Origin of the sequence: Levilactobacillus acidifarinae DSM 19394 = JCM 15949, from assembly GCF_001434835.1 — a bacterium.
Classification (GTDB): domain Bacteria; phylum Bacillota; class Bacilli; order Lactobacillales; family Lactobacillaceae; genus Levilactobacillus; species Levilactobacillus acidifarinae.
Window position 1 is genome coordinate 1 of sequence record NZ_AZDV01000005.1, and the last position, 57671, is coordinate 57671.

General features: G+C 53.9%; 54 protein-coding genes and 2 riboswitches (1 of these 56 running past the window's edge). Of the genes, 19 read left to right on the top strand and 35 right to left on the bottom strand.

Annotated features, from left to right (window positions below; all coding sequences use genetic code 11):
* Window positions 1-57: 57 nt before the first annotated feature.
* The 4 genes from yaaA to FD25_RS02330 all read right to left on the bottom strand — a co-directional run bounded on the left by yaaA (window position 58) and on the right by FD25_RS02330 (window position 3191).
* On the bottom strand, window positions 58-804 hold the full coding sequence (gene yaaA / locus FD25_RS02315) for a peroxide stress protein YaaA (protein ID WP_057800976.1): 747 nt from the start codon (window positions 802-804) through the stop codon (window positions 58-60).
* A 132-nt stretch (window positions 805-936) separates the two neighbouring features.
* A complete protein-coding gene (locus tag FD25_RS02320; protein WP_057800977.1) occupies window positions 937-1611 on the bottom strand; it encodes an ABC transporter ATP-binding protein in 675 nt (224 codons plus the stop codon).
* A gap of 4 nt (window positions 1612-1615) precedes the next feature.
* Window positions 1616-2674: an FtsX-like permease family protein gene (locus FD25_RS02325; protein WP_057800978.1), complete on the bottom strand. Its 1059-nt coding sequence runs from the start codon at window positions 2672-2674 to the stop codon at window positions 1616-1618.
* Window positions 2675-2684: 10 nt separating this feature from the next.
* Window positions 2685-3191 carry a TetR family transcriptional regulator gene (locus tag FD25_RS02330; protein WP_057800979.1) on the bottom strand — a complete coding sequence of 169 codons (507 nt, stop codon included), beginning with the start codon at window positions 3189-3191 and terminating at the stop codon, window positions 2685-2687.
* Window positions 3192-3353: 162 nt separating this feature from the next.
* Between FD25_RS02330 and FD25_RS02335 the strand changes: the two genes are divergently transcribed.
* Complete coding sequence (locus FD25_RS02335; protein ID WP_057800980.1) at window positions 3354-3926, top strand: cadmium resistance transporter; 573 nt, start codon at window positions 3354-3356, stop codon at window positions 3924-3926.
* A gap of 92 nt (window positions 3927-4018) precedes the next feature.
* Here the strand turns inward: FD25_RS02335 and FD25_RS02340 are convergent, their stop codons facing one another.
* The 3 genes from FD25_RS02340 to FD25_RS02350 form a co-directional block, all read right to left on the bottom strand.
* Window positions 4019-4651, bottom strand: coding sequence for a pyridoxamine 5'-phosphate oxidase family protein (locus FD25_RS02340; RefSeq protein ID WP_057800981.1), 633 nt, complete (start codon window positions 4649-4651; stop codon window positions 4019-4021).
* A 43-nt stretch (window positions 4652-4694) separates the two neighbouring features.
* Complete coding sequence (gene cytX / locus FD25_RS02345) at window positions 4695-5867, bottom strand: putative hydroxymethylpyrimidine transporter CytX (RefSeq protein WP_083484056.1); 1173 nt, start codon at window positions 5865-5867, stop codon at window positions 4695-4697.
* A 64-nt stretch (window positions 5868-5931) separates the two neighbouring features.
* Window positions 5932-6032, bottom strand: a riboswitch (TPP riboswitch).
* 56 nt (window positions 6033-6088) lie between these two features.
* Window positions 6089-9004, bottom strand: coding sequence for a YhgE/Pip domain-containing protein (locus FD25_RS02350; protein WP_057800983.1), 2916 nt, complete (start codon window positions 9002-9004; stop codon window positions 6089-6091).
* 263 nt (window positions 9005-9267) lie between these two features.
* On the opposite strand from FD25_RS02350, the gene FD25_RS02355 reads away from it, so the two are divergent.
* Window positions 9268-9843: a TetR/AcrR family transcriptional regulator gene (locus FD25_RS02355; RefSeq protein ID WP_057800984.1), complete on the top strand. Its 576-nt coding sequence runs from the start codon at window positions 9268-9270 to the stop codon at window positions 9841-9843.
* Between the two features lie 157 nt (window positions 9844-10000).
* Here the strand turns inward: FD25_RS02355 and FD25_RS02360 are convergent, their stop codons facing one another.
* The 6 genes from FD25_RS02360 to FD25_RS02385 form a co-directional block, all read right to left on the bottom strand.
* Window positions 10001-10393: a VOC family protein gene (locus tag FD25_RS02360; protein ID WP_057800985.1), complete on the bottom strand. Its 393-nt coding sequence runs from the start codon at window positions 10391-10393 to the stop codon at window positions 10001-10003.
* A 3-nt stretch (window positions 10394-10396) separates the two neighbouring features.
* Window positions 10397-11122 carry a DUF6198 family protein gene (locus FD25_RS02365; protein WP_146999966.1) on the bottom strand — a complete coding sequence of 242 codons (726 nt, stop codon included), beginning with the start codon at window positions 11120-11122 and terminating at the stop codon, window positions 10397-10399.
* An 86-nt stretch (window positions 11123-11208) separates the two neighbouring features.
* Entirely contained in the window at window positions 11209-12213 is a 1005-nt protein-coding gene (locus tag FD25_RS02370) for a zinc-dependent alcohol dehydrogenase family protein (protein WP_057800987.1), read from the bottom strand.
* Window positions 12214-12244: 31 nt separating this feature from the next.
* Complete coding sequence (scrK, locus tag FD25_RS02375; RefSeq protein ID WP_057800988.1) at window positions 12245-13120, bottom strand: fructokinase ScrK; 876 nt, start codon at window positions 13118-13120, stop codon at window positions 12245-12247.
* Window positions 13121-13488: 368 nt separating this feature from the next.
* Window positions 13489-14268 carry a DUF6198 family protein gene (locus FD25_RS02380; protein ID WP_057800989.1) on the bottom strand — a complete coding sequence of 260 codons (780 nt, stop codon included), beginning with the start codon at window positions 14266-14268 and terminating at the stop codon, window positions 13489-13491.
* Between the two features lie 15 nt (window positions 14269-14283).
* Window positions 14284-15282: a zinc-dependent alcohol dehydrogenase family protein gene (locus FD25_RS02385; protein WP_057800990.1), complete on the bottom strand. Its 999-nt coding sequence runs from the start codon at window positions 15280-15282 to the stop codon at window positions 14284-14286.
* A 388-nt stretch (window positions 15283-15670) separates the two neighbouring features.
* Window positions 15671-15771: riboswitch (guanidine-I (ykkC/yxkD leader) on the top strand.
* A gap of 55 nt (window positions 15772-15826) precedes the next feature.
* On the opposite strand from FD25_RS02385, the gene FD25_RS02390 reads away from it, so the two are divergent.
* The 3 genes from FD25_RS02390 to FD25_RS02400 all read left to right on the top strand — a co-directional run bounded on the left by FD25_RS02390 (window position 15827) and on the right by FD25_RS02400 (window position 18192).
* Window positions 15827-16150, top strand: coding sequence for a DMT family transporter (locus FD25_RS02390; RefSeq protein ID WP_057800991.1), 324 nt, complete (start codon window positions 15827-15829; stop codon window positions 16148-16150).
* Entirely contained in the window at window positions 16150-16464 is a 315-nt protein-coding gene (locus FD25_RS02395; RefSeq protein WP_057800992.1) for a DMT family transporter, read from the top strand. The genes FD25_RS02390 and FD25_RS02395 overlap by 1 nt, the downstream gene beginning before the upstream one ends.
* A 105-nt stretch (window positions 16465-16569) precedes the next feature.
* Complete coding sequence (locus FD25_RS02400) at window positions 16570-18192, top strand: polysaccharide biosynthesis protein (RefSeq protein ID WP_057800993.1); 1623 nt, start codon at window positions 16570-16572, stop codon at window positions 18190-18192.
* 60 nt (window positions 18193-18252) lie between these two features.
* Here the strand turns inward: FD25_RS02400 and FD25_RS02405 are convergent, their stop codons facing one another.
* The 7 genes from FD25_RS02405 to FD25_RS02435 form a co-directional block, all read right to left on the bottom strand.
* The gene (locus FD25_RS02405; protein ID WP_057800994.1) at window positions 18253-19089 is read right to left on the bottom strand and encodes a histidine phosphatase family protein; all 837 of its coding nucleotides are present in this window, start codon (window positions 19087-19089) and stop codon (window positions 18253-18255) included.
* A 516-nt stretch (window positions 19090-19605) separates the two neighbouring features.
* Window positions 19606-20427, bottom strand: a complete 822-nt coding sequence (locus tag FD25_RS02410) for a Cof-type HAD-IIB family hydrolase (protein WP_057800995.1) — start codon at window positions 20425-20427, stop codon at window positions 19606-19608.
* A gap of 186 nt (window positions 20428-20613) precedes the next feature.
* Window positions 20614-22836, bottom strand: coding sequence for a glycoside hydrolase family 65 protein (locus FD25_RS02415; RefSeq protein ID WP_057800996.1), 2223 nt, complete (start codon window positions 22834-22836; stop codon window positions 20614-20616).
* Between the two features lie 81 nt (window positions 22837-22917).
* On the bottom strand, window positions 22918-23976 hold the full coding sequence (locus FD25_RS02420; protein ID WP_057800997.1) for an alpha/beta hydrolase fold domain-containing protein: 1059 nt from the start codon (window positions 23974-23976) through the stop codon (window positions 22918-22920).
* A 20-nt stretch (window positions 23977-23996) separates the two neighbouring features.
* Window positions 23997-24860, bottom strand: a complete 864-nt coding sequence (locus FD25_RS02425) for an alpha/beta hydrolase (RefSeq protein ID WP_057800998.1) — start codon at window positions 24858-24860, stop codon at window positions 23997-23999.
* A 6-nt stretch (window positions 24861-24866) separates the two neighbouring features.
* On the bottom strand, window positions 24867-26384 hold the full coding sequence (locus tag FD25_RS02430; protein WP_083484057.1) for an MFS transporter: 1518 nt from the start codon (window positions 26382-26384) through the stop codon (window positions 24867-24869).
* 458 nt (window positions 26385-26842) lie between these two features.
* Window positions 26843-27298 (bottom strand): nucleoside 2-deoxyribosyltransferase, encoded by a 456-nt coding sequence (locus FD25_RS02435; RefSeq protein WP_225428531.1) that lies wholly within the window; start codon window positions 27296-27298, stop codon window positions 26843-26845.
* 183 nt (window positions 27299-27481) lie between these two features.
* On the opposite strand from FD25_RS02435, the gene FD25_RS02440 reads away from it, so the two are divergent.
* The 4 genes from FD25_RS02440 (at window position 27482) to FD25_RS02455 (ending at window position 31240) form a co-directional block, all read left to right on the top strand.
* Window positions 27482-27934 (top strand): NUDIX hydrolase, encoded by a 453-nt coding sequence (locus tag FD25_RS02440; RefSeq protein ID WP_057800999.1) that lies wholly within the window; start codon window positions 27482-27484, stop codon window positions 27932-27934.
* A 290-nt stretch (window positions 27935-28224) separates the two neighbouring features.
* A complete protein-coding gene (locus FD25_RS02445; RefSeq protein ID WP_057801000.1) occupies window positions 28225-29274 on the top strand; it encodes a TcaA second domain-containing protein in 1050 nt (349 codons plus the stop codon).
* 19 nt (window positions 29275-29293) lie between these two features.
* Window positions 29294-29734: a zinc ribbon domain-containing protein gene (locus tag FD25_RS02450; protein WP_057801001.1), complete on the top strand. Its 441-nt coding sequence runs from the start codon at window positions 29294-29296 to the stop codon at window positions 29732-29734.
* An 18-nt stretch (window positions 29735-29752) separates the two neighbouring features.
* A complete protein-coding gene (locus FD25_RS02455) occupies window positions 29753-31240 on the top strand; it encodes a zinc ribbon domain-containing protein (RefSeq protein WP_057801002.1) in 1488 nt (495 codons plus the stop codon).
* A gap of 124 nt (window positions 31241-31364) precedes the next feature.
* Here the strand turns inward: FD25_RS02455 and FD25_RS02460 are convergent, their stop codons facing one another.
* Window positions 31365-31868: a GNAT family N-acetyltransferase gene (locus tag FD25_RS02460; protein ID WP_057801003.1), complete on the bottom strand. Its 504-nt coding sequence runs from the start codon at window positions 31866-31868 to the stop codon at window positions 31365-31367.
* Between the two features lie 141 nt (window positions 31869-32009).
* On the opposite strand from FD25_RS02460, the gene FD25_RS02465 reads away from it, so the two are divergent.
* The 5 genes from FD25_RS02465 (at window position 32010) to FD25_RS02485 (ending at window position 38853) form a co-directional block, all read left to right on the top strand.
* The gene (locus tag FD25_RS02465) at window positions 32010-32543 is read left to right on the top strand and encodes a GNAT family N-acetyltransferase (protein WP_057801004.1); all 534 of its coding nucleotides are present in this window, start codon (window positions 32010-32012) and stop codon (window positions 32541-32543) included.
* A 332-nt stretch (window positions 32544-32875) separates the two neighbouring features.
* Window positions 32876-33541, top strand: a complete 666-nt coding sequence (locus FD25_RS02470) for an EAL domain-containing protein (protein WP_057801005.1) — start codon at window positions 32876-32878, stop codon at window positions 33539-33541.
* Window positions 33542-33888: 347 nt separating this feature from the next.
* The gene (nrdD, locus tag FD25_RS02475) at window positions 33889-36108 is read left to right on the top strand and encodes an anaerobic ribonucleoside-triphosphate reductase (protein ID WP_057801006.1); all 2220 of its coding nucleotides are present in this window, start codon (window positions 33889-33891) and stop codon (window positions 36106-36108) included.
* A complete protein-coding gene (nrdG, locus tag FD25_RS02480; protein ID WP_057801007.1) occupies window positions 36041-36622 on the top strand; it encodes an anaerobic ribonucleoside-triphosphate reductase activating protein in 582 nt (193 codons plus the stop codon). The genes nrdD and nrdG overlap by 68 nt, the downstream gene beginning before the upstream one ends.
* A 587-nt stretch (window positions 36623-37209) precedes the next feature.
* Window positions 37210-38853 (top strand): peptide ABC transporter substrate-binding protein, encoded by a 1644-nt coding sequence (locus FD25_RS02485; RefSeq protein WP_057801008.1) that lies wholly within the window; start codon window positions 37210-37212, stop codon window positions 38851-38853.
* 247 nt (window positions 38854-39100) lie between these two features.
* Here the strand turns inward: FD25_RS02485 and FD25_RS02490 are convergent, their stop codons facing one another.
* The 7 genes from FD25_RS02490 to FD25_RS02520 all read right to left on the bottom strand — a co-directional run bounded on the left by FD25_RS02490 (window position 39101) and on the right by FD25_RS02520 (window position 46925).
* On the bottom strand, window positions 39101-39337 hold the full coding sequence (locus tag FD25_RS02490; protein WP_057801009.1) for a cytochrome b5 domain-containing protein: 237 nt from the start codon (window positions 39335-39337) through the stop codon (window positions 39101-39103).
* A gap of 90 nt (window positions 39338-39427) precedes the next feature.
* Window positions 39428-40624 (bottom strand): MFS transporter, encoded by a 1197-nt coding sequence (locus FD25_RS02495; protein ID WP_057801010.1) that lies wholly within the window; start codon window positions 40622-40624, stop codon window positions 39428-39430.
* A gap of 85 nt (window positions 40625-40709) precedes the next feature.
* Window positions 40710-43010, bottom strand: a complete 2301-nt coding sequence (locus tag FD25_RS02500) for an FAD-dependent oxidoreductase (protein ID WP_057801011.1) — start codon at window positions 43008-43010, stop codon at window positions 40710-40712.
* Window positions 43000-43962 (bottom strand): FAD:protein FMN transferase, encoded by a 963-nt coding sequence (locus tag FD25_RS02505; RefSeq protein WP_057801012.1) that lies wholly within the window; start codon window positions 43960-43962, stop codon window positions 43000-43002. The genes FD25_RS02500 and FD25_RS02505 overlap by 11 nt, the downstream gene beginning before the upstream one ends.
* Window positions 43963-43975: 13 nt before the next feature.
* Complete coding sequence (aroD, locus tag FD25_RS02510) at window positions 43976-44737, bottom strand: type I 3-dehydroquinate dehydratase (protein WP_057801013.1); 762 nt, start codon at window positions 44735-44737, stop codon at window positions 43976-43978.
* A gap of 26 nt (window positions 44738-44763) precedes the next feature.
* Window positions 44764-46002 carry an MFS transporter gene (locus FD25_RS02515; RefSeq protein WP_057801014.1) on the bottom strand — a complete coding sequence of 413 codons (1239 nt, stop codon included), beginning with the start codon at window positions 46000-46002 and terminating at the stop codon, window positions 44764-44766.
* A 38-nt stretch (window positions 46003-46040) separates the two neighbouring features.
* Window positions 46041-46925 (bottom strand): shikimate dehydrogenase, encoded by an 885-nt coding sequence (locus FD25_RS02520; RefSeq protein WP_057801015.1) that lies wholly within the window; start codon window positions 46923-46925, stop codon window positions 46041-46043.
* A gap of 152 nt (window positions 46926-47077) precedes the next feature.
* On the opposite strand from FD25_RS02520, the gene FD25_RS02525 reads away from it, so the two are divergent.
* Entirely contained in the window at window positions 47078-48007 is a 930-nt protein-coding gene (locus tag FD25_RS02525) for a LysR family transcriptional regulator (RefSeq protein ID WP_057801016.1), read from the top strand.
* Window positions 48008-48074: 67 nt separating this feature from the next.
* Here the strand turns inward: FD25_RS02525 and FD25_RS02530 are convergent, their stop codons facing one another.
* Window positions 48075-49301 carry an MFS transporter gene (locus tag FD25_RS02530; RefSeq protein ID WP_057801017.1) on the bottom strand — a complete coding sequence of 409 codons (1227 nt, stop codon included), beginning with the start codon at window positions 49299-49301 and terminating at the stop codon, window positions 48075-48077.
* A 169-nt stretch (window positions 49302-49470) separates the two neighbouring features.
* A complete protein-coding gene (locus FD25_RS02535) occupies window positions 49471-50811 on the bottom strand; it encodes a dihydrolipoyl dehydrogenase family protein (protein WP_057801018.1) in 1341 nt (446 codons plus the stop codon).
* A 223-nt stretch (window positions 50812-51034) separates the two neighbouring features.
* Here FD25_RS02535 and FD25_RS02540 point away from each other — a divergent pair, with 223 nt between their 5' ends.
* The gene (locus FD25_RS02540) at window positions 51035-51460 is read left to right on the top strand and encodes a MerR family transcriptional regulator (RefSeq protein ID WP_057801019.1); all 426 of its coding nucleotides are present in this window, start codon (window positions 51035-51037) and stop codon (window positions 51458-51460) included.
* A gap of 97 nt (window positions 51461-51557) precedes the next feature.
* Here FD25_RS02540 and FD25_RS02545 read toward each other — a convergent pair whose 3' ends face one another.
* From FD25_RS02545 to FD25_RS02555, 3 genes are all read right to left on the bottom strand, one after another.
* Window positions 51558-52574: an aldo/keto reductase gene (locus tag FD25_RS02545; protein ID WP_057801020.1), complete on the bottom strand. Its 1017-nt coding sequence runs from the start codon at window positions 52572-52574 to the stop codon at window positions 51558-51560.
* Window positions 52575-52659: 85 nt separating this feature from the next.
* Window positions 52660-53838: an NADH-dependent flavin oxidoreductase gene (locus tag FD25_RS02550; protein ID WP_057801021.1), complete on the bottom strand. Its 1179-nt coding sequence runs from the start codon at window positions 53836-53838 to the stop codon at window positions 52660-52662.
* Window positions 53835-54125 (bottom strand): hypothetical protein, encoded by a 291-nt coding sequence (locus FD25_RS02555; RefSeq protein ID WP_057801022.1) that lies wholly within the window; start codon window positions 54123-54125, stop codon window positions 53835-53837. The genes FD25_RS02550 and FD25_RS02555 overlap by 4 nt, the downstream gene beginning before the upstream one ends.
* A gap of 179 nt (window positions 54126-54304) precedes the next feature.
* On the opposite strand from FD25_RS02555, the gene FD25_RS02560 reads away from it, so the two are divergent.
* Together FD25_RS02560 and FD25_RS02565 are read left to right on the top strand one after the other, a co-directional pair.
* Window positions 54305-54628 carry an ArsR/SmtB family transcription factor gene (locus FD25_RS02560; protein WP_057801023.1) on the top strand — a complete coding sequence of 108 codons (324 nt, stop codon included), beginning with the start codon at window positions 54305-54307 and terminating at the stop codon, window positions 54626-54628.
* A complete protein-coding gene (locus tag FD25_RS02565) occupies window positions 54628-55626 on the top strand; it encodes an NADP-dependent oxidoreductase (RefSeq protein WP_057801024.1) in 999 nt (332 codons plus the stop codon). The genes FD25_RS02560 and FD25_RS02565 overlap by 1 nt, the downstream gene beginning before the upstream one ends.
* Window positions 55627-55678: 52 nt before the next feature.
* On the opposite strand, the gene FD25_RS02570 is transcribed toward FD25_RS02565, so the two are convergent.
* A complete protein-coding gene (locus FD25_RS02570) occupies window positions 55679-56071 on the bottom strand; it encodes a winged helix-turn-helix transcriptional regulator (protein WP_057801025.1) in 393 nt (130 codons plus the stop codon).
* A 139-nt stretch (window positions 56072-56210) separates the two neighbouring features.
* On the opposite strand from FD25_RS02570, the gene FD25_RS02575 reads away from it, so the two are divergent.
* On the top strand, window positions 56211-57299 hold the full coding sequence (locus tag FD25_RS02575; protein ID WP_057801026.1) for a S66 family peptidase: 1089 nt from the start codon (window positions 56211-56213) through the stop codon (window positions 57297-57299).
* A 93-nt stretch (window positions 57300-57392) separates the two neighbouring features.
* Here the strand turns inward: FD25_RS02575 and FD25_RS02580 are convergent, their stop codons facing one another.
* A protein-coding gene (locus FD25_RS02580; protein ID WP_057801027.1) for a cation diffusion facilitator family transporter crosses the window boundary here: on the bottom strand, window positions 57393-57671 show its 3' portion. 720 nt of this gene lie beyond the right edge of the window; 279 of the gene's 999 nt are visible here — the last part of the coding sequence; its start codon lies off the right edge, out of view; it ends in the stop codon at window positions 57393-57395.

A 57671-nucleotide genomic window follows, 5' to 3' on the forward strand; every position in this document is an offset into this window, starting at 1 on the left:
GAGAATTTCCTTCCTGTTTTTCTATAGAACTCGAGTTATGTCCCGAACTCGTTTTGGTTATTTCTGATATAAAAAGACTAAGTGTTGCGCCGTCGACCGTTCCGCGCTGAACCGGTAATCTGGATGGTCGAATTGGCGAATGCCCGCCACATCGGTCACCTGGTGTTCCGCGAGGTACCGGACCATCGCCCCGCGCGCCATCTTGGCAAGTGTGGCCTTGACCCTGACCCGGTCCCCCACCAAACTCCCAAAGGTCACGTCGATCAGTTGGTCACTAGCCGTCAGATACGGCGTGATGGCCTTAGCGTATTCCTGCGAAGCCAGGTTCACAATGGGCCCCTGGTCGCACCGCAAGGCCCGGTACAATCGCTCACCCCAAAAGGCGTACAGGTTCTTGGCGCCGGCCACCGGTAGCTTCGCCTGCATTTCCAACCGGTAGGGCACCACCCCGTCAAACGGCCGTAAGATGCCGTAGAAACCTGACAGGATGCGCAGGTTCGCTTGCACATAAGCTAGAGCCGGGGCCGTAAATAAGTCGGGCGCCATGTACTGGTACTGAATCCCGCTGTAGGCGATCAACGCGGGGGTCAGGTCGCGAGTCAAGTCGAGCTGCTGGAGCCAGTCGTAGTTGGGACGGGCCAACTTATCGCTGCAGTGCCAAAGGGCCTTGGCCTGCGGATACGAGAGCTGCCGCAATTTGGTTAAAATCTGCCGGGTCTGCGCCAGATATTCGGGTTGGTCCCGCACGGCAAAATCGTCGGGCGCCACCACCATCTTCTTCGCCGGTGCAATGATGATCTTCACGGGTGTCGCCTCCTTAGAGGTTCAGAATACCACAAAACTAGGCCCACAACCGAAAAGCGCCCAGGGAGTTCCCTAGGCGCCAATCTTTAAGTTTCAAGTTGTCTGAATCAGAGTCAGCCGTTCAAATCAGAATTACTGTTCCAACGTTAAATGCCCATCCATCAATTGATAGACGTGATCGGCAAAGTCGCGGAGCCGTAAATCGTGGGTCACCACCACGATGGCCTTGTGCTGCTCACGAGCCAAACGCTGCAGTAACGCGCCGACGACCTTGACCCGTTCACTGTCTAGTGCCGCCGTGGGTTCGTCGGCCAGGATGATGGCCGGGTTCTGGTACAACGCCCGGGCGATGGCGACCCGTTGACTCTGGCCCCCGGACAGCTCGCCGGGATACTGGTTGACCACCTTATCGATGCCCAGGTCCTGCAATAGCCTGGCCAGGGCCGCCGCCGACAAATTCCCCTTAGGCTTAACCTTGTCGACTAACCGGAACTGGTCCTTAACGGTCAGGTACGGCACTAAATTATGTGCCTGCAGGATGAACCCGATGCGGTTCAACCGCAGTTGATCTCTGGCCCGAGCGGACAATTGGTTTAACGCCTGACCGTCGATCTGCACGTTGCCCTGGCTGGGCGTCTGTAACCCGCCGGCGATGGTGAGGAAGGTACTCTTCCCCGCCCCGGACGGTCCGAGCACCAGGCTCAGTTCGCCGGCCGTCGTTTCAAAGTTAACGTCGGTCAGGACCTGGACCCGACTGGTCTTTTGCCCGAAAATCTTATCGACGTGTTCCAATGTTAAAGTTGCCATGAGCTTAACCTCCAATTACGGTCACGGGATCGACCTTGAGAATCATGCGGACGGGAATCAACGCGCCGAGCACCCCCGTCAACAGGATGCCGAGCGTCACGCCCCCTAACAACGGTAAGTTAAAGCTGATGGGCACGCCTAACGGTAAGGCTCGCATGGTCGCAAAGGTCAATAGGGCGCCTAAGACCAGGCCACTTACCACGAGAACCAGAGCTTGGCTGATGGTGTTACCCACCAAGAAGCGCGCCGGAATCCCCTGGGCCCGTAAAACCGCGTAGTTCGGCAGTTTTTGCATGGTCAGGATATACAGGAAGACCGCAATGACCACCACGGCGATGATCATTAAGAACCCGATCATGAAGCCGAAGGTCGTGTTCTGCGCCGAATACCCCGGCAATTCGTTCACGAAGGTCTGGACGCTATAGGTCTTCAACGGGCTCGTGGTGATCTTCCCCGACTTTTGCGACACAATGGCACTCGCCTGCATGGTTGGGGTCACACCCCGTAACGTCCGCCAAGCACCCAGCGTCCCGTAAACCACGGGCGCCACGTTGAGTTTCGCGTTCTTGGTAAAGCCGACGATTGTAAACTTGGTGTTGACCGAATTTAGCGTGATGTGGTCGCCCACCCGGTAGCCTTGGTTCTGTAACGAACTATCGGCGACCACTTGCCGGTTGGTCGTAGGCTTGTGCCCCGTGGTCAGCTTTAGGTTCTTGGCGATAAATTGCGTTTGATCTAAGCCTAAGAACTGTGCTGACACGTTGGTCTTGCCCTTAGCTTTAGCCACGACGCCCGCTTGCCCTACGTAGGCTTGGTGCTTGGTCAACGTCAATTTGTTGGCCGTGGCGGTGGTGATCAGCGACTGTGACAGACTCACGTTGGCGTCGCGGTCGAGGGTCACCGTCTGGGCGTCCCAGCTGTCGATGGCCTGGGTGTTCTGCTGTGCCAACCCGTAGGCCAGCCCACTCAACACGTAGACCAGGTAACTAATCAGTAAAATCATGCCAATGATCAAGCCGTACCGCAGCTTCTCGTGGCGAATTTCCTTTAATGCTAAAAACATGATGAGCCTCCTAACCGGCTAACGCGGCTAACGCCGTTCGTAACCGCTGCAGCGCGTCGGCCTGCTGGTCGGGCGCTAATAAAATTTCCTTAATGGTTGCGTGGCTCAACACCATCGCCGCCCAGGCCGTTGCCGGCATTGCGGTGGGCGCCAATGGCGGTGTCGGAACCAAACTTTCATTTTGGGTAAAGTGGCGTTGAATTAGGTCGTAATACCGACTGTTGCTAACCTGGTCGACGAACTGAACGACCGCCTGATAATCCGTCATCAGATCCCCGTTACGCGATTCAGGAATGGCGTGGTGAATCTCACCGAGCGCCACGCCGTACAAGTACTGGTAGGCGTCGGTCAAATCGGCAAAATATTTATAAAAGGCGCCCCGGGCGATGTCCGCGGTGGTCACGATCCGGGCCACCTGCGCGTCGGCGAGTCCGTGTTGGGAAAATTCTGTTAAGAGGGCCGCCGTGATGCGGGCCCTTTTTTCTGGGACTAAATGGTCAAACGTTGGGGTTGGCATGTCCCCACCTCCTCAAATAGTGACACAGTGTCACTTGATTACTAACGAGTATAATCAAAAGGTGACACCGTGTCAACTTTTGATTAAAAGATTTTTATGAGCCAACGGTCCCGCCTATGGTACCCTAGGACTCAAAGACCCTTTCGAAAGAGGACGTTCACCTTGCTAACCACCATTTTAACGGGCATCGTTGCCTATGCCTCCACCAGTATCGACTGTTTGATTCTCTTAACGCTGCTTTTCGGCCTGCACGGCGCCCGGGCCAACCGATCCATCTACTGGGGCGACTTACTGGGGACTACGATCCTGCTACTGATCAGTGGCGCCTGCGCCTACCCGCTGCGGCACTTACCCCAAACACTGATCCTGGGGGTCCTGGGTATTTTTCCTATCCTAATCGGCTTAAAAACGTTGTTCGGCAAACCGGCTGCGGACCCCACAGCCGCTAACCTCAGTGCCGCCCAACGGCGCTTGCCTTGGACGATTGCTTTGCTGATTGTGTCCACCGGCGCCGACAACATCAGCGTCTACATCCCCCTCTTTACGCAAGCCACCACGCCGCAGGTCGGGCTTTTATTACTCACGTTATACGCCATGCTCACGGTCTTTTACTGGGTGGCCCGGGGCTTGGCCCACTTTCCCAACCACCGGTGGTTACAACGCCACCAACAGGTCATCACCGGTGGGCTATACCTCCTGATTGGCTGCTCACTGTTGCTTAAGGCCTATGGCTAATCGTCACGACTGGTCCAAATTAAAAATGCTCTCACTGGTTCCCGGAAAATCACAGGAATCGGTGAGAGTATTTTTTAATCAGCTGAATTTAGCTATTCTTGATCGTCGACCGACGCGCCACTGGTGGCATCCGCTTCAACGTCCGTATCTGCCGGCACTGTATCATCATTCACGGGTTCGCCGTGCCCGCCGTAATGAATCCCGCGAGAAACCGGTTCATGGATGCCGAGTGCCGTTTGCCAGTCCGCCGTGGGGTGGTGGACCCGCGCCGAAATCGTGGTCACGTCAATCTGCCACACGGCAACCTTGGCCAATTTTTCCGGATGAATCGCCACGGGAATATCCCGGACGTACCGGTGGAGCAACACCCGTAATGCGTGGGCCTTGGCGTTCACGTCGGTGAGGGTGGTCACCTGACCGTGCCCCATGACGCTCCGGAAGGCCGGCCCGAACGCCCCTTCCTTGGGCGGCGTGTAGGTCAAATGCTCGTGACCTCCATCCGTTTCAAACCCAATGACCGGGTCGGTCGCTAGGTACTGCCCCTTTTGCCCGTCACTGGTCCCGTGAACGTACAGCAGGTAGTGGCCGTCGGCGGTCTCCTCGTAACCGTAATGTACCGGCACCACGTAGGTCCCGACGTCGTCCTTTAACCCCAATCGCAGAATCTTACAGTGATCGAGTACCCAGTTGATGGTTGGGTGGTCCAGATAGAGTTCCTTACGCATGTTAGCCTCCTGTACTGCCGTTTAGCCCCAGTATACCGCAGCGTCAGTCCAACGCATACAGTCGCGTGAACCGACTAGTCAGGTAGACCGCCGCACTCAGCAGAATCAGCAGGAGCAGCGTGGTTCCCCCGATAAAGTCGAGCCGTTGGAGCCACGAGTAGCCCAGCGTCCCGACCAGCCACCACGCGAAGTTCCAGCCCCAGGCCAGGCGCCGGTGCAGGACAAAGACGCTGACGGCTAGGATGGCAAAGAGCGGCGTAAAGACCGCCCCGATGGCGTACAGAAAGTTCTGGTAATAGGCCATCGACACGCCCAAGGCAATTGCCCAACCCACGACCGTCACGCCGACGCCCCAGAGATTCACGTGGCCGCGGTGGAAGAGGTTATTCAGGTTGGTCGCCGCCGAGTACGCGTCCATAAACGTCGTGGTCACCGTCGAAAAGACGATCACCAGTAAGGCGACCAGCCCCCAGCGTGATTGGGCTAACACCGCCGTGAAGTCAGCTTTCCCCGTCAGCACCACGGTCAACAAGCCGATGGCAAACATCGTCACACTGCCCACAAAGTAGCCGCAGACGCTGACCCAACTAGCGCGCCAGGGTTGCGTCGTTTTCTGGGTGTAATCGCCAATCAACGGTAACCAAGAGAGTGCCATGGTCACGTTCAATTCGACGGCACTGCCGAAGGTCAACTGGCCGCCAGTGAGCGCGTGAACGTGCCCTTGGGTCATGATGCCGCCCATCATCACCAGCATCCCCACGGCCAGCAAAACCACGACCACGTTGTTAATCCGAAACAACCACTGGTGGTCGAGCAACAACCAGACGATGATCAATAGTGCCACGATGCTGGCCATGACCACCGCCGATTGATAGTGCAAAAGGTGCCGGGCAATTCCGTTCATCGCCAACTGCGCGTTCACAATCATCACGGCCGTCCACCCCAGCAGCTGTAGCGCGTTGAGTAGTGAAAACAGGCGCACGCCCCAGGGACCAAAGACGCTTTGCGTGACCCCGATAGCGGATTGTTGGCGTTGCGCCGACAGGTAGGCCGCCGGTAGTAGGAACAACCCGCAACCGATCAGGTGCCCCAGTAGAATCGCGAGCAGTCCAAGCTGCCACCCCAGCGGGGCTATCAGGGTCCCGGTCACGATTTCGGCAATCGAAATCGCCGCCCCCAGCCACAGTAAAAACAAACTCCGTAAGTGAATCGTCATCTCAGCCAAACTCCTTCATCACGAAAAAACGCCACCCGTTGCCTAGCGCAAACGAAGTGACGTTTTTAATGTCTGGACACTTTCCTTCGCGAGTGTTAACTCAACAGGTTCAAAGGGATCGGACCCACGTCCATCTCAGCCATTTCGGCACCCCTAGTGTTTTCTCTATTTAATTAATTACCCTCTATGATAAGCCGAATCGGATGGAAACACAACGGCAGTTATTGTTTTTGCTGGGCCATGCGCTTCGCTAACCCGTTTTGAGTTGCCTGAACCGCTAAGGGGTCCGTAAAGTCAATCTTCTTTAGCCGAGCGTACCGGCGCAGGTAGAACAACCACGTACAGCCGGTAAAGAAGAGGAGGAAAACAAAGAGCATGCCAATCTCCGGCCAAGCCGTGTTTCCCGTCATCAGCGTCTGCCGCAGGCCCTCAACGCCGTACGACATCGGCAACCACGGGTGAATCGTTTCAAAGAAGTGGTTGGACAGCTGAATTGGATAGGTCCCGGCCGAAGCGCCTAATTGGAGAACCAGGAGCACCATGCTAAAGAACGACCCGGCCTTGCCGAAGACCAGGTTGAGCCAGGCCACGATGGTCATAAACGTTGCCGCCGCCAGCAACAAGACGATCAGCGTGGCAAACGGGTGAATTGGCCGTAAGCCATCGATCACCATCATCAGCGTAAACATAATGCCGGTCTCCAGCAACACGAAGGTCCCCCAGATGCTGGCCTTGCTGGCCCACCACTGGATCCCCGACTTCGGGAACCGCCGCGGCGTGTAGAGGTCAAACATCATGTTCAACGCCAAGGCGCCGACGAACAGGGAAACGCACATCATGTACGGCGCCATCCCGGTCCCGTTATTCGGCACATCGTCTTTATCGGTATGGGTCGTGGTGACCGGTTTCGCCACCTGCGCGTAGGTCAGCTTCGACGGATTAAGTTGGCCCTTATCGGCCGCCGACCCTAACTTGGTGGCCAACTGTTGGTTGCCCGCTTGGACCTTGCCGCCAGCCTGCGCGGCTTGGCCCGCACCGGTCGCCAACTTCTGCGCGCCGGCCGCTGCCTGCCCCGTTCCCGTGGCCAGCTGATTAGCCCCACTGGATAATTGACCGCCATTGGTAGCGAGTTGACCTAAGCCCGTGGCCACCTGTTGACTCCCGTTTGCCAGTTGCGACACGCCACTGGTGAGGCCCGGCATCTGTGTCTGAGCCTGCTGCAGGCCACTGGCCACCTGACTAGCCCCGCTGATCAACTGGTCGCCCTTTTGACTCAGTTGGCTAGTGCCACCGGTCAGTTGTTGCGTCCCGGTCGCGACCTGGTTGGCCCCGCTAGCGAGTTGTTGGCTCTTCTGATTCAGCGCACTGGTCCCACTGGCCACGGTTTGATACCCATCGGTCAGTTGGCGACCGTTAGTGGTCAACTTAGTCGTTCCCGCCGCTAACTGCTTGGACCCGCTAGCTAATTGGTCGATCCCGCTGGTCAGACTCGGCATCGCGGCGTTAAACTCGGCCAGTCCCGTGGCCAATTGGTCCGAACTCGTGGCTGCCGTTTGCAGACCGCCGGTAATGGCTTGCGAGCCGCTGGCTAACTTGCCCACCGTGGCCGCTAACGCCTCTTGTTGGGCATTAGCCGCCACTAACGACTGACTAGCTGCGGTCGAATTGGCCGTGGCATCACTCAGCGCCGAACTCAGACTGCCCAGGGCTGCCGTGATGGCCGCGGTATTGCTCGAGTGATCGACGGTGGCCAGGATCGCCGCTTTCTGGGTACCCGTTAATTTCTGGGCGTCGGCCGTCGCGGCCACATCCTGGTGTAACGTCCCACTAGCTTTGACCGCCGTTTCCAAATGCGCTAATGCCGACTTCACGCCGGTCAGCCCACTAGCCCCAGCCTGTTGCTTGGCCGCCGCGATTTCCTTGGTGGCCGCCGCGGTACTAGTCGTGCTCTGGCTGAGCTGTTTTTGCAGCGCTTGGAGGTTACTGGTCAACGTGGCACTATTGGTGTTGAGGGTCTTAAGCCCACCGTTTAAGGCCGTCGCCCCCGTGTGAAGCTTCGTGGTGTTGGCGCTTAACGTTCCGGTCTGATCTTTAAGCTGAGTCACGCCCCGGTTCAGGGTCGTCGCGCCGTTGTTTACGGTTCCGACCCCGTTCACGTAAGTCGTCAGTCCCTGCCCAAATTGCGTGGTCCCACTGGCCAATTTAGCCGTGCCCTGACCGAATTGTTGGGTGCCACTGGCAACCCGTTGTGCACCTTGGTCGACCTTAGTCGCGCCGGTATTGACCTGGCGCGCACCGGCCACGTAGCTGGACACGCCACCGTTTAAGGTCTGCGCCCCCCGACTCAACTGGGTAACGCCGGCCGCCAACTGGTTGCTCTTCGCTAACAATTGATCCAGGCCACTCACGACCTTCTGGTTCCCCGTCTGCAACTCGTCGACCCCGGCGATATACTGATTTAAACCCGTGGTCAGCGTCTGACTCCCGTTTTGCAGTTTCAACGAACTACTAGCTAAGGTGTTCAGATTCGTCGCAATCTTTTGATTGGCCGCTTTTAACTTTTGACTTCCGGTCGCCAACTTCTGATTTCCCTTGGCGGCCGTGCCCATTCCCGTATCGAGTTGTTTGATGGCGCCAAACATGGTCTTGGCGTACATCTTGGTGACCTGATTGGCCACGTTAGCCCGAATCGTGCTCATCGCTGACTCGGACATCTTGCTGGCGATGAAGCTCTGACCAGCGCTAGTATCGTAGTGCAGGTTCATCGCTTGGGGCTTTTGGTCTAGCAGCGTGGTCGCGTTCTTGGAAAAGTTCCGCGGAATCGTCAGCACCATGTAGACTTTCCCCTGCTTCAAGCGCGCGTGCGCCTGACTAGCCGGCAACGCCTCAAAGTCGAGGGCCTTCGAGTCCTTTAAATTCTGCGCTAAACTTTTGCCAACGCTGAGGTGCTTCCCCTGATAGGTCACGGGTTGGTCTTGATTGACCACCGCGACCGGTAAATCGCCCGTCTTCCCGTACGGATTCCACATAGATTTCAAGAAGGTCACCGCGTAAATGGACGGAATGAACATGATCACGCATAAGACGATGACCATGAACTTATGTTGTCGTAGGTAACCCCACTCCGCTTTAAACATCACATTACTCCCTTTTATGTCGCTTTTTAGGTGATTTAAATTCAGTTACGCGCGGAAGTCCGCCGTCCGCACGGGTGCTCTCGGTGGCCTGTGCTATAGTAGAAATGAGACGGTGTTTCCGCCCAATTCATAAGCTAATCCCAGCCGTGCATGAGTCACTATAATCAGTTGCGGCCCGTTTGCCCACATCAAAAAATTCAAAGTTGGGGTATAAACCCCAGGTTGATTAAAATTGGGGTGTAACTTAAAGGAGTTTAACCACCATGACCACCACGGATAAACGTGTATTACGCACACAACAGGCTTTAACCCAGGCCCTAGAAGACCTGGCCGTGCACCACGATTATCAGGATATTACCGTTACTAACCTCACTAAGGCCGCCGGCATCAACCGCAAAACCTTCTACCTGCACTACAATTCCATCGACGAGCTAGTCAACCAACTCGCCGATCAGGTGACCCAACAACTGGCCGCCATCATTCATCAACACGCCATTAAGACGGTCTATCACCATCCCGGTCTCCTACTAGACGACTTTGTGGACTTCGCTGAGGCCCACTCCGCGGCGGTCAAACGCTTGCTGTTTTCCGACGACTACAGCCGGTTTGCCAACCGCATCGAACGCCAGCTCACGCAGGTGCTGGCCGACGCCATCCAGGATTCCTACTCACTGTCCCGGCAGGACGCTCTAATCGCCGCTCACTTTTTGATTCACAACACGTTGTCCCTCTTTAGTTACTTCTCGACCCAAGCCGCTGGCGGCAAAATCGACCGGGACGTGTTTAAACGGTACGTGGAACGTCTCAACCTCACGGGCGTCAGCACCTTCTTTAACTAACGACACTTTGAAACCACCCCTATTTAACCCGCTTTTGGGGGAGTTCTCAACCGTTTATCCCCTGAAACACTCAGCTGATTAACCGCACTAAAAAAGACTGGTCGCCACCTCCGAATACGGAAGTAACGACCAGCCTTTTAGCTAGTGAGAATCGATTTTATTTAAGAATTTCGCAGAATTCAATGGTTTCGTGGTTAGGACCCAGGATGTTGAAGAAGCGAATCCCCTTGTCCCAGAACGTTGGGATCGATTGAATCTCATCGTTGACCAGGTTCAAGCCCTGTTCCTTAGCGGCAGCAAACGCCTGATCGACGTCGGTCGTGTTGAGGGAAATGTGGTTAATGGCGCCGGCTTGCGGATTGGTCGGGTCGCCTTCCCAGGTTTCGATGATCAGGTTGCCAAATTTCATGAAAGCACAACGGTTATCACCGTTGGGGAAAAGGCCCGCCTGTTCGAAACCAATACTCTTGTAAAACGCAATGGTTTTATCTAAGTCCGCGGAGGGAATCCCCACGTGTTGAATGCCGGTAAAATAATCTTGAATCGCCATAACTTAATCCTCCTTGACGGGAACGTCGCGTCCCACGTCCAATGCCTGATGTTTCAACTTGGGAAAGACCCACTTGTCGGCGATGCCCGTAATGCCGCCTTGGGCGACAAAGGCAAACAAGGTGCCTAACCCGAAGTTGGTAAATTGTCTCGTGATAACCAAAGCGATAATCGCCATTAGGGTCGGTGGAATGTACGACGCCCACATGGCTTTAGCCGCCTGACCTTTAAAGTACCGAAAGCGCAGGATTTGCATGAGATCGTCGGCCGGGTGCAAGACCAGGTTGACCCGCTGATAAATGGAAATTGCCGTCGCAATCAACGCCACGCCTAAGAAGTTCAACGCCACGTAGAGAAGATCCATCCCCCACCCGTGGGCCACCGGAAACCCGGTGAACACGGCGGGATACTGCCCTAAGAAGAAGTTCTCAAAGAATTGAATCAGCGCGGAGAACGGCACCATGAAAATCATGTTACCGGTAATTCGCTTCCAATCCCAATGATGAATCAGGATGGCGTTTAAGACCGCGGTCAAAAATCCGATAATTAGAAACGTCCAGAAGAGGTTCCAATGGACCGCCGTAGCCATGTTGGCCTCGGCCGCCGTCCAGTAGGCCGCCCCCAGAAACGAGGGGCGAATCTGTGTACTGGTGACCAGCGTCAAGACGTTCCCGGCGGAGTTGATCACCAATGAGAGAATGAAGAAGGCAATCGCCTTGGACATTGGCATCGTTCGTTTGGTCTCCAACGGTGTGGCCTCCTCGTGGTAGTTGGTTGCGATATCAGCTTTCACATTAATCCCTTACCTTCTATTGATTAGTCCTCAGTCACTTTCACAACGGCCTTGCTGACGCCCTTCACGTCACCGTTTAAGACACCTTCGACTTCATCCAAACCTACCACGTGACTGATCAACGGATCGACGTTGACCTGACCACTGGCTAACAGGGCAATGGCGTCCTTGAAGGCATATGGGTTGATGAAGGACCCTTGGATGGTCAGTTGCTTTTGGTAAACTTCGTAGGTGTTCATGGAGAAGTGTTGGTCTGGTTTGCCGACCCCAAACATCAGGACTTGGGCACCCTTCTTGGTAGCTTCGACGGCTTGTTCTTGCGTTTGTGGTAACCCAACGGCTTCGATGACCACGTCGTAATCAGCCGGAATCTTATCCCGCGTGGTGTTGTAAGTGTTGACCACGTTGAACTTTTCCTTGTTCAAGGCTAATTTCTCGTCAATGATGCCGGCTAAGTCCACTTGGTGCACGCCGTAAGCTTGCAGCAATTGCACGAAGAGTTGGCCCATGAAGCCGTCACCCACGACCAAAGCCTTTTGGTACGGCGTCAACTTCAGGAGTTGAACCCCGTGAACCGCACAGGATAAGGGTTCGGTCGTTGCGGCGTCCTTCAAAGAGACGCTGTCAGGAATGGGGTAAACTACGGAAGCCGGGGCAGTGAAGGCCTTTTCCAACCCACCGTCACGGGTCACCCCGACCGCGGACAAGTTGTCACAAAGTTCAGGACGGTCGGTCAAGCAGTATTCACACTTGCCACAGTAGATGTTGGGATCAACGACGACCCGGTCACCGACCTTCACGTTGGTCACGTTGGCGCCAACTGCGGCGACGGTCCCAGAGTTTTCGTGACCCAAAACGATTGGTGGCACCGCATTAGCGGAACCTGGTAGGCCGGCATACAGGGCCCGGTCGGTCCCACAAATTCCGGCGTAAGCCGTGTTGACTAAGACCTCATCCGGTTTAACTTCTGGGGTGGGTAAATCTTGAATTTCAAACTGCTTGGTACCCGTTAAAACTAAGGCTTTCATCATAAAGCGCTCCTTTATAAGTAGTTGTTAATTATTTGTTGTACTCGTTTAGGGCCAGGGCAAAATCACCCAGGGTGGCCGACCCGTTTTCCTTAACCGCCGGCATCACAATGTAATCTTCCAGCTTGCCAACGTCGACGTAGTGGTTGAGCAACTTGTCGAACTCGGCACGAACCTTGACTAAGAATGGCTCACTGACCACCCCACCGCCAAAGACGATTTTATCCGGCCGAACCAGCAGCGTTTCTTGTAACGCCGCTTGGGCCACGTAGTACGCCAGGATGTCCCAGACATGATCGGTCAACGGCACGTCCTTACCGGGCTTCCCCAGCCGGGCATCAAACGTTGGTCCACTGACTAGGCCTTCCAGACAATCGCCGTGGAACGGGCAAATGCCGGGGAAGTCCAGGTCGTCGGGATGGCGCTTCAACCGCACGTGACCGACTTCCGGGTGACCCATACTGCCGATGAACTTCCCATCGACAATCGTGCCAGCCCCGACGCCGGTCCCAATCGTGAAGTAGACCAGCGAGTTGACTTGTTCGTTAAACAGCGTCGACATCACGTATTCACCGTAAGCCGAGCCGTTCACGTCGGTGGTCCAATACATCGGGATGTCGAGATCTTGTTTCAGGCGACCCAGAAAGTTCGTGTTGGCCCACCCTTCCTTCGGGGTATCCGTGATGTAGCCGTATTTAGGCGAATTATGTCGGAGCTCAATCGGACCGAAGGATGAAATCGCCAAGGCCTTCAATTCCGGAAACTGTTTGAAGTAAGCAATCGTCTTGCTCAAGGTTTCTTCGGGCGTGGTCGTGGGAATCCGAACCTTATCTTGAACCCGGTAGTTCTCATCCCCGACGGCACAAACAAACTTTGTGCCGCCCGCTTCAATGCTTCCAAGTTGCATAGTTGCCACCTCCAGTGGTCTGGAAAACTTTTCGTATTTTCCGAATTAATTTAAGATGCGTTCGTGATTGATTTCATCACCTTTAAAACGCTTTCATCATAGCATTTGAGTTTTCACCTGCCTACCCCTTTTCAGGCCTGTCTATTTTGTGAAAAGGTCAAGAAAACGGCTAAGATTCAAAATGTAATCGATTACATTTTTCGTGCATTTTAGGCCGATTTTTCTGATTTTCACCCGGTTCGGCACTCGTTTCCTCGATTAATCAGGTTTAGTTGGACGGTGCAACGTCAATTCACAAACTCGCCGTTCGGTCGTGACCTCAAAAATCACGTCTTCCAACTGGAAGGCGTGATTTTTAGTTTAACCATTTAATTCGTTTCCTGAGTCCCGACGTCTAAGGCTTGGTGTTTCAACTTCGGGAAGACCCACTTATCGGCAATCCCGGTGATGCCCCCCTGTGCCACGAAGGCAAAGACGGTGCCCAACCCGAAATTGGTGAACTGCCGCGTCACCAGAATCGCGATAATGGCCATCAGGGTCGGCGGAATGTAGGACGCCCACATGGCCTTAGCGGCTTGCCCGTGAAAGTAGCGGAAACGCAGGATCTGCATCAAGTCGTCCGCCGGGTGCAAGACCAGGTTGACCCGCTGATAGATGGAAATCGCCGTCGCAATCAGCGCCACCCCCAGAAAGTTCAACGCCACGTAGAAGATCACCATCCCGGTACTCCGCGCGGCCGGCAACCCATTAAACAGGTTGGGATAGTCGCCCATGAAGAAATTTTCGAAGAGTTGAATCAACGCGGAGAACGGCACCATGAAGACCATATTGCCGGCGATCCGTTTCCAGCTCCACTTATGCATCAGGACGGCGTTTAAGACCGCCGTTAAGAACCCCATAATCAGAAACGCCCAAAATAGGTTCCAGTGAAAGGCGGTCCCCAGATTGGCTTCGGCCGCGGTCCAGTAAGCCGCCCCTAAAAACGAGGGGTGGATCTTCGCACTGGTGATCAGCGTTAAGACGTTACCCGCCGAATTGATTACCAGCGAAAAAGCGAAATACGCGATGGCCTTTCCCAGCGAAATCGTACGTTGCGAGACGGCTGCTGTGGGCGCCGTTAACGACTCAGAAGTTGCTTCAACTTTCATTTTAAACCCTTCTTCTTATTGCACTTTGACGACGGCCTTGCTGACACCACTGACTTGGCCGTTCAGCACGTCTTCGACTTGTTCGAGACCGACTTCGTGACTGATCAACGACTCGACGTCCAATTGGCCACTAGCCAGTAACGCCAGGGAGTCTTTAAAGGCGTACGGGTTGATGAAGGCGCCCTGAATGGTCAGTTGTTTTTGGTAAACTTCATAGGTGTTCATCGAGAAGGTCTGGTCCGGCTTACCGACCCCAAACATCAGGACTTGGGCGCCCTTCTTGGTCGCTTCAACGGCTTGTTCTTGGGTCTGCGGTAACCCCACGGCCTCGATGACCACGTCGTAATCGGCGGGTAACGTGTCGCGCGTAGTGTTAAACGTCCGCGTCACACTGAATTTATCGTGATTAAAAGCCAATTTCTGGTCGTTCCGGCCGGCCAGGTCGACTTGGTGCACACCGTAAGCCTGCAAGAGTTGGGCGAAGATTTGGCCCATGAACCCGTCCCCGATGACCAACGCCTTCTGGTACGGCGTCAGCTTCAAAAGTTTCAACCCGTGGACCGCACAGGAGATGGGTTCGGTGGTCGCTGCCGCCTTCAACGACACGTTATCCGGCACCCGGTAGACCACGGACGCCGGGGCCGTAAAGCTTTGTTCCAAGCCCCCGTTACGGGTGACGCCGACCGCGGACAGGTGGTCACAGAGTTCCGGCCGATCGGTCAGACAATACTCGCACTGCCCGCAGTAAATATTGGGATCGACCGTGACCCGGTCGCCCACTTTCACGTTGGTAACGGCCGCACCAATTGCGGCAACCGTCCCCGAATTTTCGTGGCCCAAGACAATCGGCGGCACGGCGTCGGCAGATCCCGGTAGCCCGGCGTAGAGCGCCCGGTCCGTCCCACAAATTCCGGCGTAGGCGGTGTTGACTAAGACCTCGTTGGCCGCCACGGTTGGGGTGGGCAGCTCTTGTAACGCTAATTGTTTTTTTCCGGTTAAGACTAAAGCCTTCATTTTAAACAAACTCCTTTTAAACTGCTTGATTTTTAGGAAGTGCTGCGCAACCGGTTGCAACTTAGCCTAAACGAGTTCCCGGGTACATTTAAGGTTGTAAGGCCCTTATCGTTACCCACCACACAAACTCGACTAATGCACCCAATCCACGGCTGGAAACATTTCGTTGAATCGAGATTAGTATAGCATCGCTATCTTTGATTTATAGGGCGTTTATTGGGTTTATATTTTCTGAAAACGATTCATAGCCCCGAGTTTTTCGCAATGTAATCGATTGTAAAAATTAGTGATTTTAATCACATTAAATCGTTAATTTCCGAAAAATGAAAACCTCTGACTTGCCCCTTTCACCATTTCGTGCTAAGCTAACGGGACTTAATTAATCGCATAATTGGCTTTCTAGGGTTCCGCGGCGCCGCCGGTCTGGTCCGAGAGAAGGCCCCGCAGCAACCTATTTGCGGCACACGGAAGGGAAAAAGCCTGGGAGATTTTGTCATCACGACAAAATTTCCCGGGCTTTTTTGGCGATTTAGGAGGATTTAGAATGAAACATTGGTTACGCGTCGGCCTCGGCGCGCTCTTCGAGGTCAGCTGGGTCATCGGGTTTAAACACGCCACCACCCTATGGGAATGGGGCCTCACCGCCCTTGCCGTCTATCTAAGTTTTTACTTCTTGATCACGGCCAGTCGGCACATCCCGGCCGGAACGGCCTACGCCGTGTTCGTCGGCTTAGGCACTTTAGGAACCAGCGCCGTGGGGATGCTGCTCTTCGGCGAACCCTTTAGCTGGGTCAAATTAGGATTGATTGGGTTGTTGATTCTGGGCATCGGTGGCTTACAGACCGTTACGACGGGCGGTGAGTCCTAATGGCGTGGATCTGGTTAATCTTGGCGGGTCTCAGCGAGATGCTGGGTGTCACCTTCATGAATTGGGCCCTTAAGCGTCACCGTTGGTTCTTATGGGTTGCCATGGTCGTGGCCTTTAGTGCCAGCTTCGGCGGCCTCGAACTGGCCTTACGAACCCTGCCGATGGGGACGGCCTACGCGATTTGGACCGGGATCGGTGCGGCCGGCGGTGTGCTGACCGGCATGCTATTTTTCGGTGAATCTCGCGATTGGCGCAAGTTGCTGTGGGTCGCCGTGATTCTGAGTGCGACCATCGGCCTGAAGTTGGTTGCCTAACCCCGGGTGATTGCCCCTTTTCTTTTAGTGGCCAGACGCTTAAAATGAAACAACGAGTGCCGATTTACGGCCACTAAATTTAAACTAGAGAGTAGTAAAACTTTAATGAATAAAAAAATTCTATCAGGAACCTTTTGGCTGTCCTTCGGGAGCATCATCTCGCGAGTCCTGGGGATCGTGTACCTGATTCCTTGGTTGTACATGATTGGCTCGCCCAGTCACCAGACCGCCGCTCAGGCCCTGTTCAACACGGCCTACACGCCCTACGCGCTGTTCATTTCCTTAGGGACGGCCGGCTTTCCGTCCGCCGTGGCGCGGCGGGTCGCCTACTTCAACGGGAAATCCGAACCCCGCAACGCCAAACGCGTGGGCCAAATTGGTTTCGTGGTGATGCTCGCTTCGGGGATCCTCTGCGGAATTCTTCTGTGGGTCTTAGCCCCGACCATCGCGCGAACTAGTCCCGTCAGTTCGGCCTCGAGTGCCATTCTGACGCTGCGGAGTCTGGTGCCAGCCATCGTTTTGATTCCATCGATGAGCGTCTTGCGCGGTTGGTTTCAGGGGAATTCCGACTTAAAACCGTACGGGGTCTCGCAGCTCTGGGAACAGTTCATCCGGGTCATCGCCATTCTGGTCGGGACCTACGTGATCATCGAAGTACTGGGCCGCGACTACAAAGAAGCCGTGGTCTTCAGTACCTTCGCCGCCTTCGTGGGGGCCGTCGCCAGCTACCTGTATCTGTTACGGCGGTTACACGGCTCCGGCGCCCCGGCCGACATTGTCGGGTCCGACCGGCAATCATCGACCCGCGACCTGTTCAGCATGATTCGGACCATCGTGTACGAATCGATTCCGTTCATCCTGGTGGGCTCGGCCATCTCGATTTGCCAATTGGTCGATCAGTTGTTTTTCAAACAAATCATGCAAGGCCTGTTGCACCACTCAGCCGACGCCACGCAGTACGCCTACACGATTTTCTCGGCCAACCCAAACAAGATCACCACGGTGGTCGTGTCGCTGGCCATGGCAATCTCAGAAACCTCGTTACCGTTGATCTCCAGTAAAATCGCCCACGTGCAGGACAACATGACGGGAATTCAACGCGACATCGAATCTAACCTGAACCTGTTGACCTTCTTCCTGCTGCCGGCCGTCATTATGATTTGCGCGTTGTCCTACCCGATCTACGGCATCTTCTTTAACTTCGACGTGCTGGGCGGTCACTACCTGAGCTTCAACGTCCTGCAAAGCCTACTGTTGGGAATGGGCGTCAACATCTTGACCGTGATGCAGGCCCTGCGGATGAGTAAAAAAGCGTCCTGGTTGCTACTGATTGGACTATTGGTCAAGTTGGTGCTCCAGTTTCCGTTGGTCTACTTCTTCCAGGGACTCGGGGCCATTCTGGCAACCAGCATCGCCTTTGCGGTCATCTTCTTCAGCGGGTTGCACGTGGTGTGCAAGTACTACGGCGTCAACCTCCGCAGCCTGGGCCAGATCATCTTGGTCAACCTGGGGTTAGTGGTGGCCGTGCTGGTCATTGGCTTAGTTTTACACGTCATCTTCCCGATGACCAACTTACACAGCAAGTTCATCGCGCTACTCTTCTGTGCGGTCTTTGGGCTGATTTACCTGGCCATCTACCTGTTACTGGCTAACCAGTCCGGCTTGTCGCAACGCTTATTCCAACGCAAGCTGGCGTACAAGTATTTCCGGTATAAGCATTTTGAATAACACAAAACCCGCTCACCGCGGCAGCTAGCCGGTGAGCGGGTTTTCTTTAATCTAAAGGACTTATTTGGCTAACTTAGCACCCTTGTCCACGTAGTACAGTGACCCAATCGGTCCAGAAACGGCTAACTTGCCGTTCTTGTAAGTTAACTTCGTCACTGAAGCGTTCTTCAACGGCGCTCCAGTGTATTTCTTGGCCATGGTTGCCAGGTATTCGTTGATCGACATGCCTGAGCTGACCACTAAGACGTTGCCGCCACCCTTTTTCTGGGTGTTCTTGGCGATGGTCTTCAATTCCTTAGCCATCCGGGATTGAACTTGCTTCGAACTTTCGGCCCGGTCGGCTTTAACCAGCGTGGTCTTTTGACTGTTTTGCTTGTCTAAGGTGTAGTAAGCATCCTGGAGTTTAGTCCAGTAGCTGGCCCCCTGCTTCGCCATCATTTCGTCACCGCTCTTGTAGCCGTAAACCCCGGCGATCAGAGCGTTATCGGTGGCAATGCTGTCCCCTTCAAAACTCCCGTAGCCGCCTTCACGCAGGTACTTGGAAATGTTGACCTTGACCTTGGCGTTACCGGAGTACTTCAGGGCGTGCTTAGCCGTGACCTCTTGGCGCGTCAGATTCCCAGCGTAGGCGGCCTTAAAGGTCTTGCCCTTCAGCCCGCGGCCGAGATTGTTGGCAACGGCTAACCCGTTACTGGTCAGTGGGAAATCACTCCAGCCTTGAACCCGGCCCATCACGTTCCCCGTGGTTTCACCGTGCCGAGTCAGGTAAATCGTGACCGGCTTAGTAGTGGTCTTTTTCTTGGCTTGTGCGGTAGTGGACCCGCCGGCCAAGGCCATGGCGCCCGTTGCAATGGCAACGACGCCTAACGTCATTTTGAGTTGTTTAGCAAACTTCATGGAAACGTCCTCCTAAAATATGTAAATCGATTTAGCTGCCGTACACGCACCATCTCAAGGTCGGCGGCTTTTGCCGTTATTAAGTTGTATGCGCTTACAGATATAGAATACCGCAGCGGGTTAACCTTGTCAATCCTTAATTTTGGACGAGCTAACCAGGCACCAAAATAGGGAAAACCCGCATTGGACTCTCCCTAAATATTAACAGTTTTACAAAATTACTCTTTCACGGAAAAATTAGAGTATGTCTTAAAACTTAATCACCGGTTTAAATATTCATCTATTACCCTTTGTTGAAAAAATTCGGTTTAGTTGTTGCTATAACTCATATAAGCTGGAGGACCAGTCAGAAATGGGCTCAGGAGTGAAATTTGTGTTGGCTGGCGTCTCTTGCCAGCCTAGACAAAGGTCGGACTTCAAGACCTGACCTGTGGGCTTGAAGCCGTGCCCACTCCGTTCCAGCCCGTTTCTGACTGGCCCGGAGGCGCTGAATCCTCTAAGTTAGTCTTTTAGACTCTAGTCTAAAATGAACCGGTGCAGGGCCTCGGCCACCCCACACTCGTAATCGTTTTTGGTCACGTATTTAGCGACCGCCTTGACCGCCGGCACCCCGTTGGCTACCACCACGGGCAGGCCCACGGTCTTGAGCATCGCCAAATCGTTGACGTTATCGCCCAAGCCCATCACGTTTTCGATGGGAATGTTTAACTTACGGCACAGTGCCAACGTGGCCTGGCCCTTGTCCACTCCGAGGTGGTTGACCTCGACGTAGATACCCGACGACAACGAACAGTTGATCTGGTGGTCGAAGGTCGTTTCGATCTTCTGGCGCAAGGCTTCCTGGACTTGGGCGTCCGGATGCATGGCGATCACCTTCATGATTTTCATGGTCTTGAACTGCGCAAAATCCGCCCGGTCGCTTAATTCGTGGAAGGTGACGCCCCGCGTCTGCAAGTAGGCGCGATCATCGGCGCGGGGCCGGTAGATGTAGAGTTGATCCAGCGTGTAAATGTGCACGTCGGCATCCGGCACACTGGCTAAGACGTCGAAGGTCCGTAAAGCTTCAGCATACGGCATTTCGTTAGTTAAGACGACCTGGTTCCCGCGGTTTTCAATCACGGCGGCCCCGTTGTAAGACACCACGTATTGATCCGGTTGATCGGCCAAGCCGAGCGTTTGTAACAACGGTTGAATCGAGGTAAAGCTCCGCCCGGTGTTCGGCACGAAGATGACCCCTTGAGCCGCCGCAGCCTTGATGGCCGCAACGTTCGCGGCGGACACGGTCCCATCCGCCCGTAAGAGCGTCTCGTCCAAGTCACTGGTTACCATTTGAATCATGTCAGCACTTCCTTAAGCGTTTTCATCCAGTATGCCACACTTTGAAAGCTACGCCAAACGCTGCAATCAAAAAGACAATCCACACTGCTTCGAGCGGGATTGTCTTTGCTTACTTTAATGACTCGGCATGATTGCCATTACTGACCGGATTAGTCCGGAAGCGCTGAATCCACCAAAAATTAGACACTAATCGTCAGTCACCGCTACGGCCGTCTCGTGGTCCAACGTCTGCAATTGGCCGTTAACGTTCAGTTGCAACATCGGTCCATCCAGCAATTGAACCTTGGTGGTCTGGGCACTCAACGCCACCTCCAACAGACTTTCGCCAATGCGAATCCGGTAAGTTAATTGGTTGAGTTCTTTTGGTAAATGGTTACTGATAAACGGCACCCCGTCCTTAAGATAAAAACCGGAGAACCCGGCAATCAAGGCGAGCCAGCTGCCCCCCAGATTAGCCAGATGCAACCCATCGGCCGTGTTCTTTTGCAGGTCGACCAGGTCCATCCGCGCGGTATCCATGAAGTAGCGGTAAGCCTTTTCGGGTTCACCCATCCGGGCCGCTAAGATACTGAAGATTGACCGGGACAACGATGAATCATGGGTCGTTACCCCTTCGTAATACTGGTACTCGCGCTTTAGTTGCGCTAACGTCAGATCGGCCGGGAACAGATAATCGGCCAGGAGGGTATCGGCCTGCTTAGCCACCTGATAGCGATAAATCGTTAAGGGGTGGTAGTGCAGCAATAACGGCATGTGCTCCGGCGTCATCCGGTCACTCGGCCAGCGGGGCTTACTCAAGAAGCTATCGTCTTGGGCGTTGATCTGTTGGTCGCTACTATAGGGTAAATAGACGCTGTCGGCCAAATGTTTGTACTGCGCCAAGTCTGCCGGCTTAACCCCGTAAGCCGCCAACCGGTTAGGATCACGTTCCGCGAGTTTACGGGCCAGATAACCCACCAATTCAAAGTTGTGTTTCGCCATCCGGTTGGTGTAATAGTTATTGTTGACCAAGGCCGTGTATTCGTCGGGACCGGTCACGGTTAGAAATTCGAAACGTTGCTGGCCGTCCACCTGGTGCCAGGCGCCGAAGTCCGCCCAGAACTTCGCGGTTTCCAGGATAATTTCAAAACCACATTGTTCGATAAAGTCTAAATCACCGGTCGTTTCGTAGTATTTCCCCACCGCGTAGGCGATGTCGGCGTCGATGTGGTACTGCGCCGTTCCGGCCGGGAAGAAGGCCGAAGCCTCTTCCCCGTTGATGGTCCGCCAAGCGTACAAGGCGCCGTGCTCAACTCCCAGTTGGCGCGCCCGTTGTTTGGCCTGCGGGAGGATCTGGTAACGGTACAGCAGTAATTGCCGCGCAATTTGGGGATTCGTGTAAATAAAGTACGGTAACATGTACATTTCCGTATCCCAGAAATAGTGTCCCTCGTAGCCGGAGCCACTCAGGCCCTTAGCCGCAATGGCCGTTCGTCCGTCTCGACCGGCCGCCTGGTTCAACTGGAACAAGTTATAGTGAATAGCAAGATCCAGTTCGGCGTGCCCGTCGACCGTCACTTCGCTTTGGGCCCACACCTTTTCCCAGTAGCTCTGACTGTCCACCTCTAAGGTCTTAAAGGTGTGATCCATGGTCGGAATGATCGGATCAATCGTGTTATTGGCACTCACGTTCCCCACGTAGGCTTGATAGGACAACGTATGCGGCTGATTATCGCCCAGATCGACGCGGTACTTCAACAGGGTCCCCCGTTGCGGGGCCGTCATCCCCAGATACATGGTCACGGCCTGACCCGAACGCTTCGTCTTAATCTGGTACCGTTGTAAATCCGGCGCCGGAAAATCGGTTTTACAATCGGGGATTCCCGCCATACGCGTCTTCCGTGGATCGGCGGACGCAATGTCTTCGGCTTCGGCCGGTACCGCAATTGATTTGCTGACGACCAGAGCACCGTTATAGCTATCCGCGGCAAGCGTGTAGCTGATGCCCCAATAATTAGCCTGCGTTTGTCCCATCACGGACTTGACCGTTAATTGGATGGTCTCGCCTTGTTGTGAAGAAACCTGATACTGTTCGGTCAACGTCCCGGTCCGTAAATCCAGATTTACCGCCGTTCGTTGACTGGTGGTAAACGGGTGACCACTCACGGTGGTGATCGTGAGGTGCCGTAAATCGGGTAGGTTTAAAATGGTCTGACTCTGTTTGGCATAGCCCACGGCGCCTTCGCCGTAAGAGATTGGTGCGACTTCATAAAAGCCGTTGATCAACGTCCCGGCGATCGGATTGCCACTGATTGGATCGTTCGCCCGGACGCCAAAGTGCCCGTTTCCTAGCGAAAAGACCGTTTCTAAATATTCTGGCTTGTCCGTCGCCACATCGTTTAACGTTAAATGATAATCGTGTAAGGTCAACGTTATTCCCCCCCAAAGGTAAAGTCTAGTCATCCTGGTTCAAATTTCAAAGACCCTCATCGGTCCCAGCGGGCTTAAAGCTTAAACAAACCGAGCCGCCATCTCTAACGCATCTTGCACGGCCGGAATGTTTCCCGTAAAGTTTAGAAACGCGTGACTCAAGCCCCCGTAACGAACATAGTTCACGTCGCCGTTTGCCAATCCTAGCTGGTTGACCATGGCCTCATCTTGCAGCCGAAACGGATCAAATTCCCCTACCAAGATACTGGTGCGCTTAAACAACTGTGGGTCCGCCAACAGCGGCGATAATAACGGCGCCGTCAGGTTTAAATCCTGGCCATTCAGATAGTAGCGGGTCATCACCGTGTCTAACTGTTTAAACAATTGATAGAACCGGTGGAGGGCCGGCCGCTGGGTGGGGACAATCTCAATTCGCCGATCGTCCCATAACTCCCCGGCGTGGTCCGACCCTTGAATCAACGTAGGATAAAAGAGCAGGTGGCTTTCAATGGGGCCAATGCCCATCGACTGGCATAACTGACTAACGCCAAGTGCAATCGCGGCCCCCGCCGAATCACCGCTGACCGATAACTGCCGGTACTGCGGTTTCAAGGCTGCCGCCACGGCCAAACCATCTAAGATTCCCGCCGGATAAGGCTGTTCCGGCGCCAAGGCGTAGTCGACGTTGTAAACGACACAGCGGGTTTGTTCCGCGAGATACCGCAGGGCCATCGTGACGTCTTCGGGCGTCCCACCATAGTAGGCGCCCCCGTGAAAGTAGAGAATAGCGTGTTCGGCGTCTAATTGATCCGCTCTGGCAATCCGAACCACCCGCACCCGCCGATTCATGGCGACGATTTGTCGCATGGTCACCTTCGTGGCGTGCGTGGTTAAGTCGACTTGGCCTGAGGTTTCGGTCCCTTGGCGAAGACTAACCAAGTCGTCATTCAACTGTGGATTCTCCGGTAACCCCGCCACGGTTTTCCAGATCAAAGGCTCGTAAGTGTGCTGGTCGTGTCCCGTCCGGTCCTTGAGCCAGGTAGTTACCCCGTTAGCGGTCTGCGTCGCGGCAAGGCTTTGGAGGCGTTTTAATTCACCGGCATAGCCCACCGAACGGGCCGTCGTTGTTTCATTCAACATGTGCTCATCTCCCCCATCCCTTATTGATCGTGCCAAAACGCGGTTAAGTGCCAGCGCCGTTTTAACCAAGCCAGCATTTCCGGAAACCATTCCGCCACGTCCGGTTGCACGTAGGCGTCCCCAAACTGGGGATCCTGTGGCTTAAAGCTTTGGGGAAACGCGGTCATGGCTTGCGCCAACCCCAGTCCGTGGGGGCCGTGATCGTACAGTCGTGACTGAACCGGGACCCCCGCTCGGTTCAGTGCTTGGACGTAGGTTAACGTGTTGGTCACGGGGACCAATTCGTCGGTCTGGGTGGCCCAGATAAAAGTTGGTGGGTTTTGCCCCGTCACCAACTGATCCGCTTCGTGTGCCGGCCAGCCCTGCGTTAATTTCTGCCAGGTTTTCTGGTCAGTAGGCCAACCTAACCGTAACCCAATCACCGGATAGGCCAATACCAGGGCGTTAACTCGTAGATCGTGACTAGCACAACTCAGCTGATAGGCAATATCATCTCCGGCCCACAGTCCCGCATACACGGCCGCGAGGTACCCTCCGGCTGAAAATCCGTTCAAGACGAACCGGTCCGGGGCAACCTGATAATCTGCCGCGTGGTGCCGGAAGTGCTGAACCACGGTGCCAATCTGCCACAACGCGGTGGGCAAGACGGGCGGGGTGCTTAACAGCCGATAGTCCACCACCACTGCCGAGAAGCCTTGAGCCAAGTAGGCCAACGCAATGGGTTCCGTTTCGCGTTGGGAGTAAAATTCAAAGCCCCCACCCGGTAAGATGATGGCTAACGGTCGGGTTTGCGCCGTCTGAAAGTCTGCGATATCGTCCGGCTGATACAACGTGATCCTAACGGCATTCGAGCCTTGTCCTAAGGTCTGTTTCGTGATTTTCATCGTGGCTCACTCCCCCGCTTCGAGATCGTTGTTATCGTCGTCATCCTTCGTCTTAGCCGCACCGGTCGTTTCCGATTCCGTCGCGTCCGTCTCGTCGGTCGCGACCGACACCGGCGTCTGGGGGGCACTCGGTTTAACCGCCTCAGTAGGTACCGAATCGGTCGCCTTAATCTTCGCGGCGGCGTCCCGGGCTGTCGCGGCCACCTTGTTTTCGTCCAGGTTATAGAAATGCAGGATCCCCACGATGGCCAACGCGATAATCACTGGTAACCAGATAAAACTAAAGGTAATGGCGGTCACTGCTCGGGCCCCTTGCACCTTAAGATCGGCGTTAAAGCCCCCCCAGGATAAGATCCAACCGGCTAACGCGCCGCCGAGACCCATACCTAACTTCGCCCCCACCATGGGAACGGAGGACAGAATACCGGGTTCATCAATGTGCATTTCGGTCCGGGAGTATTCAACGGTATCGGCAATCATCACGAAGGAGATCGACCAGGCCGAGCCCATGGCAATCGTCGCCACGATCATCCCCGCAAACAAGGCCACGACCCCTAACGGCATGATGGCTTCCCCAATCGCAAAGGTAATCAACGACACAATCATCACGTTACGATGTTTCATGAATTTACTAATAAACGGCACGGCTAGATTCCCAATAACCGCCATGATAATCAACCCGTTAAAGGCCCCAATCAAATCGGTCCGCCGGTACACGTAGGTCAGGTAATACACGGCCGTTTGCATTCGCACGACCCAGAAGGTCTGCAACATAATGAACCCGATACTTAGAATCACCCACGGCGTGTTCTTAGCAGCGCCCCGTAAGGATTCTTTGACGGTCAGGTGCCCCTTGAGCTTGGTCCCCTCTGCCGCCGCTTCCTCGGCGGGTAGGTTGTCGTTTTCTTCCAAATTCCAGAAGGCCAGGAAGAACAGTGCCATAATTACCAACCCAATGATGACGGCCCAGATGGACCACCCCATTTCGGCGTTGCCACCCCCTAATTTAGCCACCATTGGTAACGAAATGGCCCCGATGACAGCGGTTCCAATATTAGTCATCACCATCCGCGCACTGGCCAGATTGGTTCGTTCATCCGGATCGCTAGTCAAGGCTGGCAAAATGGCGGTAATTGGCGTGTTCGCCCCAGAATAGACTAAACTAAACAGCGTATAAACCAATGAGATCCACGCTAATTGGAAGAACCGGCTGCCCCCAAAACCGGGATTAAAGAACAGTAACATGGTCAGCAGGCCTAACGGCACCCCAAACCACAGAAAATAGGGTCGTGACTTGCCGTATTTCGAGTGCGTGTGGTCGATCAGATAACCGAAGAACAGGCCGTCAAAGGCATCGACGATCCGAACCACTAAGAACAGCGTCCCCACAAATGCGGGTGAAATCTTCAGTACCGTCGTGTAGTAGAACAAGAGGTACAATCCCACAATTTGCCAAATCAGATTTCCAGCCATATCGGTTGCCCCATAGGAAATCCGTTGCTTCCATAAATGCCAATTTTTCATAATGAAACCTCCCCCAAGAAGTTCAATGGCTCGTTTTATAAAATATCGTTTGTAATCGTTTTCATACTCCTATCATAGCCAGATTCACCCTTTTGTGTAATCCCTTTATTTGACTACCCACTTACCTTTTTCAACGTTGCCTCTAATTTAACCGATGATTGGTTGACTCGCAAACTTGTCACCCTTGAACCAACCTTAATGGTTAATGGCCGAACCAACTATTCCCCGTTATTCACCCCGCAAGACACCCGAAGTTCAGGCAGTTCGGGTATTGAATGAGCCAACCGTGTGATTACAAGTTGGTAACGTTAATAACCTGTCTAACTCGTTGAGTTCGTTCATCATCTTAGTAAATTGGTCTAACCTTTCTTAACTTTTAACAACCTCACGACAAAGGACGCCCCAAGAATTTTTCAATTCCCGGGACGTCCGTAAAGTTGACGTTTAAATTTTAAACCTTACCGAATTGCCCCGTGATAGGCAAACCGATCCGTCGTGGGATCTTGTAAAAAGATCCGCGCCTGGTCGCGATTCTGAAGGACGGCCACCGCCGACTTGGCCAGCATCACGTTGAAAGTCACCCCGTCCTTAAGCGTTTCGGCGTAGTAGGCGACCGGAATCTCACGACCAAAGGCCATCCCGGTCTCCCAGATGGTCCCGGTATCGTAGTCATCCACCACGGCCAAGACCAGTTGCGCCGCTTTCAGATGTTCCGTATTATCGGCGAAGACCGCGTCTCGATCGGCATCGGTCGCGTCCGGTGTCAAGTCGATGCCGTCCAGCCGCGGTGAATAGTAGCTGATCCGTAACTCGTCCATCAGGGATTCCAGTTGGGCCAGGCGTTCCGGCTCCCCGGCGTTGAACCAAGGACCAGCTAAATAAACTTGTGGGTGTTGCGTGTTAACTCGGGTCATAATGACACACTCTCCTTCTCTGGTTAAGTTGAGTGTAGCGAACTCGCTACCGCCTGACCAGCCCCAAAATTGGGGCATTGGAAGTTGACGGTGGCCAAACCGCGCTGGCGTGAGATGGCTTGGTTTTCCCCCAATTTCCGGGTAGACTAAGGATAACTTATAGGAAGAAAGTTGGGGACGTTTATGGCAAATTACATTCAAGAAATTCGCGCGTTGGTGGGCCACAAGCCCATCATTCTCAACGCGGCGGGCGGTATCCTGCTCAACGACCACCAGCAGGTCCTGTTAAACCTCCGCACGGACACGCACAACTGGAGCCTCCCCGGGGGCTACCTGGAATACGGCGAGACCTACGCTCAGGCCATGGTACGCGAATACAAGGAAGATAGTGGCATCGCTGTCAAAATCGTTCGGTCGCTAGGTGTCTTCGACAAGGGCGAGACCCGCTACCCCAACGGTGACGTGACTCAGGTGATCTGCCAACTCTATCAGGTCGCAGCCGTGGGCGGACACACCTTAGACCAGGCGACCGACGAGACCCTGGACCTAAAATACTTTGATTTCGACCAATTGCCCCCACTGCTCAACGATCAGACGGCCGAGATGTTGGCCGCCGCTAAGCAGCAGTTACTCTAAAGCTATCATCAGTATCGACGACCGCGTCTGTGGTCGCCGATTTTTTTGTATTGGCCGAAACGTTAGCGGCATCAACTACCTCCCCCAAAGACCATCATTTAGCGGATAAGCGAGTGCTGATGTCACAATTTGTCCCTCAAACTCACACATCCAACGTTTGGGGTTTAGCGTATAATGAAATCAGATTCCCGCCATTGATTATTGGGACTTCAACCCCTGAATCCAGTTGTCAATTGACTAGTAATACTATTCCATCAAAAAATTATGTGCCTTGATAAGGAGTGTCTTTCATGCAAACTTGCCCCCACTGCCACCAACCCGTGCGAGCCGATAGTCGCTACTGCGAACATTGCGGGTACGACTTACAGGCCCGCCGGCATGTGCAGTCAGCCCACCGCTCTCACCGGTCTCGCTGGTTCTCACGCATTCTTATTGGTCTCTTGGGACTCGCCTTACTGGTCGTTCTGGGGTTTGCGGGCGTCTTTTACCACCGTCAAGCGGGTCGGACCAAACAAATCACGACCATCACCGACACCATCACGGACGATCAACCCGCCGATTTTGCCCGCAGCCTAATCAGCGACGATCCCAGTCTGAAATTGACCAGCGACACGGTCCAACCCCTGTTGACTTACGTTCGCACGCACCCGAGTTACGTTAAAACCATGCGTCACGATCTGGTCACCAACGGCACCACCCGGGATCAAACGTTTAAGGTCGTCACCAGTGGCCACGCCTTCGGCATCTTTCCCCGCTATAAACTACGGGTCACCACCATGCATCCGCGGTTACAAACTAACGTGGCCGACGCCACGATCTTAGCTAACGGGGCGCCAGTCATCACGGCTAAAAATCGCCACTTCTCCTACACGGCCGGCCCGTTTTTCCCCGGCCACTACGTCTTTAAATTGACCGGCAGCCGGAACACCAAGCACACGGCCGTTAACCTGATCGCCCAAAACGACCGTCACCGTGATGTTGATCTGACCACCCAGACGGCAGCCACGACCACGACGGATTCAGCCACCACCGCTACGACGGCTTCTTCAACCACCACGCCCGCATCCAAGACGACCAGTTCTCACGAGCAAACGGGGCAAGACGCCGCCAGCTTTTCTGGCCGGGACGCGGACGCCATCGCCGCAGTCAACGATCAGTATAATTTCGATGATAGCGACGAGACCTACACGGTCCACGAAGCCCACCCCGATGTTCTCGAAGTTCGGGCCTATGATTGGGTCACCAACGACCCCGATGGCGTTTACCGTTACGATACGATTCACGACATCGTCAGCAGCTATAATCCTCAGACCGGGAAGTTCGAAACCCCGGACGATTAATCTAGAAAGGAAGTTTCACGTGAAACAAGTTACCCAACGAATCTGTCCGCAATGCGGGTACGCCAACGGAGCCACCGCCAATTTCTGTCTGCAGTGTGGGGCCGCCCTCACCGCCGCCAACGATTTCCAGGTCGTGCCCCACGGAACCGACCTGTCCTTTCCCGTAACTGGACTGGACCTGACCACCGCCGAACGCGCCCAACTGCGCCACCTGATTATCACCATGAGTCCCACCATCCCCACGGGTTATCAAAGTGCGGGGCCCATCTTCGTTGAAAGTGCCGTGGCCCCGCAAGCTAGCCAACTAGCGGCCTGGGAGAACCTGATCACGCATCTTTACGCTCTGTTATTGACCCGGCACTATCTGGGCGCCGTCCATCTCCAGATTCAACCGCAATCCGCCGATTCTAGTCAACTTTGTTTATACGGTGAGGCCCTCACCGCCGCACCCCACTCTTAATTTGGAGGTATCCCACTCATGTTTATGCACCAGACCCCTTACTTTTCCCCCGCGACCGACCAAGCGACCGGCCACCAAAGTCGCTTTTGCCCCCACTGTGGGCACCCCGTCTCGGCGACCGATGCCTTTTGTCAAAACTGTGGCTACAATTTAAAAACCGACCAAGCGGCCGCCGATCAGGTCACCCAGACCGCGGCCCCAAAGCCCAAAGCACCCACACCAGCACCGCAACCCCGCCGACCCCGCCGGCCGTGGACCAAGCGACGCAAGCTCCTCTGGGGACTGGGCGGTATCGTGGCGGTCGCCCTCATCGCCGGTATCGTATGGGGACAGCACTACTATTCTAAGGAGGCCACCCTTAACCGGGCCATTGCCGATATTCGCAGCGGCCGCCACCTTACCCGCGAATTGACCAGTAGCAGTGCCGACCTTAAATTAACCACGACCAACCTGATTCCCCTCAACCGCTACTACCGCGCTCACCAGCGAGCCCTCAACCAGTTGCAGGCTCAGCTGCTAAACAGTGGAAGCAGTCAGGACGGCAACTTCACCTACCGGGCGACCGGCCGTCACTGGTTACTCTTTCCCAAGTACCAGATCAGCGTCAGTCCGGTCTACCCGACCGTGACCACGAATCACCGGGGCACCGTCATTTCGCTCGACCATCAAACGGTAGCCACGGCGACCAGCAACGATTACCGCAAGAAGCTGACCGCCCTGGTCCCCGGGGAATATCACCTGCAGGCCAGTGGTAAGGTGGGAAGTCATCAGCTTACCAATAGTAGTGATTACCACATCACCCGTAATCAAGCCTACGACTTAGACTTGACCACCGTGAGTGTCACCGTCAACACCGCCAGTGGGTCCGATATCCTGCTGAACGGTAAGAAGATCGGGACGGCTGACGGCAACGGCACCTACGCCCTCAAAGACGAACCTTGGTCGGACAACCTGACGTTGAGTGCCCAGTACGTCTCGTCAGCCGGGACGGCGAAAACCAACACCGTAACGGTGGCGAAACATGACGATGGCACCACCGTTAACCTCGATTATCCCGACCTGATCGATAGTGGCACCGCCGACGACTTCTTCAGTGATCTGTTCACAGCGGTCCAGGGATTGGCCGATAACGGCGACATGGGCGACGCCACCGATGACGACGGCGACGCCATGAGCGATTTCTTCGAAAATGGTGACGCCAACGCCGATTTTGCCGAGCTCAAACAAATGGCCAAGGGCTACTATCACGACGACCACCTCGACGCCATCGGGATGGACACCGATGTCAAGGGTGTCGCGCCCGGTCCCAACGGCACGAGTCTGGTCACGTACACGGTCAAATACGACTTTGGGCTCTCCGACGAAGACTACGACCACATCCAGACCTTCCAGTACACCGCAACGGTGAAGGATTCCAGTAGCAACGACGATACCTCACAAATCAACCAAGTCGTCAAAATCTCGCCCGCCCAAAAGCTTAATGACTATCACGATGATGACGACTAATCCGGATGGCACTCGCCCCGGCAACTAAGTCCGTTTCCTGGTTTAACGATAACTAGCGGAACGCCACGCAAATTGGTGGCGTTCCGCTAGTTTTTTTAACCGCACTGAAATGAATTGTTTCCAATTAGTCCCCTTCCGGTACCGACTGGTGAAAACCCAGCACCCGGGTAGGAAAGGTCTGCTGGTTCGCCAAGTATTCGCCAGCTTGGACCAGCTGGCCGCCCTGCCGGGTGTAGAAGCGCAGCGCACCCGAATTAGTCGCCAGACAATCGACGGTCCAGGCCGACCATTCGGCGATTCGCGCTTGCCACAGCTGATACCCCACGCCCCGATGTTGTTGCGCGGGATCGACGTACAACCCGTAAACTTCCTGCGGGTACGGTGCTTCCAGATCCGCGTGACGTCGTTGGGGACCCCCAGCGATGAACCCAACGATCTCCCCGTTATCTTCGGCGACTAACACCCCATCCGTTTGATACCGTTGTTGCCACAAGTTTTGACGCTGGGCCAAACTGTGTTGGGCCACCACCGTTCGCGGTAACTTTCCCGCATAAGCGACCCGCCAGCTCGTCACGTGGATTCGCGCAATCTCAGCCACGTCGCGTGCCGTTGCTTCACGAATTTTCATCTGGATTCCCACCTTTCTTGTCGTGCCTAGTCTACCTGCTCCGGTGCCCCAAGAGAAGTGTTTAGTCTTAACTTTTTCGTCCCACGGTCGCGGTTCGTGGTATTCTAGTAACCAAATAGATTGTTTAGGGAGGTTTCATTTATGAGTTTAAAGTATATTAAGCGCGCCACCCACGAGCAGTTACCCGCCATCATGGCCATCATCGACAACGCCAAGGCCATGTTAAAGGCCGATGGCAGTCCCCAGTGGCAAGACGGTTATCCCGACGAAGCCACGCTCCGGCGCGACATTGCGGCCCAGAATTGTTGGGTCCTCATCGTCGACGGCCAGGTTGCCGGAACCGCTACTACCATCGTGGCCGACGATGCGAACTACCACGACATCACCGGTGGGCAGTGGGAAAACACGGTCGACCCCTACATGACGATTCACCGGATCGCAATTGGTCCCGATTTTGCGGGTCAGCATCTCAGCTCCCTCTTCCTCTCTAACCTGGTCAGTCAATACTACCAACAGGGCATTCGCAACTTCCGCATCGACACCCACGCCATGAACCAACGGATGCAGGGCTTAGCTAGTAGCTTTGGGTACCAACACCGTGGCAAGGTCTACGTGGACGAACCCGCCGAAAATCACGAAGATAACGCCCGCCTGGCCTACGAACTAAACCTTTAATCCCGACCAGTCGCTGAACGACGCTCCCCGAAATTCTGGGGAGCGTTTTTTTCCACTTCGTTAGTTCTGCCCGTCCTTAATCGTTTTTTCTAAATATGAATATGTATAACTGTATATTCATTTTATAAGAAAGTTTCACCCCAAAATGATGAACCGTTTTCATTTATCGGAATAATCGGAATTTCTTCTCCGAAAGCCTTTTCTTGACAAGAAAGCGTTACACATTTGCTGTATTGGTTAACGAATAATTCAACTATTTTACTGATTATGCGGTATAATGGTCGCGAATATTTGCACCGTTAACGTCAATTGTAAAGGGGATTTTAATGCATATGTATCGTTTCTTTGTCCAACCCCAAGTAAACGCCATGACCCAAAAGCTGATGGGTTACGAACCCCTACTGCGGTCGTATTGCCATGATTACTGGGAAACCCCCACTAATTTTGATAGCATTCCGATGGACCAACAAGTCTCACTGTCGTATCAAGAAATCGTCAACATCTTTCGGGATCACCGGGACAATCCAACGATTTCATTTAACCTTAACCGTAAGCAATTTACCGATAAACTGACGATTGGTAACCTGATTCACCTGACCAAGTCCGTCAAGGGACTAAATCTGGTGGTTGAACTTACCGAGGCGCCACGCTTAGAGGAACTTCAAAAATACGTGGCCATTTACCGGGCTTTTGGCATCAAGCTTAGTCTCGATGACGTCGGCACCGACAATCCCTGGGGTCAACGTACTCAAGAGATTATGCCGTTTATGGACACCATCAAGTTCGCCATGCAAAACTTCCGGCTCCAACACCGTCAAGATGAACTCATGGAAAGTTTAAAGACCTGGCGCAAGATTGCTGATCTTTACCAACTCGACTTTGTCTTGGAAGGCATCGAAGATAAGCAAGACGAATTACTGGCACAAGAATACAACGCCAAGATGGCTCAAGGTTACTACTACAGTAAACCCATTCCCTACACAGAAGAATTAGCCTAACGTTGACTCCCTGATCACCCAACCGGTATCAGAGAGTTTTTTTGCGCCTCAATCATCTCGGGGGGGCATTGGTTTGGTCAATGTCGTATTTTCAACGCGTGAAAATTCTTTCTCAAATCGTCCCCATTTTCAAATTCGCAGCGCGGTCCTGACGGGGCTTGCCCCGCGTCTTTTTTTTACCCTGAAAATGGATTAAACCGCCGTTTACCCTTAACCATTCTCGCGGCTTTGTGGCAAACCCGATAGGCAAAGTCTCTAAAATGGGCTACCATATATAGTACTAGCAACTCACAACCACACAATCTTTTGTGTGGTTGCGGTTATTTTTAGAGAAAAGTGGGGATTTCATGCAGACGACTTCAACGGATGTTTTAGACCAATTGCGGGCATTGCCGGTCATCAAACGGGGCGGCACCCAGACCAAATTTCATCCCTATAAATTAAACTTTATCCTATCTAAATTAGACCTCGACGCCGATCAACGGCAGAGTGTCAAACAAGCCCTGGTCGATCACTACCAGACGGCCGAAAGTATCGACGCACGTGATCTACGGGCCACCCTCATGTTGATTTTTGAACAACTTGGTCTGGCACCAGCGGCCAAGCAGTATCAAGACGTGTTCACCACCCAGCAGCGGCGGTTCGCCGAGGCTACCAACGTTCAAGCACGCATCGAAAAGCTCTTCAACCGTGACGATAGCGTGGTCCACGAAAACGCCAATAAGGATAGTAACGTCTTCAACACCCAACGCGACCTGGAAGCCGGGGCAGCCAACCGGGCGTTAGGCCTGCAAATGCTCCCCGACGTGGTGGCTAAGGCCCACTTACGCGGCGACATTCACTGGCACGACCTGGATTACTCCCCGGTCACGCCGGAAACCAACTGTTGTCTGATCGACTTCGATGGCATGTTTGCCAACGGTTATAAGATCGGCAACGCCGAAGTCGAAACCCCCAACTCAATTCAAACTGCCACGGCCCAGATGTCGCAGATCATCGCCAACGTGGCCTCCCTACAATACGGCGGCTGCTCGGCCAACCGGGTCGACCAACTTCTGGCGCCCTACGCCGCTAAGAACTACCAGAAGCACCTCGCTGACGCTGAGAAATGGGTCACCGCCGACAAGCGCGACGACTATGCGCGTAGCAAGACCAAAAAGGACATCTACGACGCCATGCAGGCGCTCGAATACGAAATCAATACGCTGTACTCCTCTCAGGGTCAAACGCCGTTTACCACGGTTAATTTCGGTCTGGGGACCAGTTGGATCGAACGGGCCATCCAAAAGTCAATCCTAGAGATCCGGATCAAGGGACTCGGTCGTGAACACCGCACGGCCATCTTCCCCAAACTGATTTTTACCCTGAAACGTGGGCTGAACCTGGCCCCCACCGACCCCAACTACGACATCAAGGAGCTCGCCATTGAATGCTCCACCAAGCGGATGTACCCCGACCTGTTGATGTACGACAAGATCAAGGAACTCACCGGGAGCTTCAAAACGCCCATGGGGTGTCGGTCCTTCCTTCAAGGGTGGCGCGACGAAAACGGTCAGGAGGTCAATTCCGGGCGGATGAACCTGGGCGTGGTCACGGTCAACCTCCCGCGGATCGCCCTGGCCGCCAACGGTGACCAACGACTCTTCTGGGAAATCTTCGAGGAACGCATGGCGACCTGCCACCAGGCCTTAGCCTACCGGATCGAACGAACCAAACAGGCCCGACCAGAAAATGCCCCGTTGTTGTACATGTACGGGGCGTTTGGCAAACGGCTCCAGGCCGGCGACTCGGTCGACGAGCTGTTTAAGAACCAACGGGCCACGATTTCACTGGGTTACATCGGCATCTACGAGGTCTGCACCACCTTCTTTGGCCCCGACTGGGAAACCAATCCCGACGCCCGGGCCTTTGGCGAAAAGGTGGTCCGGGTCATGCGCGATAAGTGCAACGCTTGGGCCCAGGAGAGTGGCTACCACTACAGCCTCTACTCCACGCCGGCTGAATCACTGACCGACACCTTCTGTCGCGACGATATCGCCAAGTTTGGTCGTATCGCCGACATCACGGACAAGGAATACTACACCAACAGCTTCCACTACGACGTCCGTAAACACCCCACGCCGTTTGATAAATTGGGTCTGGAAGAAGTCTACCCGAAGTACGCTTCTGGTGGGTTTATCCACTACTGTGAATACCCTAATTTACGGCAAAACCCTAAGGCGCTCGAAGCCGTCTGGGACTGGGCTTACGACCACGTGGGTTACCTGGGAACCAACACGGCGATCGATCAATGCTTTAAGTGTGGGTTCAAGGGCGAATTCACGGCAACGGCCCGCGGATTCGTCTGCCCACAATGCGGCAACCACGACCCGAAGTTCTGTGACGTGGTCAAGCGAACCTGTGGCTACTTGGGAAACCCCCAACAACGGCCGATGGTTCACGGACGGCACGTAGAAATCGCGTCCCGTCGCAAAAATATGTCTCCGGAGATGATCAAACATGCCGCAACCTACGAAAAAGCCAAACAATCCGATGCCCAAAGAATGGCAAGCCGCGAATCTAAGTGAACAGTACGTCGCGGACTACAAGGCCTTTAACTTCGTCGATGGTGAAGGGGTTCGCTGCAGTCTGTACCTCAGCGGCTGCCCGTTCCACTGCCCGGGGTGCTACAACGTTGCAGCGCAAAACTTCCACTACGGCCAGCCCTACTCGCAGGACTTGGAAGACCAAATCATTGAAGATTTAAGTCAAGACTACGTACAAGGCTTGACGTTACTGGGCGGCGAACCTTTCCTCAACACCCAGGTCGCCATCCGTCTGTGTGAACGCGTCCGGCAAGAATTCGGCCACACCAAGGATATCTGGTCCTGGTCGGGATATTACTGGGACGAACTGTTAAAGGACTCCGACGATAAACTTAAACTTTTATCGCTGATCGACATTTTAGTCGACGGGCGCTTCTTAGAAACCGAAAAGGATCTCAGCCTGCAATTCCGAGGCAGTTCCAATCAACGCATCATCAACGTTCCTCAGTCGTTACAGACCGGTGATGTGGTGCTGTGGGATAAATTAGTACATTAATCTGATTTGAATGAGCAGTCCCTATCATGGGGCTGCTTTTTTGTTCCTAAATTAATTATTAATAATCATTAAGCGATCATTTGACCAGTTTTTCCCCTTTCGGCCGACTCAGCTTATTCCATTAGCCCATTGGTAGTTACACCTGCAAACTTTATTAAGTTTCTCTCATAATTTTTTGTCACCGTCTTTTCCTTATATATCCCCATTAAGCGCTACTTTTACATCAAAAAATTAGAATTTTCCGGTTGACAAACCCGGTTCCTCCGACTATTGTTAGAGACACATTAGAAGAGCAGATAACTAAAGCAACGCCAGGAAGAGTAGTCGTTTCCGCTAAGCAAAGAGATCACCGGTAGCTGAGAAGGTGACTTACAACTTAACGACGAAGATGAGCCTGGCTGGCAGAATGTGCGGTGCAAGCCGCCATTTCGACTCGTGGCCCGTTAACGCCACCGACTTTTGGCAACAGAAGTTACGGAGATGTTGAATGTGAGTTCAACATGAAATTAGGTGGTACCGCGAGTAATCGTCCTTATGTAATCAGACATAAGGACGATTTTTTTAGTTTTCTAGAGGAGATGGCGTTCATGCAACATAAGGGAATTTATTTAGGATTATCAACACTCGCATTACTCACGCTGGCTGGTTGTGGGGCCAAGTCCAGCAGTAACGGCGGCACCGCCAAATACGCGGCCAAGCAAGAATTAAACTGGACCGTCAGCTCGGAATTAGCCGCTAACGACATTCCAAAGGCCACCGATACTTTGAGTTTCACGGTCTTACAGAACACCCAAGAAGGCCTGTACCGCTTGAACAAAGCCGGCACTCCCAAGAACGCCTTAGCCACCAGCACCAAGGTCACTAACGGCGGCAAGACCTACACCTTCAACCTGCGTAAAAATGCCAAGTGGTCCAACGGCCAACCCGTCACGGCCAAAGATTTCGTTTATTCCTGGCAACGCACGTTAGCCCCGAAGACCGCTTCGCAAGACGCCTTTTACCTCTACCAGGTCAAGAACGCCGAAGCCGTCAACAAGGGCAAGAAGCCGTTGAGTTCGTTAGGGATCAAGGCCGATGGCAACTACAAGTTGACCGTTAATCTGACCAAGCCCGTTTCCTACTTCAAGAAATTATTAGCCTGGCCCCTCTTCTACCCGGTCAATCAAAAGGCCGTCGACAAGTACGGCAAGGCTTACGGGACCACGGCTGACAAGACGGTCTACAACGGGCCATTCCGTTTGACCAAGTGGAACGGGACCAGCAAGTCCTGGACGTTGGCGAAGAACGCCACCTACTGGGATAAATCCGCGGTGCATTTGACCAAGATCAACGAACAGGTCACCGAAAGTACCACGACCAGCTACAACCTCTTCAACTCGAAGAAGACCGACGAAACGTTGCTTAACGGCCAACAGGTCAAGAACAACAAGAACAACGAAAACTTCGTCAAGCGCCTACCAACGGGCTCACAACGCCTAGACTTGAACGAAAAGAAGGTCAAAGCTTTCAAGAACGTCAACGTCCGCAAAGCCTTCTCCGCAGCCATCGACCGGAACCAACTGGTCAAGGACGTCTTACAAGACGGTTCCGTGGCCTCCAAGGGCTTCGTGCCGGCCGGCATGGGCAACAACCCCAAGACCGGGGAAGCCTTTAACCAAGAAGCCAGCGTGAACTCCGCCGTTTCCTACAACCTGAAGAAGGCTAAGCAACTCTTAGCCAAGGGGTACAAGGAATCCGGCACCAAGTCGATCAACGCCACGTTATCCGTGTCCGACACCGACTCCAGCAAGCAAGTTGCTGAATTTGTTCAGAGCGCTCTGGAGAAATTACCGGGCGTCAAGATCAGCATCAAGACGGTACCTTTCGTTCAACTGATCACCCAACAAAACAACGGCAATTACGAACTGACCTTTAGCGGTTGGCAATCCGTGTTCGCCGACCCGATCAACTTCTTGGACGTCTTCGAAAGTAACTCCAGCTACAACACCACGGGCTGGAAGAACAGCCAGTATGACCAGTTGCTGGACGAATCCGAAAACCAAGACGGGAACCAACCAACTAAGCGGTGGGCCAAATTAGTCGCCGCCGAAAAGGTCTTGATGAACGACCAAGGGACGATTCCACTGTACCAACAAGCGCAATCACAACTGCTCCGGAAGAACGTCAAGAACGTCGTTTACAACCCTGCCGGTGTACCTTATGACTTCAAACTGACTTACATTGCTAAATAACGCGTTAGACGCAAAGCAGCGGACTACCCATTCGGGTGGCCCGCTGCTTTTTATATCGAATCGTAATTATTTTTTAGTGGCTTTCGCTGGAGCTTCTGGTTTGGCTGAACATTCGCCGTCACAGTAGCACTTGGTGTCGGTCAGCATGCCGCAGCGACAGATACCGTCCGCGTCTGAACACCCACACCCGTCGTGACAGGCCATCCCCTTATGACAGTAAGGATTCGTTTCCGTCATGACTAGCGCCCTATTCCGTTAATTGACCGACTAAGGGGAGCTTGTTCAAAACACCCTTGCCGTGGGGAGACTTCAGAATGGCCGCGGAGAGGTTTTTTCCGGCCACGTTGCCGTGGTGTTGGCCGCCCTGCCAAGCGTCCACGTTGGTCATATCGTACACGTTCCCATCGATGGCCACGTAAGCCGGTTGCCCGTTCTGCCCGTCAAAGTGACTGAGTTCTTCTACCGTAAACGTTTTGGTTGCCATGTTCCAACACTCCCATCTAAATTTAGGTTTAGCATACCGAACAAACTAATTGAACACAAGTAAAACGCTTATCACTCGATTAGGGAATAGCTAGTCGTCCACCAATTGGCCGACCGACTGAGGTGCCCGTTTCAACATCAGGATGGCGACGGCGCAGAGCACGCCCAGGACCGCCACGCCCACGTCAAACCACATGATCTGGTGAATGCTAGTCTTGGCTAAGCCCCCGGTGACTAGCGGAATCGTAAACGACGCCAGACCGCTGGCCGTGTAGTAGATTCCTAAAACGCGGCCCTTATGCGCTGGGTAGAGGTCACTCATCAGGGTTAACCCGATCTGTAAAACGCCCCCCGTCGCCGAAATGCCAATAATCAGCGAGCCGACGAACATCACGCCAAACACCGGCACGGCCGCCATGGCGATCAACGCCAGTAACGACACCACCGTATCCACCAACATGAACCAGGTTGGCTTGAGCCACCGGTTGACCACTAACGCCGTCAACAGGACTCCCAGGATCGACCCGGCACTGTACACACTGACCAGTAGCCGCGAGCGTAACAGGCTGAGATGGACCACGTCCGTGCCGTATTCAGTCAGCCACTGACTGATCAGGTAGAACGTCGCCATCCCCACGTACCCGAAGATCGTTAAGATGACGGCCTGCGTCGTCCGCCAACGCACCGGCTTCGCCACCTGGGCCACCGTAGCTGTCGTGGCCCGTTGCCGAGCCGGAAACTGCCGCCACTGGAGAAAGATTAGGTTGGCGATCAGAATGACCGCGCCCAGCATAAACGACCAGCCATACCAGCCGCGAGCCCCGTCAAGCGCCGCCACAATCAGTGGCAAGGAGAGTTCTCCGACGGACGAGAAAGCCTTGATCAAGATGTTCGCGGAAGCCTCGTGCCGCGGGTGAAGTTCCATTAACGTTGGGTAGGTCCCGGCATCTAAAAACGAATTGGCCATTCCCGCCAAAACGCCCAAGACGTAGGCCATCGTGGTCGACCGGCAGAACACGATGCCGATGAAGAAGGGCAGGTAGGTCAGAATCCCCAGGTTCACGAATAACTTGCGGCCCCAGCGGTCGGAAAGCACCCCGGCCACGTACAGAACCAATAGATGGCCAATCCCTAACGATGAGATGACGTAGGACACTTCGGCCGTGTCCACGTGCCATTGATGACCCAGACTGGCCATATTTTGAGCCAGAATCACGATGGCCATGCCGTAAACGATGTAGTTGACGTAGAGGCTGATCGTGGTCAACCAGCGTTGTCGTGTTGCCAATTTTGTCACCCTTTCAGATTGAAAAAGGAACTGTGCTCACGTCGCAACAGTTCCCACTTTCAAATTCACTTTAAGTTAGATCGGTTTAAGCCGTAACTTTGTCGGCGTCGTCCTGCTTGATGAACGCCAAGAACTTGTCGAAGCAAGACTTCAAGAAGTTCTCGCTGTTCGCGTCGGTCAGGTGGTCGTGGTCGTCGAACTTATTGCTGGCTTGCGGCAACATGAATTCGTTACCGGGCAACACCTTGGCGTTGACGCCCGGTGCATCCAGAATCTGGCGCAGGTTCATTTGGGCCCGCACCGTGCCTTGAATGCCCAGTGACGTGCCGACGATCATGACGGCCTTATCCGTAAACGGATGTTCCACGCTGGAGAGCCACTCTAAAGCACTCTTCAACGAAGCGGGAACGGCGTGGTCGTATTCGGGCACCCCGATGACCACCCCATCGGCCGCGGCAACCTTCGCCGCTAAGGCCTTCACAGCGGCTGGTTCGTCGGCCGCCAGGTCTTCGTTAAACATCGGTAAGTCCTTAATTTCACACACTTCGAAATCGACTTCCTTACCGAAGAGGTGTTGCATGCTGTGCAGCAACTTCCGGTTGTAGGACTTCGACGCGTTGGTGCCGACTAACGCCACGATACTGGTATCATCGTCGCCGGCCGCCTTGCGTTGGTCCGCGTTTTGACTGGCTTGCGCCCCGGCCACGTAACCGGAGGAAATGCCCCAGGTATTCATCATACTTGGCATCGAATCGTGACCATTGGCCCCGCCGATAATTTCCCCGGCGCCGTAGTAGTTGGCCACCGGTTGGTCCTGGGTATCCAGTAACTCTAAGGTCTTCCGGTCGGTCACGTAACCCCCTAAGGTCGTGGCGAACCGGCCCCGTTGTTCAACCAGGTAGTAGGTGTCACCTTCGTAGGCGTGGAGGTACTCGGCATCGCGGCCGAATTGTGAATCCTTGCCCGCCTTGACGTCGGCTTGGTAGGTCGCCACGGTCTTGGCTAACTGGTCGGGATCGACCCCAGCAGCTTGAGCCACGTCAGTTAACGACCCCTTGGTGAAGATTGGGAGCTTGTCCTTGTCGTCGAAGAACTTTTTGATTTCCTTGGCGGTAAAGTCGTGCAGGATCAACAGGTCGTAAACCTGTTTCCAGGTCCGTTCGTCCATCAACATGAAGGCAACCTTATCCGGTTGGGCCAAGATGGCATCCCGGAAGTTAGTGTAGGCGCTGGATTCATCAACGATCCGGTTCCCCTGGGTGTTGACGTAGATGGCGCCCATGTCGGTGGCCTTCTTGGAAGCGTAGGTAGTTAACTTGGCAATGCCGGGTTCCACTTCGACCCCGTGTGGGTAAACCTTGTACCAGTCCAGGTTACGGGTCTTCAAATTCAGGTCACCGTTAAAGCTGTAGGCATCGCCGGTCGAAGTCATCGGACCGTAGTAGTCGATCCCCTTGCTTTCGGCACCGCGCATCTTGGTGTTGGCCCCGTGGCCGCCGGCGGCTAAGACCACCGAACGCGCCTTGATGTTTAACGTGGCGTTTTGGGCTTCGGCAACGGCCCCGTTGACCTCACCCTTTTGGTTGCGGATCAATTGTTCGACCCGGGCGCCCAGGATGATTTCACCCCCGTGATCGGTGAAGGCTTGCGACACCTTCTGGATGAATTCGTAGCTGCTAGCCGTCGGTAATTCGATCTGCCGTTCCACGGAATGTTCCACCGTTTGGGTCTGGGCCTTTTGGTAGGCCAACCCGGCAAAGTCACTCACGAAATCGATGGCCGGCCCGATGTTGTGGACCATTAAATCGGTCAGCTCAGGATCGTTAGAGTGCTTGCTTTCGCGGGCCACGTCTTGGGCCAATTGGTCGGGACTGTCGGTTCCCCGGCCAAAGAGCTTAGCGGCAACGTTAGAACCAGTCCCGGTCACGTTGGACCCGTTCAAGATGGTCGCGCCACCCAAGTAGCCGTTCTTTTCGACTAAGGTGACCTTCTGGCCTAACGTTAAGGCCCGGCAGCCGGCAACTAAGCCCGCTTCGCCCCCACCGATAATCAGGACATCGGTTTTGAGGGTCTTGGTTTCGTGAGCCGTGTTGGTCTGTGGCACCGGCGTCAACTTGACATCGGCCTGAGCCACCGCATCCTTGGCGGAGTCCAGCAAGGCCTGGGTCATGACGGTGGCGCCACTGATGGCGTCGACGTCAAAGGACTGCCCGTCGATGATCCGTTGCTTGAGCTTGTCGATCACTTGGTTAAAGATGCCGGACGTTTCGGAATGTTGGAGGATCTTTAAGTCCTTCACTTGGTTATCGTCAACGTCGACTTCGTAACTGATGATCCCGTTGTGGCCCATTGCTTGGCCGGTAATTTGCTTGTTTTCATCTGACATTTTGATAGACTCCCTTCGTCTGTGGCGCTAAGCCACTGGTCAATTCAACCGCCCCGTTGTCGCGCACAAAGATGGCGTCGACGCCGGGGAGCTGTTCAATTAAGGTTTGCCCGGCTTGGGGGCCCTTGAAAAATGAAACGGTTGATAAGACTTCTGCTAATTCTGAATTTTCGGTCATAATGGTGACCTGCAACAGATCGTTGCGCACCGGGTAACCGGTTTGCGGATCTAAGATGTGGTGATAGGTGCGCCCGTTACGTTGAAAGTAGCGTTCCCGCACGCCGGAGGTCACGAAGCTTTGCGCGGGGGTGACCACCGTCAACAGGGCCTCACCGCGTGCCTCGTCGGGATCTTGAATCCCAATGTGCCACCGGCCGTCCGGCGTCAACGGATTGTCTCCCCAGGTTTGAACGTTGCCACCCAGATCGATGATGCCGCTAGTGACACCGGCGGCTTGGAGCTGAGCTTTGACCCGATCGGCGAAGTAGCCCTTGGCGATGGCGCCCAGGTCCAGCTGCATGCCCCGTTTGGTGAGGAACACGGTGTGCCGGGTGGCATCGAGCACCACGTCGTCCGGATTCATTCGCTGCAAGCTGGTCGCAATGGCGCTCTTCGCCGGCACGGTTTGACCGCCAAAGCCGATCTTCCACAGCTTGACCAACGGCCCAATCAGGACGTTAAAGCTATCCTGATACTGCCGTGTTGCCGCCAGGGCCCGTTGAATGAAGGCGAAGGTCGTCGCGTCCACGGCGACCGGGGCAATCCCGGCTTGTTGGTTGATCCGCCCTAGCGTCGAGTGCTCGTCGTTAGCGGATAACACGTTGGTCATGGTTTGCAGGTAATCATAAACCCGCTCTACCAGAGCGGGTTTATTGTCGAACAATGTCAGCGAGATGACGGTGCCCATCATCGCAAATTGAGAAACATACTTCTTGTGCGCTAAAGCGACCATCATCGTCGCCTCCTTAGTTTAATTTCAAATCGTCGAGTTCACCCTTGAGGTGGTCTAACGAGATCTGCCCGGGCGCCGAAGCCGCACCGACCGTTGCGAAGGTTAGGCTGGATCCAAAGACCTCGCCGGCTAACCGGGAGACCTTTCCCAGGTCGCCCATCGCCATGGTGATCAGCGGTTGGCTCAATGTCTGCCGGGCCTGGTTGGTGGCCGTGAGTAACGTCAAAACGTCTTCGGTGGTGTGCGGCATGACCGCAATCTTGGCCACGTCGGCGCCGACCGCTACCATCTCACTGAGCCGGCGAATAATGTCGGTCTGCGCGGGCGTCTTGTCAAAGTCGTGGTTACTCATGATAACCACCACGTTTTGAGCGTGCGCGGCGTTGACGGCTTGGCGGACGGCGTCTTCGGCGTGATAGCGTTCCACGTCCAAGGCGTCGGTAAAGCCACCGTCAACAACGGTCTGGCAAATGCCAAAGTAATCGGCATCGCTTAAGGCCAATTCACCGCCTTCACCGGCCGTCCGGAAGGTGGTCAGTAAAGCCAAATCGCCTAAGGCCGTGCGGAGCTTTTGCCCCATGGCGGTTAACTTCGCGGCGTCGGTGACGCCTTCGAAGTAGTCAATCCGCCATTCCACGACGTCGGGTTGGGCGGCCTTGACCGCCTTAGCTTGGTCCAAGATGGCTTGTTCGGTTTTCCCGGTCACGGGCACGGCCAACTTAGGCCGACCGGTACCGAGTTCAATGTTGCGTAATTTAACGCTAGTCGCTTGCACAGTAAACGACTCCTCTCATTAAATAACTAATTAAATTTGTATTTCTGATTGCGAAGTTGGACAAAGGTCGCAAGTAAGACCCCAACGACGGTCACCGCGATATCAATCCAGAAGACTTCCAAAACACTGCTAGCCGTTGAATTAATGATAAAACTTGATACAAACGGCCCCACAAAATAAGTCATTGCGGCCGCAAAACTGTAGTAACCAGTTACTTTCCCCTTCTTTTGTGGGAAGTACTGCGTTAACACAGCCAGGCCAAGTTGCCAAACCCCACCAGCGGCAAAGAAACCAATCACAGCACTGGTTACTTTGGCCATAATGACGCTTGGGAACATCACCATTAGGACCAAGAAGACCACCGAAATCAACGGATAAAGAATGACCAGAAAGATAGGTTTTAACTTCGTCACCAGTACCGTTGTAATAAACACGGAAATCAATGAGAAGATGGCATACCAGGACATCAGGGACTTCGCCGCTACCTCACTCAACCCTAATACTGAACTCCCAAAGTTAGGAATATATTGCGTATAAACATAGAAAGTAAATGAAATGGTGAATCCTAAAGCGATTAAACTAATACCATCAATTTTCATTTTAGGTAAATGAACACCTGTGGTTTGTGTTGTCGCTTCCGCAGTTGCCGCGTCACTTGAAGCCTCTTCAGTTGGTGCTTCATTTGTATTTTGAGGTGCAAACTTAGAGACAAAGATCATCACCACGTCAATCAAAATGATGACCGATAAGATAACCAACGTCACGGTTGCGTTAGGAATCGTTGCAACAACAAATGGTAAGACAAATTGAGCCAACGACATCGCCGCTTTGACCAGCGAACTCATGCTAGCCGACTTAGTCGGAAATGCTTCGGATAAGGCTGGATAAGCCGCCGCATCATCAAATGAATTGGCAAACCCTAAGAACAGGGAGAAAATGGCGGCCATCAACATATTTGTACTGAATATCAGGCCCACCAAGAAGACGAAATTTGCCACCATTCCTGTAATCAATACCGGCTTACGGCCAAACCGGTCGGAGAAATCACCGGCAAATAGAATCGTGATGATCCGCCCAATTCCCATCATAGAGATAACTGTGGAAATTCCGCGGAGGTCAGTCGACCACATGGCCTGGAACCGGGAACTGTACTGTGAAATCAAAATCTGCGCGATACTTAGAATCGCATAGTTGATATAAATGGCCGTCGCTAACGAGGCGTGACCTCGTTTCGCTTCGACGACGTTCTGCTCTTTAGCTTCCACGTCACAAAACTCCTTTATTTAAAGACTCATGGCGTCCTTTATTTTTGGTCGTCTTGGTCAAATAATAAGTCTCGAATGTAATCAACGGGCATTTCCTTGCCGGTCCATAACTTAAAGGCTTCGGCACCTTGTTCAAGCATCATCCCTAACCCGTTGAAGACGTGTTCAACGCCAGCTTCTTGCGCCACTTCCATCAACTTAGTGGTCCGTGGGGCGTAAACCGTATCGAAGACGATCATGTCTTTATGGAAGAACGAGGGATCGTTTACCAAGGACTTGCCTTCGAGTGGCTTCATGCCAACACCGGTCGAGTCACAGTAGATGGCAGAATCCGCGATTTCACGCTTAAAGGCATCTTGATCAGCTAAATCGAACAATTGGGCTTTGCAGTCCGTCTGTTCATTAATGATTTTAACGTTACGTTCCGCATTTTCCCAAGTTTGGTCATGAATATTGAAGATGGACATTTCCTTCACACCATCGTAAGCGGCCTGAATTTCAATTGCCGTCCCGGCACCACCGGCACCCGCAATCGTCATCTTTTCGCCGCGGATATCTAAGTTTTCGTCGGCTAAAGCCTTCATAAACCCAGTTCCGTCAGTCGTGTAACCGGTTAAAACACCGTTGTCGTTAACCACCGTATTTACGGCGCCGACCATCTTAGCAACTGGATCTAATTTATCTAATAATGGCAAAATCTTTTGTTTATTAGGCATGGAAATGTTGGAACCCCGCATGTCTAACGTCCGGATGGATTGAACCGCAGCCGGTAATGTATCATTTGTGATTTCGAAAGCAAGATAGGCAAAGTTTAAGCCTAACTTGGCAAATGCATTGTTATGCATAGTTGGCGACATTGAATGCCGAATAGGATAAGCCATAAGTCCAATCAGTAAAGTATGTCCGTCGATTCGTTCAGTCATAAATCATCACTCCTAAATTGTTTTTTGGCTGTTTCAGATAATCAATGTTACTCAATTCACTTGCAATCTTAGCATGATGATCTATCATAATAAATAATAATAAATTAATATATCGATAGAATTTATTTATGAATTGATCGGAGTTGAACAAGATGAACCTGCGTCATTTGATTTTTTTCAAAGAGTTAGCCCGGACCCAACATATGTCACAAGCAGCAGAAAATTTAGGGATTAGCCAGCCTTCGTTAAGCTATGCCATTAAAAAGTTAGAGGATGAGTTGCAGGTTCCCTTGTTTGAACCGGACGGTCGGAACATTCGTTTAACCAACCTTGGTGAAACTTATCTCAAATACGTCACGGTTGCTCTGAACAGTTTAGACCAAGGTGACGAATTACTGAGCCAACTAATTAATCCCAAGACGGGGCATATCAACTTAGGATTTACCTACACGCTCGGTCAACGGTTAGTCCCTGAGCTTCTTCAGAATTTCTCCCAACAGGACGGCAATCAACAAGTGACCTTCAGCCTCGGCCAAAGTAACTCTGCTGATTTATTAGACGACCTGAACGCCGAAAAATACGATCTAGTCATGGCATCCCGGGTCGATCAACTTCACGACCAGGATACGGAACGTCTATTTAACTTCTATCCGGTCGTTCAACAGGAAATCGTCGCTGCCATTCCCAATAATCATCCGCTGGCTCAAAAGCCGCATTTATACCTCCAAGACCTTAAAGATGAACCGCTCATCATGTTCTCTCAAAATAGCGGACTCCGCCCCTTGATTGAAAAGATTTTAGCTCAAAAGCATCTGAAACCTAATATTAAGTTTCAAGTTGAGGAGGACTACACCATGGTCGGTTTCGTGCAGCATGGCATGGGTATCGCTCTGATTCCTAATCTTCCCCAACTTGATCCCCAAACAGTTACCATTCGACATCTTGAAGATAACCAACTGGAACACGATCTCTACCTCATCACGCAACCCAATCGCTTTATGGCCCCGTCCGTTCAACGATTTCAAGAATTTGTTCGACAGTATTGTTGGCAGCACTTCACTCAACCACAGCAATTAATTTAACCAAAATTAGCTTAGAAAAAATAGCGGGAGTTCACTACGATGGTGAACTCCCGCTATTATAATTACTTTATTCTTCACTAATTTCGCCTAACGGGGAAACGACTGACTCATCAATTCGCTCTTGGCGATAAACCGTCACCGTGATTAAACTACACAAAACACCCACAACCGCGAGTCCCGCATCAAACCACATCAAATTACGCACGCTGTGTTGCGAGATCACCGCCGTAATGACGGGAATCGTAAACGAAGCCAGGCCACTGGCCGTGTAATAGATTCCCGTAATCTTTCCCTTGGCCTGCGGGAAAACGTTGCCCATGATGGTCAAGCCAATCTGCATGACCCCACCGGCCGCAAAACAGCCAATCAGAAAGGCACCTAGCCGCATCATCGTTTGCGTCGGGACCGCCGCCATCAACACTAAGGCGACTAACGAAACCACCGTATCCAGCAACATGAACCAGACCGGTTGTAACCACCGTTCGACCAGAATTGCGGTGACGACCACCCCGAAAATCGACCCAATGCTGTAGATACTGACCAGCATGCGCGCATGCATCATAGTCAAATGAACCACCCGACTGCCATATTCCGTTAACCACTGGCTGATGAGATAGAAGGTCGCCATCGACACGTAACCAAACAGGGTCAACGTAACCGCCAAGATGCGTTTGTGGGCCGTCGTCATCCGGGATGTTGGCGCCACGGCCGTCTCCGTTGCCGTGACCTTCCCGGGTTGGGCGAACTGCCGGTGCCGCACGGCCATGAAACTTACGGCCATGCCTACCGCACAAATGACAAACGACCAACCGTACCACAGATGAGCCCCTTCCAAGCCCGCCACTAACAGGGGTAAAATCAGTTCGCCAATCGAAGCGAAGGCCTTGATCATGATGTTGGCCGTCGCCTGGTGTTGCGGATACAACTCCATCAGGGCCGGGTAGGTACCAGAATCCAGAAACGAATTAGCCATCCCCGCTAGGATTCCAAAAAAGTACGCCACGTAAATGTTGGGGGAGATTAAAATCCCGATAAAAAAGCCCATGTACGTTAAAATACCAATTTTCACAAAAATCCGGCGGCCCCAGCGGTCGGACAGCGAACCGGCAAGATACAACACCAATAGCCGTCCGATTCCCAGTGACGAGATGACCAGCGAAACGCCCGCCATGTCGACGTGCCAAGTCCGACTCAGCGCCAGCATATTCTGCGCTAAGATCACGATGGCCATACCATGAATTAAATAATTAAAGTAAAGACAGAAAGTTGTTTTCCACCGTTCTGCGTGAGTCATCCAATCACCTGCACCTTGAGAGATTTGAATTGAGTAACAAAGTACAAATGCTCATTGGCTAACAATAAGGGCTTGCTCACTATCTGTCAAGCCAACGGACGAGCCCACCCCAGACAAAAAACGCCCCTCCTATATGGAAGGACGCGATTTAAAATTTGATTTAACTGACTTATAACTGACCCCAGGCCGCCGCCCCAATCGTCGGGAACAGGGGAACCAGCCGTTCAATTTCGTGTTCACCATACTTAAAGGTAATGGCCGGCAGTAGCGTGTTAATAACGTTGTCGGCTTGGGCACTGACTTCCGTGGCGCCCACTAAATGGTGATCCTGGTCAAAAATCAGCGTATTGTCGCCGCTAGTTTCCTGCCCGACCTGGCGGTACCAGTCGTCCGGGACGTGTTGTGTAGTCAGCGTGTAGGTCGCGGGGGCCGCTTGGGCCTGAGCGACCGTCACGCCAACTTGGGCCAACCGCGGTGAGGTAAAGACCACCGTCGGGATTGGCGGGTAGTCGATGGCCGCCGTCGTTTCCCCGGCAAATAAGTGCATCAAGTACGTCGATTCAAAAATCGCCGTTGGCGTCAACCGCGGTTGCGTTTTATCAATCACGTCGCCGGACGCGTAGATGTTGGGCACACTGGTCTGCAGATGATCGTTAACCTCGATGCCGTTAGCGTTAACCGTCACGCCCACCGTTTCTAAGCCCAGATCGGCCGTATTCGGTTCCCGGCCGGTCGCGTCCAGAATCCAATCGGCCGTTAACGTGTCGCTGGCGTCCGTGGTCAGCACGTAATCGGTCGCCGCGTGCGTCACCTGCGTGATCGTGGTATTCCGGACAATCGTTACGCCGTGACGTTGCAGGTCGCTCAGCACCTGTTCGACGTACGGTTGGTGGAAGGCCCGCAAAGCTTGGTCGCCGTGCAGAACGACGGTCACGTCACTCCCCGCCGCGTTGGCGATGGTGGCCAGCTCCAGGGCAATGTAGCCGCCCCCAATCACTACCAGCCGCTTCGGCATGGTGGGCAGGTCCAGAAAATCGGTACTGTCGTGGAGAAATTCCCCGCCCGGAATAGCTAACCGGTGGGGATGAAGACCCGTGGCAATCACCATCTGATCGGCGGTGTAGGTCTGTTGCCCCACGCGAATCGTGTGGGCGTCTACTAAACGACCGTACCCGTGGATTAGGTCGACCCCGCTCCCGGTCAACAGGCCCTCAATCATGTCCGGTAATCCGTTAATCACGTCACCCTTATGCGCCAAGTTCGCGTCCCAGTTTAAGTGCGTTTGCCCGGTCAAGACCGGATTTAAAGCCGCCAGTTGCCGTTGTAACGCCACCGGCGCGTCCAACGAAATCTTGGCGTTACAGCCCCGGTTCGGACAGGTACCTCCGACCTTATCGGCTTCGATGACCCCCACTTTAACGCCCTTTTGCGCCAACGGGATCGCCCCGTCGAACGTGCCGTGACCGCTTCCCAGATATAAGACGTCATATTGATACGCTTGCTTTGCCATGTTGTGGCCTCCCTAAATTGATGGTTAACAATTAAGTTGTACTCAATCTATAAATTCATCCTACCAAGTCGACACCGGTCACGCAACCATTTTGCCCGTTAATTTTAGGACACGGGACCTCGCCCTTAATTTACGGGTTTTTAGGCTTGCGGTCACGGATTTGGTCGCGTAAGATAGCGTTAATTAACTGAGTCGCCTAATGATTATTTGAGGAGGAATTTAATTGTCCTATAGCATTCATGAGGTTGCCGAAAAATTAAACCTTTCAACCTATAGTATTCGCTACTACCACGACCACGGCATGTTGCCCTTCGTGGAGCGTGATGCTAACAACAACCGGGTCTTTCACGACATCGACATCGAATGGTTGCGTCTGATTATGTGTTTCCGTAATACGGGCATGCCCCTCGAGCGGATTCAACACTACTTGGATCTGGTTCAACAGGGGGACGCCACGATTCCCGAACGTTACCAGATGATGAAGACCCAACAAGAACGCACCGTTCAAGAATTAGCCGCCATGCAACAACACCTAGCCACCATCAACACCAAGGTGGCCCACTACCAAGAGGTTTTGACACAGGGCAAACCCGACACCTACGTGCCCACCGATTTACCCCAACCGGAACCGACCGATAATATCGCTTAGTATTTGTTATTAATAATTAGTGAATTTTAATTATTAATAAATAAAAAGACGGTCACCACACAACACGCTGTGGTGACCGTCTTTTAGGTTGTTTGAATTAGTGCGCTCCCCAGGAGATGTCCCCCTGTTGCGCAAGAATCTGATCGATAGCGGCCAATTCGTCGTCCGTGAAGTCCAAGTGCTGTAGCGCCTGAACGTTGTTGACGATTTGCTCGGGCCGGCTAGCGCCAATCAGGACACTGGCGATTTCCGGTACCCGTAAGTTCCAGGCTAGTGCCATCTGTGCCAGGCTTTGTCCCCGATTTTGGGCCAACACGTTCAACTGCTCGACCGTCTTTAACGTTTGGTCGACCTGTGTCGGGTTCAAGAACGGAATCGTCCCCTTCTTAGCCCGGGAATCCGCGGGAATCCCGTTCAGGTACTTATCCGTCAGCAGGCCTTGTGACAGGGAGCTAAAACCGACCGCCGCCTTGTGCTCGCGTTTCAAGACCGGGAAGAGGTCGTGCTCCACGTCACGGTTGAACATATTATAGCGCGGCTGGTGAATGATAAACGGCGTGTGCAGGTCGTTAAAGATCGCCGTAATCGCGGCCGTTTGCGCACCACTATAGTTCGAAATGCCGACGTACAACGCCTTTCCTTGTCGCACCAGTTGATCGAGGGCTAGCGCAGTTTCTTCGATGGCCGTATTCGGGTCCGGCCGGTGACTATAAAAGATATCGAAGTAATCCAGGCCCGTTCGTTGTAAGCTTTGGTTCGCACTGGCAATGATGCTCTTCCGCGAGCCCCAGTTGCCGTAAGGTCCCGGCCACATCACGTAACCGGCCTTGCTGGCGATGACTAGTTGGTCGCGGTAGGCGTGCATGTCGCCGGCCATGATTCGACCAAAGTTGGCTTCCGCGCTCCCCGGTTCGGGACCGTAGTTGTTGGCCAAGTCGAAGTAGGTAATCCCCAGATCAAAGGCCTGATGGATCATTCTCACCTGCGTGTCGAAGGGATCGACACTCCCGAAGTTATTCCATAAGCCTAACCCAATCGCCGATAATTTTAATCCGCTATCCCCCACCCGGTTATACACCATCTGTTGGTAGCGGTGTTCGTCTGCCTGATACATGTCACGGCCTCCTTAACTTTACATCATGCCTTAAGGATACCGCTTTCACGCCCGGCACGGCAAACCTAAATTTCAGCGCTCACGCCTACATCTTCTTTTCGAACCCTTCCATCGGGGCTGCCTGGTTCTGATAGTTTTGCGCGGTCGCCGGGTCATCGGTAAAGTGCATCACCGAATAGAAGGCCCCCCGCAAATAGTCCTGCATGGCCCGGGGAATCTTTAACTCGTCCATGGCACTCGGCGATAATTGGTAACGCAAGCTGGCCTCGTCACCGGCCGCGACCTTTTGGACCCAAAGTGGTTCGCGAATCAATTCTCGTCCCATCGCTACCAGGTCAGTCCCCAGCCCTAAGACCGCCTCGGCATCCTGCGGCGTCTCCACGGAACCCACGCCCATCAGCGGTTTGCGGCCGGCTAATTGCCGACTGATCTTGGTCAGAATCGGTTCGTGATCGGTCTTGTCGTTGAGCGACGTCCGGTGCGCCGACCCCATCGACACGTGGACGTAATCCACCACGGAATCCCCCAACATGTCGACAAACGCCAACGAGTCGGCCAAACGAATCCCTGGCGTTTCGATTTCTTCCGGCGAAATTCGGTAGCCTAACAGAAACGGCCGGTCGGCGTATTGGTCGATTGCCGCGTGGGCACTGGCAATTACGGCCTTGGCGAAGGCCATCCGGTCGCTGCCCCACTTATCGGTCCGTTGATTCGAGTTCGGGGAAAAGAACTGCTGCAACAGGTAGGTGTTGGCGCCGTGCAGCTCTACACCATCAAAACCGGCCGCAATGGCCCGCCGCGTAGCCGCGCCAAAGGCGGTGATGATCTCGTCGATTTCGTCGGCACTTAACGCCCGGGGCTCCTGTGAATCGGCGGGAAAGGCCGCCGTCACCGCACTCGCGCTGACCGGTTGTTGGCCGCGTAAGATCGAATCGTTGGATTTGCGCCCGGCGTGGAAAATTTGTAAGACCGCCTTAGTGCCGTTTTGCTTCATCGCGTGTGCCAACGCCGTTAAGCCCGGAATATCGCTATCGTTGGCAATGGAGAGTTCCCCCTCAAAGCCCTTGCCACTGGCGATCACGTTCGCCACTTCACCGATAATCAGGCCTAAGCCCCCGGCCCGCGCCCCGTAAAAATCAATTTCGTCGTTGGTCACGTGGCCATCGTAGAAGCTCGACATGGTCGTCGTTGGCGACATCGCCAACCGGTTCTTTAGCGTCAGGCCGTTGTTAAACGTATAAGGTTGCATGAATGTATAAGTCATTTCGGTTCCTCCCGTTGACAGGTCAAAATTTGTTGTAAGACGGGGCGCAGGCTCTCCCCAATTGGGGAAAGTTGCCAGGCCCATTGTTCCACGTGAAACACAATCAGGTGTTGTCGCCACAGGTGCCAGCACGCACGAATCCCACAGCGACGATCCTTGAGTGGTAGCTGACGCCACAGAGCCCAACCGCTTTGCGGGCTCGTGGTCAAACTCAAGAGAATCCGCCACTGGGCGGGACACGTGATCAGGGTGCGGACCACCCGTAAGCCAATTGGATCGTTGGTCATCAGCCACCTCCTTGACCCTTAGTCTACCGGCTTACGCGCAGAAAAAAAGAAGGCACTTTAAAGTGCCCCGATTCACCAGCCCCCAAAACCGTTTGCTTGCGAAATCATTTGAATTCCGGTAAACTAACGCTATCGTTTAAAAGATTAAACCTTCAAACCAATCAAAAGGAGACCTTTGTATGACCCCCCGCGAACGCACCACCGCCGCCTTTCAGGCAACGACTCCCCTCTTCAGTGTCCTGGCCGATACTTATCGTCAACAGCTATTACTCGAGCTCGGGGCCCATCCCGAAGGCCGTAACGTCACGGACCTTACCACGAAGATGACGTTGTCCCGACCAGCCGTTTCCCATCATTTACAGCTTTTAAAGCAAGCCGGACTGGTCACCGTCAAAAGACAAGGCACCCAAAACTTCTACGTGTTGACGCTCGACGAGTCGATCACTCAGATTCGTGCCCTGTTAGACCTGTTAGAAACCAATTGCCTGAAGGGAGATCACTAATGCAAGCCGTCCAAGTAACCCACTATAATCGCGAACACTGGGTCGCACTGACCGACGTCCCCGAGCCCCAAGTCGGACCAGACGACGTCCTAGTGGAAGTTAAGGCTGCCGGGGTCAATCCGGTCGACGTTAATTTTGCCACCGGGGTGATGTGCCCCATTCTTCCCACCAAGCCGCCCTTTACGTTAGGCAACGAGGTGGCCGGTACGATCTTATCCTTAGGCGCCAACGTGACCAACTTTACCGTGGGCCAAGCCGTTTACGCTCGGCTACCCCACGACCAAATGGGCGCCTTTGCCGAACGCGTGGCAATCGCGGCAAGCGCCATCGCGCCGATTCCGGCGGGTTTCACCTTCGAACAAGCCGCCGCGGTGCCGTTGACCGCCTTGACCGCCTACCAGGCCCTGACCGAGGAACTGTCTTTACAGCCGGGCGACCAGCTTTTTCTGCCCGGTGGCGCCGGGGGACTGGGAATGTTTGCCATCCCGTTTGCCCGGAAACTCGGTCTGCGCGTGACGACCAGTGCCAGTCCGCACAACGCCGAACGCCTAAAAGCCTTGGGCGCCGAGCAGGTACTCGATTATCACACCACCGATTTCGCCAACGTTCTCCACGACTTTGACGCCGTGATCGATACTCAGGGACGGGCCGCCATCCCCGATGAGCTAAAGATTTTGCGCCGCCACGGGACCTTGGTTTCCCTGTCTGCGCTGCCCGACTGGAAGTTCGCCGGCCAACACGGGTACTCGTTGCCCCGGCAGTTCATCTTCGGGGCCGCCGGCTTAGGCCTGGACCTCCAGGCGAGCCGGCAACACAAACAATACCGGTTCATGCTGATGCACCCGGACGGCGCTCAGCTAGGCCGCATCAGCGATTGGCTGACCGAACTGCACCTCACGCCCGTGGTCACGGCGACCTATTCGCTGGCCCAAACACAAGCCGCGCTCGACCGCGTCGCCGCCCACCAAACCGCTGGTAAAGTGGTCATTACCCTTTAAAAATACGCTAAAAGGCGTCCCATCAACCGACGGGGCGCCTTTCTAATGGTTTCTAATTGGCTTGTAAGAGGTGTTCAAACCCGGCGTGGTCGTTCTGGACCCGGACATCGCTGACGCCCGACTCCCGTAATTCGTCGACGTGGTGTTCCCCCCAGATCGACATCTGGACCAACACGGTGCCCAGTGATCGGCCCATCGTTGTCAAGGTGTAGACCACTTTGAAAGGAGCCCGGTCGCCATAGACCTGGCGTTGGACGATCCCATCGTCCATCAATTCACGTAATTGTTGGGTCAGGACCTTTTGGGAGATTTCCGGGAGTTCCTGACGTAAATCGCAGGTGCGTTGGGGCCGCACGCTCAGGTGGCAGAGCAGTTGGGGTTTCCACTTACCACTGATCACGTCTAACGTGGCTTCTACGCCGATATTGTAAGTCTTTTTCGCCATTTTCCGGTTCCCCCTGTCGTTTTTTACTAGTTTAACCGGTCAACGCCGCTTTGACGAGTAGGCACTTTTTGGTAACCCTTGGCAAAGACCGGTCCCAAGCGTAGACTGGAAGCTAACTTTTTCGCTTGGAGGGATGTTAATGTTCAAACCAGAACCATTGCATCGCGGGGACGCGGTCGCCATCGTCAGCTTATCGGCCGGCACGTTAGGCGAACCGTTCGCCGCCCACGAATTACAGCGCGGCCAGGAACGGTTACGCCAGCTCGGCCTGACGCCCGTTTGTCAGCCCAGCAGTCTTAAGGGGGCTGCTTACCTAGCGGCGCACCCCGCGGCCCGAGCCGCCGATCTCAAAGCGGCCTTTCTCGATCCCCAAATTCGCGGCATCGTCTGTGCCATCGGGGGCAACGATACCTACCGCCTGGCCCCGTTTCTCCTCGACGACCCCGACTTTCGGGCGGCCATTTTAGCCCATCCTAAGCTGTTCACCGGCTTCTCGGACACCACGGTCGACCACCTGATGCTTTACCAGTTAGGCTTAACGACCTACTACGGGCCCAACCTCTTAAACGATTTAGCCGAACTAGGCCCCGATTTATTGCCGTATACGGCTGAAACGCTCCACCACTACTTCATTAACCCCGCCACAACGCCCATCACCAGTAGTCCCGTCTGGTACCAGGAACGCACCGACTTCTCGCCGGCGGCCCTCAACACGCCCCGAATCAGTCATCCCGAAACCCGGGGCTACCAGGTCTTGCGGGGTCACGGTCAGGTCACCGGTCCCCTACTAGGCGGCTGCCTCGATAGCCTGAACAGCCTACTAACCGATGCCCGATTCCCCGACGAACCTCAAGTTAACCACCGGTATCACCTGCTGCCCAGCGCCACCGAGTTTGCGGGCAAGCTGCTCTTTTTAGAAACCAGCGAGGAAAAGCCGACCCCCGCGGCCTACCGCACCATGCTGGAAAACCTTAAGGCCGCGGGAATCTTAGGGGCCGTGGCCGGCATCATCACGGGTAAACCCCAAGACGAGGCCTACTACGATGACTACTGTCAGGCCTTGAAGACCGTCACGGCCGACTTACAAACGCCGCTGATGGCCAACCTCAACTTCGGCCACGCCTACCCCCGCACCGCGTTACCGTACGGCGCCAACGCGTGTCTTGACTTAGACCAGGCCACCCTGACCGTGACGGAGCCCTACTTCGCGGGACCCACGTACTCATAACTCACCGAAAAAAGCGCTGACAAACCCGGATAAGGTTGCCAGCGCTTTTTTTGCATGGTCGCGGTATTCGTAACCTTAAAATCCGTGCTATCTTTAGACTTTTTCTCGGTCAGCGTCCGTGGCCGGGACCGCCATCACGTCGGTATCGACGATTCCGAATTGCCGGCGCATCTGGGCCTCAATCTCCTCACCCAGTCGGTAACTATCCTGAACCTGCATGTGCGCGTCGACGGCGATGATCACGTCTAACGTCACCATGTTCCCGCTGTAGTGGGCCTTCAATTCTTCAACTCGGACCACCTGGGGTTGCTGTTCGATGGCCGTTTTAAATTGAGCCTCCGCCTGGGGATCGAAGTAATCGGCCAGGTTTAG

Coding starts and splice junctions, on each gene's coding strand:
- cytX (WP_083484056.1), bottom strand. CDS start 5,867: ATGACGATTCACTTACGGAGTTTGTTTTTACTGTGGCTGGGGGCGGCG.
- FD25_RS02455 (WP_057801002.1), top strand. CDS start 29,753: ATGTTTATGCACCAGACCCCTTACTTTTCCCCCGCGACCGACCAAGCG.
- FD25_RS02395 (WP_057800992.1), top strand. CDS start 16,150: ATGGCGTGGATCTGGTTAATCTTGGCGGGTCTCAGCGAGATGCTGGGT.
- FD25_RS02425 (WP_057800998.1), bottom strand. CDS start 24,860: ATGAAAATCACGAAACAGACCTTAGGACAAGGCTCGAATGCCGTTAGG.
- FD25_RS02565 (WP_057801024.1), top strand. CDS start 54,628: ATGCAAGCCGTCCAAGTAACCCACTATAATCGCGAACACTGGGTCGCA.
- FD25_RS02355 (WP_057800984.1), top strand. CDS start 9,268: ATGACCACCACGGATAAACGTGTATTACGCACACAACAGGCTTTAACC.
- FD25_RS02555 (WP_057801022.1), bottom strand. CDS start 54,125: ATGACCAACGATCCAATTGGCTTACGGGTGGTCCGCACCCTGATCACG.
- FD25_RS02525 (WP_057801016.1), top strand. CDS start 47,078: ATGAACCTGCGTCATTTGATTTTTTTCAAAGAGTTAGCCCGGACCCAA.
- FD25_RS02390 (WP_057800991.1), top strand. CDS start 15,827: ATGAAACATTGGTTACGCGTCGGCCTCGGCGCGCTCTTCGAGGTCAGC.
- FD25_RS02570 (WP_057801025.1), bottom strand. CDS start 56,071: ATGGCGAAAAAGACTTACAATATCGGCGTAGAAGCCACGTTAGACGTG.
- FD25_RS02460 (WP_057801003.1), bottom strand. CDS start 31,868: ATGAAAATTCGTGAAGCAACGGCACGCGACGTGGCTGAGATTGCGCGA.
- FD25_RS02370 (WP_057800987.1), bottom strand. CDS start 12,213: ATGAAAGCCTTAGTTTTAACGGGTACCAAGCAGTTTGAAATTCAAGAT.
- FD25_RS02350 (WP_057800983.1), bottom strand. CDS start 9,004: ATGTTTAAAGCGGAGTGGGGTTACCTACGACAACATAAGTTCATGGTC.
- FD25_RS02380 (WP_057800989.1), bottom strand. CDS start 14,268: ATGAAAGTTGAAGCAACTTCTGAGTCGTTAACGGCGCCCACAGCAGCC.
- FD25_RS02560 (WP_057801023.1), top strand. CDS start 54,305: ATGACCCCCCGCGAACGCACCACCGCCGCCTTTCAGGCAACGACTCCC.
- FD25_RS02465 (WP_057801004.1), top strand. CDS start 32,010: ATGAGTTTAAAGTATATTAAGCGCGCCACCCACGAGCAGTTACCCGCC.
- FD25_RS02325 (WP_057800978.1), bottom strand. CDS start 2,674: ATGTTTTTAGCATTAAAGGAAATTCGCCACGAGAAGCTGCGGTACGGC.
- FD25_RS02470 (WP_057801005.1), top strand. CDS start 32,876: ATGTATCGTTTCTTTGTCCAACCCCAAGTAAACGCCATGACCCAAAAG.
- FD25_RS02505 (WP_057801012.1), bottom strand. CDS start 43,962: ATGGTCGCTTTAGCGCACAAGAAGTATGTTTCTCAATTTGCGATGATG.
- FD25_RS02365 (WP_146999966.1), bottom strand. CDS start 11,122: ATGCCAATGTCCAAGGCGATTGCCTTCTTCATTCTCTCATTGGTGATC.
- FD25_RS02410 (WP_057800995.1), bottom strand. CDS start 20,427: ATGATTCAAATGGTAACCAGTGACTTGGACGAGACGCTCTTACGGGCG.
- FD25_RS02320 (WP_057800977.1), bottom strand. CDS start 1,611: ATGGCAACTTTAACATTGGAACACGTCGATAAGATTTTCGGGCAAAAG.
- FD25_RS02545 (WP_057801020.1), bottom strand. CDS start 52,574: ATGTATCAGGCAGACGAACACCGCTACCAACAGATGGTGTATAACCGG.
- FD25_RS02530 (WP_057801017.1), bottom strand. CDS start 49,301: ATGACTCACGCAGAACGGTGGAAAACAACTTTCTGTCTTTACTTTAAT.
- FD25_RS02360 (WP_057800985.1), bottom strand. CDS start 10,393: ATGGCGATTCAAGATTATTTTACCGGCATTCAACACGTGGGGATTCCC.
- FD25_RS02440 (WP_057800999.1), top strand. CDS start 27,482: ATGGCAAATTACATTCAAGAAATTCGCGCGTTGGTGGGCCACAAGCCC.
- FD25_RS02340 (WP_057800981.1), bottom strand. CDS start 4,651: ATGCGTAAGGAACTCTATCTGGACCACCCAACCATCAACTGGGTACTC.
- FD25_RS02550 (WP_057801021.1), bottom strand. CDS start 53,838: ATGACTTATACATTCATGCAACCTTATACGTTTAACAACGGCCTGACG.
- FD25_RS02405 (WP_057800994.1), bottom strand. CDS start 19,089: ATGAAGTTTGCTAAACAACTCAAAATGACGTTAGGCGTCGTTGCCATT.
- FD25_RS02535 (WP_057801018.1), bottom strand. CDS start 50,811: ATGGCAAAGCAAGCGTATCAATATGACGTCTTATATCTGGGAAGCGGT.
- scrK (WP_057800988.1), bottom strand. CDS start 13,120: ATGCAACTTGGAAGCATTGAAGCGGGCGGCACAAAGTTTGTTTGTGCC.
- FD25_RS02430 (WP_083484057.1), bottom strand. CDS start 26,384: ATGAAAAATTGGCATTTATGGAAGCAACGGATTTCCTATGGGGCAACC.
- nrdD (WP_057801006.1), top strand. CDS start 33,889: ATGCAGACGACTTCAACGGATGTTTTAGACCAATTGCGGGCATTGCCG.
- FD25_RS02445 (WP_057801000.1), top strand. CDS start 28,225: ATGCAAACTTGCCCCCACTGCCACCAACCCGTGCGAGCCGATAGTCGC.
- FD25_RS02520 (WP_057801015.1), bottom strand. CDS start 46,925: ATGACTGAACGAATCGACGGACATACTTTACTGATTGGACTTATGGCT.
- FD25_RS02485 (WP_057801008.1), top strand. CDS start 37,210: ATGCAACATAAGGGAATTTATTTAGGATTATCAACACTCGCATTACTC.
- FD25_RS02385 (WP_057800990.1), bottom strand. CDS start 15,282: ATGAAGGCTTTAGTCTTAACCGGAAAAAAACAATTAGCGTTACAAGAG.
- FD25_RS02330 (WP_057800979.1), bottom strand. CDS start 3,191: ATGCCAACCCCAACGTTTGACCATTTAGTCCCAGAAAAAAGGGCCCGC.
- FD25_RS02575 (WP_057801026.1), top strand. CDS start 56,211: ATGTTCAAACCAGAACCATTGCATCGCGGGGACGCGGTCGCCATCGTC.
- FD25_RS02500 (WP_057801011.1), bottom strand. CDS start 43,010: ATGTCAGATGAAAACAAGCAAATTACCGGCCAAGCAATGGGCCACAAC.
- nrdG (WP_057801007.1), top strand. CDS start 36,041: ATGCCGCAACCTACGAAAAAGCCAAACAATCCGATGCCCAAAGAATGG.
- FD25_RS02420 (WP_057800997.1), bottom strand. CDS start 23,976: ATGTTGAATGAAACAACGACGGCCCGTTCGGTGGGCTATGCCGGTGAA.
- FD25_RS02435 (WP_225428531.1), bottom strand. CDS start 27,298: ATGACCCGAGTTAACACGCAACACCCACAAGTTTATTTAGCTGGTCCT.
- FD25_RS02400 (WP_057800993.1), top strand. CDS start 16,570: ATGAATAAAAAAATTCTATCAGGAACCTTTTGGCTGTCCTTCGGGAGC.
- FD25_RS02490 (WP_057801009.1), bottom strand. CDS start 39,337: ATGGCAACCAAAACGTTTACGGTAGAAGAACTCAGTCACTTTGACGGG.